The 57,671-nt window shown below is 46.0% G+C and carries 50 protein-coding genes and 1 pseudogene (2 of these 51 cut by a window edge); 32 read left to right on the forward strand and 19 right to left on the reverse strand.

Annotated features, from left to right (window positions below; genetic code table 11):
• Both VNN20_08540 and VNN20_08545 read right to left on the reverse strand, forming a co-directional pair.
• On the reverse strand, positions 1 to 1,402 hold the 5' end (the start) of the coding sequence (locus VNN20_08540; protein ID HWP92228.1) for an MXAN_5808 family serine peptidase. It extends 1,514 nt beyond the left edge of the window; only the first 1,402 of its 2,916 coding nucleotides appear in the window; it begins with the start codon at positions 1,400 to 1,402; the stop codon falls past the left edge of the window.
• 75 nt (positions 1,403 to 1,477) lie between these two features.
• Positions 1,478 to 1,852: a hypothetical protein gene (locus VNN20_08545; GenBank protein HWP92229.1), complete on the reverse strand. Its 375-nt coding sequence runs from the start codon at positions 1,850 to 1,852 to the stop codon at positions 1,478 to 1,480.
• A 555-nt stretch (positions 1,853 to 2,407) separates the two neighbouring features.
• Here VNN20_08545 and VNN20_08550 point away from each other — a divergent pair.
• From VNN20_08550 to thiI, 6 genes are all read left to right on the forward strand, one after another.
• Positions 2,408 to 2,575, forward strand: coding sequence for a hypothetical protein (locus tag VNN20_08550; GenBank protein HWP92230.1), 168 nt, complete (start codon positions 2,408 to 2,410; stop codon positions 2,573 to 2,575).
• A 411-nt stretch (positions 2,576 to 2,986) separates the two neighbouring features.
• The gene (locus VNN20_08555) at positions 2,987 to 3,439 is read left to right on the forward strand and encodes a YMGG-like glycine zipper-containing protein (protein ID HWP92231.1); all 453 of its coding nucleotides are present in this window, start codon (positions 2,987 to 2,989) and stop codon (positions 3,437 to 3,439) included.
• Between the two features lie 1,686 nt (positions 3,440 to 5,125).
• Positions 5,126 to 6,142 carry a hypothetical protein gene (locus VNN20_08560; GenBank protein ID HWP92232.1) on the forward strand — a complete coding sequence of 339 codons (1,017 nt, stop codon included), beginning with the start codon at positions 5,126 to 5,128 and terminating at the stop codon, positions 6,140 to 6,142.
• Positions 6,143 to 6,197: 55 nt separating this feature from the next.
• Positions 6,198 to 7,625 (forward strand): dickkopf-related protein, encoded by a 1,428-nt coding sequence (locus VNN20_08565; GenBank protein HWP92233.1) that lies wholly within the window; start codon positions 6,198 to 6,200, stop codon positions 7,623 to 7,625.
• A 284-nt stretch (positions 7,626 to 7,909) separates the two neighbouring features.
• Entirely contained in the window at positions 7,910 to 8,344 is a 435-nt protein-coding gene (locus tag VNN20_08570; protein HWP92234.1) for a transposase, read from the forward strand.
• Positions 8,345 to 8,372: 28 nt separating this feature from the next.
• Positions 8,373 to 9,491 (forward strand): tRNA uracil 4-sulfurtransferase ThiI, encoded by a 1,119-nt coding sequence (gene thiI, locus VNN20_08575; protein ID HWP92235.1) that lies wholly within the window; start codon positions 8,373 to 8,375, stop codon positions 9,489 to 9,491.
• Positions 9,492 to 10,695: 1,204 nt separating this feature from the next.
• Here thiI and VNN20_08580 read toward each other — a convergent pair.
• Positions 10,696 to 11,232 carry a gluconate 2-dehydrogenase subunit 3 family protein gene (locus tag VNN20_08580; GenBank protein HWP92236.1) on the reverse strand — a complete coding sequence of 179 codons (537 nt, stop codon included), beginning with the start codon at positions 11,230 to 11,232 and terminating at the stop codon, positions 10,696 to 10,698.
• Positions 11,219 to 12,049 (reverse strand): peptidylprolyl isomerase, encoded by an 831-nt coding sequence (locus tag VNN20_08585; protein ID HWP92237.1) that lies wholly within the window; start codon positions 12,047 to 12,049, stop codon positions 11,219 to 11,221. The genes VNN20_08580 and VNN20_08585 overlap by 14 nt, the downstream gene beginning before the upstream one ends.
• A gap of 248 nt (positions 12,050 to 12,297) precedes the next feature.
• Between VNN20_08585 and VNN20_08590 the strand changes: the two genes are divergently transcribed.
• The 6 genes from VNN20_08590 to VNN20_08615 all read left to right on the forward strand — a co-directional run bounded on the left by VNN20_08590 (position 12,298) and on the right by VNN20_08615 (position 20,133).
• The gene (locus VNN20_08590; GenBank protein HWP92238.1) at positions 12,298 to 13,947 is read left to right on the forward strand and encodes a GMC family oxidoreductase; all 1,650 of its coding nucleotides are present in this window, start codon (positions 12,298 to 12,300) and stop codon (positions 13,945 to 13,947) included.
• 528 nt (positions 13,948 to 14,475) lie between these two features.
• Positions 14,476 to 15,975 carry a CRTAC1 family protein gene (locus tag VNN20_08595; protein ID HWP92239.1) on the forward strand — a complete coding sequence of 500 codons (1,500 nt, stop codon included), beginning with the start codon at positions 14,476 to 14,478 and terminating at the stop codon, positions 15,973 to 15,975.
• Between the two features lie 90 nt (positions 15,976 to 16,065).
• Positions 16,066 to 16,767: a glycosyltransferase family 2 protein gene (locus tag VNN20_08600; protein HWP92240.1), complete on the forward strand. Its 702-nt coding sequence runs from the start codon at positions 16,066 to 16,068 to the stop codon at positions 16,765 to 16,767.
• Entirely contained in the window at positions 16,751 to 18,151 is a 1,401-nt protein-coding gene (locus VNN20_08605; protein HWP92241.1) for a hypothetical protein, read from the forward strand. The genes VNN20_08600 and VNN20_08605 overlap by 17 nt, the downstream gene beginning before the upstream one ends.
• A gap of 5 nt (positions 18,152 to 18,156) precedes the next feature.
• The gene (locus tag VNN20_08610) at positions 18,157 to 19,449 is read left to right on the forward strand and encodes a phospholipid carrier-dependent glycosyltransferase (protein ID HWP92242.1); all 1,293 of its coding nucleotides are present in this window, start codon (positions 18,157 to 18,159) and stop codon (positions 19,447 to 19,449) included.
• A 120-nt stretch (positions 19,450 to 19,569) separates the two neighbouring features.
• On the forward strand, positions 19,570 to 20,133 hold the full coding sequence (locus tag VNN20_08615; protein HWP92243.1) for a GtrA family protein: 564 nt from the start codon (positions 19,570 to 19,572) through the stop codon (positions 20,131 to 20,133).
• 12 nt (positions 20,134 to 20,145) lie between these two features.
• On the opposite strand, the gene VNN20_08620 is transcribed toward VNN20_08615, so the two are convergent.
• Together VNN20_08620 and VNN20_08625 are read right to left on the reverse strand one after the other, a co-directional pair.
• On the reverse strand, positions 20,146 to 21,357 hold the full coding sequence (locus tag VNN20_08620; GenBank protein HWP92244.1) for a hypothetical protein: 1,212 nt from the start codon (positions 21,355 to 21,357) through the stop codon (positions 20,146 to 20,148).
• A 138-nt stretch (positions 21,358 to 21,495) separates the two neighbouring features.
• Positions 21,496 to 22,599 (reverse strand): glycosyltransferase family 39 protein, encoded by a 1,104-nt coding sequence (locus VNN20_08625; protein ID HWP92245.1) that lies wholly within the window; start codon positions 22,597 to 22,599, stop codon positions 21,496 to 21,498.
• Between the two features lie 152 nt (positions 22,600 to 22,751).
• Between VNN20_08625 and VNN20_08630 the strand changes: the two genes are divergently transcribed.
• The 9 genes from VNN20_08630 (at position 22,752) to VNN20_08670 (ending at position 32,715) form a co-directional block, all read left to right on the forward strand.
• A complete protein-coding gene (locus VNN20_08630) occupies positions 22,752 to 23,354 on the forward strand; it encodes a CPBP family intramembrane glutamic endopeptidase (protein HWP92246.1) in 603 nt (200 codons plus the stop codon).
• A gap of 659 nt (positions 23,355 to 24,013) precedes the next feature.
• Complete coding sequence (locus VNN20_08635; protein ID HWP92247.1) at positions 24,014 to 25,786, forward strand: NAD+ synthase; 1,773 nt, start codon at positions 24,014 to 24,016, stop codon at positions 25,784 to 25,786.
• 235 nt (positions 25,787 to 26,021) lie between these two features.
• Positions 26,022 to 27,656 carry an ATP-binding protein gene (locus VNN20_08640; GenBank protein HWP92248.1) on the forward strand — a complete coding sequence of 545 codons (1,635 nt, stop codon included), beginning with the start codon at positions 26,022 to 26,024 and terminating at the stop codon, positions 27,654 to 27,656.
• A complete protein-coding gene (locus tag VNN20_08645; protein ID HWP92249.1) occupies positions 27,631 to 27,999 on the forward strand; it encodes a response regulator in 369 nt (122 codons plus the stop codon). The genes VNN20_08640 and VNN20_08645 overlap by 26 nt, the downstream gene beginning before the upstream one ends.
• Positions 27,996 to 30,494 (forward strand): mannose-1-phosphate guanyltransferase, encoded by a 2,499-nt coding sequence (locus VNN20_08650; GenBank protein ID HWP92250.1) that lies wholly within the window; start codon positions 27,996 to 27,998, stop codon positions 30,492 to 30,494. Before VNN20_08645 ends, VNN20_08650 begins: the two co-directional genes overlap by 4 nt.
• Before the next feature lie 107 nt (positions 30,495 to 30,601).
• Positions 30,602 to 31,030, forward strand: a complete 429-nt coding sequence (locus VNN20_08655) for a methyltransferase (GenBank protein HWP92251.1) — start codon at positions 30,602 to 30,604, stop codon at positions 31,028 to 31,030.
• Positions 31,031 to 31,155: 125 nt separating this feature from the next.
• Positions 31,156 to 31,293: a hypothetical protein gene (locus VNN20_08660; GenBank protein HWP92252.1), complete on the forward strand. Its 138-nt coding sequence runs from the start codon at positions 31,156 to 31,158 to the stop codon at positions 31,291 to 31,293.
• Between the two features lie 180 nt (positions 31,294 to 31,473).
• A complete protein-coding gene (locus VNN20_08665) occupies positions 31,474 to 31,776 on the forward strand; it encodes a Dabb family protein (protein HWP92253.1) in 303 nt (100 codons plus the stop codon).
• A 213-nt stretch (positions 31,777 to 31,989) separates the two neighbouring features.
• Entirely contained in the window at positions 31,990 to 32,715 is a 726-nt protein-coding gene (locus VNN20_08670; protein ID HWP92254.1) for a MerR family transcriptional regulator, read from the forward strand.
• A gap of 11 nt (positions 32,716 to 32,726) precedes the next feature.
• Here the strand turns inward: VNN20_08670 and VNN20_08675 are convergent, their stop codons facing one another.
• From VNN20_08675 to VNN20_08710, 8 genes are all read right to left on the reverse strand, one after another.
• On the reverse strand, positions 32,727 to 32,993 hold the full coding sequence (locus tag VNN20_08675) for an acyl carrier protein (GenBank protein HWP92255.1): 267 nt from the start codon (positions 32,991 to 32,993) through the stop codon (positions 32,727 to 32,729).
• Between the two features lie 367 nt (positions 32,994 to 33,360).
• The gene (locus tag VNN20_08680) at positions 33,361 to 34,833 is read right to left on the reverse strand and encodes a class I adenylate-forming enzyme family protein (GenBank protein HWP92256.1); all 1,473 of its coding nucleotides are present in this window, start codon (positions 34,831 to 34,833) and stop codon (positions 33,361 to 33,363) included.
• Between the two features lie 60 nt (positions 34,834 to 34,893).
• Positions 34,894 to 35,931 (reverse strand): N-acetyl-gamma-glutamyl-phosphate reductase, encoded by a 1,038-nt coding sequence (argC, locus tag VNN20_08685; protein ID HWP92257.1) that lies wholly within the window; start codon positions 35,929 to 35,931, stop codon positions 34,894 to 34,896.
• A 193-nt stretch (positions 35,932 to 36,124) separates the two neighbouring features.
• A complete protein-coding gene (locus VNN20_08690) occupies positions 36,125 to 37,438 on the reverse strand; it encodes a DHH family phosphoesterase (protein HWP92258.1) in 1,314 nt (437 codons plus the stop codon).
• A gap of 45 nt (positions 37,439 to 37,483) precedes the next feature.
• Positions 37,484 to 38,299 carry a tryptophan synthase subunit alpha gene (gene trpA, locus VNN20_08695; protein HWP92259.1) on the reverse strand — a complete coding sequence of 272 codons (816 nt, stop codon included), beginning with the start codon at positions 38,297 to 38,299 and terminating at the stop codon, positions 37,484 to 37,486.
• A gap of 260 nt (positions 38,300 to 38,559) precedes the next feature.
• Positions 38,560 to 39,753 carry a tryptophan synthase subunit beta gene (trpB, locus tag VNN20_08700; protein ID HWP92260.1) on the reverse strand — a complete coding sequence of 398 codons (1,194 nt, stop codon included), beginning with the start codon at positions 39,751 to 39,753 and terminating at the stop codon, positions 38,560 to 38,562.
• Positions 39,743 to 40,354, reverse strand: coding sequence for a phosphoribosylanthranilate isomerase (locus VNN20_08705; protein HWP92261.1), 612 nt, complete (start codon positions 40,352 to 40,354; stop codon positions 39,743 to 39,745). Before VNN20_08705 ends, trpB begins: the two co-directional genes overlap by 11 nt.
• A gap of 339 nt (positions 40,355 to 40,693) precedes the next feature.
• Entirely contained in the window at positions 40,694 to 41,494 is an 801-nt protein-coding gene (locus tag VNN20_08710) for a sulfotransferase domain-containing protein (protein HWP92262.1), read from the reverse strand.
• A gap of 135 nt (positions 41,495 to 41,629) precedes the next feature.
• On the opposite strand from VNN20_08710, the gene VNN20_08715 reads away from it, so the two are divergent.
• Positions 41,630 to 42,607 carry a sulfotransferase gene (locus VNN20_08715; GenBank protein ID HWP92263.1) on the forward strand — a complete coding sequence of 326 codons (978 nt, stop codon included), beginning with the start codon at positions 41,630 to 41,632 and terminating at the stop codon, positions 42,605 to 42,607.
• A 341-nt stretch (positions 42,608 to 42,948) separates the two neighbouring features.
• Positions 42,949 to 44,217 (forward strand): annotated as a pseudogene (locus tag VNN20_08720) (class I SAM-dependent methyltransferase).
• 19 nt (positions 44,218 to 44,236) lie between these two features.
• On the opposite strand, the gene VNN20_08725 reads toward VNN20_08720, so the two are convergent.
• Genes VNN20_08725 through VNN20_08735 form a run of 3 tightly spaced genes read right to left on the reverse strand, consistent with a single transcriptional unit; the run spans position 44,237 to position 46,991 of the window.
• The gene (locus VNN20_08725) at positions 44,237 to 45,598 is read right to left on the reverse strand and encodes an oligosaccharide flippase family protein (protein HWP92264.1); all 1,362 of its coding nucleotides are present in this window, start codon (positions 45,596 to 45,598) and stop codon (positions 44,237 to 44,239) included.
• Positions 45,599 to 45,642: 44 nt separating this feature from the next.
• Complete coding sequence (locus VNN20_08730; GenBank protein HWP92265.1) at positions 45,643 to 46,848, reverse strand: glycosyltransferase family 4 protein; 1,206 nt, start codon at positions 46,846 to 46,848, stop codon at positions 45,643 to 45,645.
• Positions 46,845 to 46,991, reverse strand: coding sequence for a hypothetical protein (locus VNN20_08735; protein HWP92266.1), 147 nt, complete (start codon positions 46,989 to 46,991; stop codon positions 46,845 to 46,847). The genes VNN20_08730 and VNN20_08735 overlap by 4 nt, the downstream gene beginning before the upstream one ends.
• A 198-nt stretch (positions 46,992 to 47,189) precedes the next feature.
• On the opposite strand from VNN20_08735, the gene VNN20_08740 reads away from it, so the two are divergent.
• Positions 47,190 to 48,293: a hypothetical protein gene (locus VNN20_08740; GenBank protein ID HWP92267.1), complete on the forward strand. Its 1,104-nt coding sequence runs from the start codon at positions 47,190 to 47,192 to the stop codon at positions 48,291 to 48,293.
• Positions 48,294 to 48,685: 392 nt separating this feature from the next.
• Positions 48,686 to 49,381, forward strand: a complete 696-nt coding sequence (locus VNN20_08745; protein ID HWP92268.1) for a sulfotransferase — start codon at positions 48,686 to 48,688, stop codon at positions 49,379 to 49,381.
• Positions 49,382 to 49,667: 286 nt separating this feature from the next.
• Here the strand turns inward: VNN20_08745 and VNN20_08750 are convergent, their stop codons facing one another.
• Positions 49,668 to 50,885 carry a glycosyltransferase family 4 protein gene (locus VNN20_08750; protein HWP92269.1) on the reverse strand — a complete coding sequence of 406 codons (1,218 nt, stop codon included), beginning with the start codon at positions 50,883 to 50,885 and terminating at the stop codon, positions 49,668 to 49,670.
• 187 nt (positions 50,886 to 51,072) lie between these two features.
• Between VNN20_08750 and VNN20_08755 the strand changes: the two genes are divergently transcribed.
• The 7 genes from VNN20_08755 to hslU all read left to right on the forward strand — a co-directional run bounded on the left by VNN20_08755 (position 51,073) and on the right by hslU (position 57,468).
• The gene (locus tag VNN20_08755; GenBank protein HWP92270.1) at positions 51,073 to 51,315 is read left to right on the forward strand and encodes a hypothetical protein; all 243 of its coding nucleotides are present in this window, start codon (positions 51,073 to 51,075) and stop codon (positions 51,313 to 51,315) included.
• Between the two features lie 86 nt (positions 51,316 to 51,401).
• On the forward strand, positions 51,402 to 51,635 hold the full coding sequence (locus tag VNN20_08760; protein ID HWP92271.1) for a hypothetical protein: 234 nt from the start codon (positions 51,402 to 51,404) through the stop codon (positions 51,633 to 51,635).
• Positions 51,636 to 51,805: 170 nt separating this feature from the next.
• Entirely contained in the window at positions 51,806 to 52,015 is a 210-nt protein-coding gene (locus tag VNN20_08765) for a hypothetical protein (protein ID HWP92272.1), read from the forward strand.
• Positions 52,016 to 52,437: 422 nt separating this feature from the next.
• Positions 52,438 to 54,567, forward strand: a complete 2,130-nt coding sequence (locus VNN20_08770) for a LysM peptidoglycan-binding domain-containing protein (GenBank protein ID HWP92273.1) — start codon at positions 52,438 to 52,440, stop codon at positions 54,565 to 54,567.
• Between the two features lie 142 nt (positions 54,568 to 54,709).
• Positions 54,710 to 55,609, forward strand: coding sequence for a tyrosine recombinase XerC (xerC, locus tag VNN20_08775; GenBank protein ID HWP92274.1), 900 nt, complete (start codon positions 54,710 to 54,712; stop codon positions 55,607 to 55,609).
• A complete protein-coding gene (gene hslV / locus VNN20_08780; protein HWP92275.1) occupies positions 55,606 to 56,139 on the forward strand; it encodes an ATP-dependent protease subunit HslV in 534 nt (177 codons plus the stop codon). Before xerC ends, hslV begins: the two co-directional genes overlap by 4 nt.
• Before the next feature lie 3 nt (positions 56,140 to 56,142).
• Complete coding sequence (hslU, locus tag VNN20_08785) at positions 56,143 to 57,468, forward strand: ATP-dependent protease ATPase subunit HslU (protein ID HWP92276.1); 1,326 nt, start codon at positions 56,143 to 56,145, stop codon at positions 57,466 to 57,468.
• 172 nt (positions 57,469 to 57,640) lie between these two features.
• On the opposite strand, the gene VNN20_08790 is transcribed toward hslU, so the two are convergent.
• A protein-coding gene (locus tag VNN20_08790; GenBank protein HWP92277.1) for a chlorite dismutase family protein crosses the window boundary here: on the reverse strand, positions 57,641 to 57,671 show its 3' end. Its footprint extends 692 nt past the window's final position; only the last 31 of its 723 coding nucleotides appear in the window; its start codon lies beyond the right edge, outside the window; its stop codon occupies positions 57,641 to 57,643.

Consider the following 57,671-nt stretch of genomic DNA (forward strand, 5'->3'; position numbering starts at 1 on the left):
CGGTTGTTTCCTTTTGTCCGTTTGACTTTTCGCGCTGCTCGTTCTCGGGAGGGGAACCGAGGGCGATTTCCCTGGAAATAACCGCCGGTTGAATACCGATATCCGGTGTAATTCCTATATCTTGTATGGAAATATCGCCCGGTGTGAGATAATGGGCAATGGTCAACTTGAGCGCGGAGCCGTCGTTAAGGTCGAATATTTGCTGGACCGAACCTTTGCCGAATGTCCTCTGCCCGATGACTACCCCCCGGTCGTTGTTCTTTATAGCCCCGGCCACGATCTCCGATGCGCTGGCGCTGCCCGAGTCTACGAGGACGACTATCCTTCCGCTGAAATCATAATCTTCATGCTGTGCATAGTATGGTTTTTTTGAATTTCCAATCTCAGTGGTTACTACAACCCCGCTCTTTAGAAATAGGTCTGAAATTCTTTCCGCCTGGTCCAAAAGCCCTCCTGGATTTCCTCTGAGGTCGAGTATGAGTCCCTTCAAAGTGCCGTTCTTGGCGAAGTCCTTAAGGGTATCCTGCAGGTTGGATAGGGTGTTTTTCTGAAAGTCCCTTATTTTAACGTATATGATACCGTCATTAAGATTGAAGGCTTCTACGCTTTGGATGTTAATGGTGTCTCTGACGATGGAGAATCTTTTTGGTTCAGGAAGGCCTTCCCTGTGGATATGGATGTTCACCACGCTGCCTTTCGGCCCCCTGAGCTTTCCCACCGCCTCGATGAGAGACATGTTTACCGTGGATTCATCCTCGATCTGGACAATCCGGTCGTTGGGTTTTATCCCGACCCGGTAAGCCGGCGTTCCTTCGATCGGGGCGATGACGGTTAGATTCCCGTCCCTGATTCCTATGACTATACCCAGGCCGCCAAAGCTGCCCTCGGTTTCGATGGTGAATTCCTGATAAACCTGGGGGGTAATTATCCCGGAATAAGGGTCAAGGGTCTTGAGCATCTCATCGGTTACGGCGTACTCTACGTCAATGGCCGTAGGTTCTTTGGAGACCCGGCGGGGCATGACGAAACGAAAAACCTCCTCCACTTTATCGGCGGCGCTATCCAGGTCGACGACATCGGTCATGGTAAAGGTCTTTTCTTCACCCATCACCCGGACGACGAAAGTAGGGCTGTTCTCTCCATCCGGAAAGCTGACCAGCACCTCGTCGAGGGTTCTTTCCAATTTGTTGAGCCCGTTGACCAGCATAGCCCGGGGGTTTATAGCCGGTTGATCCACATAGTATCTTTTCACATAACGCATGGTCAGGGGAAGAATGTTTACATTGCCGCCCTGGCCTGATTCTTTTTCAGAGTTTTGAAGCCTGGGCGAGAGAAATAAAAGGTAAACCAGGAGGAGAAAAACAAAAAAAATAAATCGGTTTCTCCTTATTAGATTGGACATTATTTGCAAGATTTTTTACCCCTCAAGCGCTTTGGTTCTCTGACAGTAGATTATTATCTTAATTGAATGGATTTATCAAATCAAATCTGACTTGAGGATTTCTTTTACCTTCTCCACAACGCCCCCTATTCTCACCGGCCTGGTGATAACGTGCTTGAACCCGGCCTTTTCAAGCCCTATGGCTTTCCTCTTGCCGCCAGCCGCTATTATTAAGATTGGAATCGATGAGGCGTGCTCAGAAAGAATCTTGATGTCCCGAGTTGGGTCATCTTGGGATTGATTGTCGTATATTATGATTGCCGGTATTATTCTCTTATCGGAAATCCAGTCGAGTCCTTCGTTCAATGTCTCAACGGCCAGGGTTCTGATCCCCTCCTCTAGAAGCTGGGCCCGGAGAAAAGCCCTTTCCCGCCAATCCTTCATTATCAATATCGCCGCACGTGTTTTCATGAGGAAACTATGACAATTATACTTCTTCCAACTGATCCAAAATAGGAGATTCCTTCGCAATGACACCTTGGGTCTTGTTATTGCGAAGAGCCATTCGGCCCTTCGACGGAGTTTACACTGAGTTTATCGAATGTGCTCAGGGCTGGCCTTGCTTAAAACGTTTGAGTATAAGTGAGAATCCACCAATCTGTCATTCCCGCGCAACTTGTCCTCGACCATGATCGGGGAGCGGGAATCCGTCCACCTGTCATTCCCACGCAAGTGGGAATCCATTGTTTAATTATGGATCCCCGATTAATCTTGTCCCCGCATGTGTCTGGCGGGGAACATTCGGGGATGACAACCAGGGGGATCCCCCGGTTAAAACGGGGGACGGGGATGACATGCGGAGAGGAACCTCGCTTGATCTCTCGGTTTAACCGGGGTACAGGCATGACCGGAAGACTACTGTCATTCCCGTGGAAGCGGGAATCCAGTTTTTCAAAAAATGGATCCCCGATTCGATAAAATTCAGTGTGTACTCCATCGTAGGGATAAACTACGACGAAGTAGAACATGAGTAATCTTTTGACGAGTTCGCCCTTCCCCCGGTTAAACCAGGGGACCTGGCTCAGGACGAACGGGCTTTTATTTCATAAAGCCTTTACAGCGGATATACATCTGCTCATTCCTTCATTGCACTCACCCTTCGTCTCCGCTCAGGGTGAAGTGGTATTAGAATGAGCTTGCCCTTCCTTCATGGTGAGCGGAGTCGAACCATGAGCCTTTCGCCTCCGCTCAAAGCCTGTCCTGAACCTGCTGAGGGCATAAACTCCGTCGAACCATGGGCCCATCGGTAAACTCTGAGCCTGTCGAAGGATGTAGTTTCTTGACGAGTTCTATCAACTTACTACTCAAGGCGAAAGGCATCATTAAGGTGCTGAATTGCGCTTTGCATCAGATCGCTTTAAGGAGCTCACCCAGCGCGTTCGAGCGCTTCGCAATCGCAAAGTGAAGCAAGTCATTATTCCTTTTTTCGTATACTAATCTAAGCTAGGGGTTGGAAAAAATGGAAAAAAAGGGCCTTGTGTGTTACCTTTTTAATACGAAGAGGGTTTAAATCTAAGGGTACTAAACTGTCCAAGGAGGACTCTAATGAAAAAAAGCGTAGTTTCAATGTGTATGGTTATAAGTCTGGTGGTTTCTACAATGGGCTCATCTGCTTTTTTATCTTCCTGTGCCACCAGCCAGCGTACCTATGAGGGTGCCGGGGTAGGCGCTGCGCTCGGCTCCGTGGCCGGGCTTTTGATCGATGACGACAACAGATGGCGGGGCGCTGTAATCGGTGGTTTGATCGGCGCTGCTGTTGGCGGTACGGTCACCGAGATATCCCAAAGGGCGGCGCGCGAGGCTGCATATGAAGGACGGCCGGTTGCTTATCAGAGTACAGATGGGTTCCAGAGGGTGGAAGCTACACCGGTAGGTTATGATGCGAGTACCAAGTGTCATAAAGTTCGGGAGAGGGTGTGGCAGGATGGCCAGCTAGTAAAGGATGAAGTAAGAGAGGTATGTGAGTCCGACAGGGTAGAGCCGGGATATAATTATTAGTGATTATTTAGCCACGGAGAACATAGAGACTTCGCTAAGATCAGTCGAGCATTCAAGAATTTTTCTTTGAGCTATTAAAGCCAGAGAGATTAAACACATCTTTCTGGCTTTTTATTTGCCCCGTGAGATAAGTTTTACTATCCAACGGGTTGAGATACGCAGTGGTATTAACCCACGAAACGAGGGTCTCTCAGGTCTCACGGAATTATCTCTTGGGGTTAATACTGCTTTCCAAAAAATTAGAAACCAGTGGTTCACACTCGCAAACAAGGACTTTAGATAGGTAAAAAGTCTTTTTAAAATCAGGTTTACTTTTCTATGTTTGTTATGCAAGTGCTGTTCCAACCCTATTCGTTGAAATTGCCTTTTTAACCCTGCTCACCCTTCGTCTCCGCTCAGGGTGAAGGGCATGGTATTGCTTGGAGTTTTAGACCTGCCTTCATGGTGAGCGGAGTCGAACCATGAGTAGTTCGATTGCGCTCAAAGCCTGTCCTGAGGAATAAACTCAGTCGAACCATGGACCCTTCTAAGCATAATCTCGTTTTTTCAATGGATTGCTTCGTCGCTTTGCTCCTCGCAATGACACCCAGGAAATGGCGACTCTTCTCTCTGACTCCACGCGAAGCAATCTTTTAATTTCGGACAAGGTTGACCGCTACAAATGATGGCTTAGTAGGGGCACGCTGCAGCGTGCCCCTACCATAGTAAAAAGACGTCTGAAGAAAAAAACTAAGTATTATCCCAACCCGTGAAATAAATTTTACTATCTAACTAACTCGCCATACTCCAAAGCTAGTGCTGTTTTATAACGATTTGCACGTAAATATGGAACCAACATTCGTATATGTAAGACGTGAGAGTATGTGTTGATCCCCAATTAGAAAGATAATAAAAGATAATAGAGGTTAAAACTGTCCCAAATAGAGGGATTGATTGCAAGAGTTCGTCTGATAGTAATCAAAGGGCTCCAATGACGGATAAATAAGAGGAAGCAAACCCCTCTCTTTAATTCCCCCCCTTAGTAAGGGGGGAAATGCAAGGGGGTTAGAAGGGCTATTTGAACGAATAGGATCAGTACAGCGCTTGCATAGGAAACATCAAAGAGAGTAACCTGATTTTAAGAAGCCGTTTTATCCGTCGAAGAGCCTTGTTTTATAAAGGGTGAATCTGTTGGTTTTTAATTATTTTTGATAGCAGTGTATACAGGGTATCCTTTGAGGCAATGCCTAATGATCGTATAGATCGTTTGGAGGGGTTCAAAATTTTGAACCCCTCCAAAAGCAAAATACATTCAGCACATAGCAAAGTTATGGGCTCTATTATTCAGTGCAGACAAATCTGCCGCTCAGGCTGTTCTGCGTGTTTTTACACAACAAACAGATTTTTTATATTTTAATGAAAAGCTCTTGACAAGGTATGTGATTTGTGATGTAATTGCTTTAATTTTAAAGGAGGATAGAAAGAGTGATGTCATCTGTTCAAGCCTGTTTTGGATCCACAAAGAAAGGGCTTGACAATCAATTTTTTCTGTGTTGTAATTCAAAGCATCCAAAAGTCTGGAGGAGGCTTTTTTAAAAATCTTAAGGAGGATGAAAGCCATCTCAAAAAATCAATTCCCGAATCCAACCGTTTTTTCCCATAATCAATACCTGAAGCTTAATAAAACAACGAAAAAGGAGGGTGTAAATGTTTAAGGAATTATTTGGTGAAAAAAATCAAAAAAGGAGGATAGCTTCTATGCTAGAGAAGAATTTTAGCAGGATAAAGTATCTTTTGTTGTTAGCATTGCTTTTGATGGTGCCGGCCAAATCTTGGGCCGGAGCACCGGGGCTTTTCGACACGGACGGTCTTAATGCTCAGATGGTCGGTTTCTGGGACCTAAGAAACCGGAACTCATTCGCGCAGGTAACAAACACCAGCGCGCTACCGATAACCGTACACGTCCAGATATTCAATGCGGCATCAGGTTGTTTGGAGGTTGACTTTTATGACACCTACACCGGGAATGATACCCACGTATATGACCTAAGGGGCATAGTCAGGAATGACGGCGGGCCGTTAAGCATAGTGTTACCGGATGGCGGTTTTGGCATAATCGTGGTAACGAATGTGGCTGGGGTGTTCGGTCCGGCACTTGGGAATTTTATCGAGGACTACGTACTGACCGGGAATTTCCGGGTAGTGGACTTTGCCGGATACGAGTACAGGTCAAATTTTGACGGGGTTCCCAATATTTTAACAGGCCTGGCAGATGATCTCACGTTTAACTTTAACAACGTTAACGGGAATAGCCTCTCGGACGTGGTTGGCATAGTGCTGGATGATACCGGGCCTGGATTTTTCGAGGTGATTGCCGCAGGCACCTTTATCACATTCGACGTATTCCTTTTTGACCAGTTTGAGAACCCGATTTCCTGCGACCTCTTTACATTTGCCTGTACGGCAAGCTCATTGGACGTCGGTATAAATGGCGCGCTTCCTAACAGCAGGGGGGCGGGAAGCCTTTGCCCGGCGAATGTTGATACCGTGGGGCACGTAAGGTTGTTTGGCGTAGCCGCGGCTGGCGACTATTTCACCGGATTTGTCGGACTAAATAACGGGGACGGAACCGGCAGCATGGACACATGGTGGGGTCCTTTACCTTCCAATGGTGTCGCCGCTCTTGACAGCTTGGGCCAGGGGGGCTTAAACCTAGGAAACTAAATATGATGATTAAACGGATTGAACATAATAAAATTAGAATAAAGGAGGAGAAATCATGTTAAAGAGGTTGAAGATAATAAACTTGATGGTGATGGCAAGTTTAATGCTTGTTCTCACCTTTAGCGCCTTCGACAAGGCCAAAGCGCAGGGGCTTACAGCCTGCCCCGGGGTGCCTTTTGATACCGGCTGGTTTCAATTGAACGTTGATTTTCCAGGGGACGACGTTAAGGTCGGTCTTCTGGGGCAAGCAGAGGCAGCCGGCGCCGGGTTCATAGGGGGTATAGACTGGTTATACACCGACAGCTCGCTTTTCAACACCCAGCTAAGCGGCTCCCAGTTAGTAAGCTGGTGGACCCAGGCCCCTGGAAGAAACACATCCATACAGGTTACAAACACCGACCCGTTCGATGCGGTCAATATTCACGTGGTGATCATAGGCTCGGACTGTTTAGAGGTAAGGGACTTCTGTGATACCTTGACGCCGTTAGATACGCACGTGTACGACTTCGGCAACCTGATAAACAACCTGGGCCAGGACATACCTGATGCCAATATCCAGGGTGAGGAGGGGTTTGTGGTGATATCCGCGGTTGATTCTTGCCCTAATCCGAATGGCGCCATATCATTTAACGCTCTTGAGGGTCAGTTAAGCGTGATAGACAGTAATCTGGATACAGATTACGGGACAAACCTATGGACGAGGCTGGCTGTCACGTTTACTAATGGGGCCTCTGTAGCAGACAACGGGACAACACTAGACGGGGTAAATGCTGGCTATTTAGGGCCGGATGTGGACCCGATATTTGCAACCGACCTGCTGTTCCAGAACTATGCGGTGCTTGGCGCAGGCCCGGCCGGTGCGGACTTGGTTCTCATAAACTATTTAGATGTTTATGGACCTCCGTACGATCCGGTACCGATATTCGAGAACTACACCCCGGGGATTTTTGACGATGCGGAGAATTTCGTAAGCTGTGGAGAGCAGTTCTCATGCGGTTTCCTGAGGTTGGGAATTGATGATGCTATCGTAAATAGCGATGATATTATTGTTGTACCTCCAACCCCAACACCTGAACCGCCTACGCCATGTTTCAGCGACGAAGATTGTGCCTTGAATGAGTTCTGCGCTGGCGGACAAGTTGGAGCATGCGATGTTTCCGGCGACCCGTGTACATCCGATGCTGATTGCCCCGAGGGTGAGGTATGTGAGGGTGCAGTAGCGGGTACTTGCGAGCTTATACCATGTACATCCGATGCTGATTGCCCCGAAGGTACGGTATGTGATGTGGAAGGTGGTTTCTGCGTGATAGTTACACCGACACCGACACCAACACCTGATGGTGATGGCGGCGGCGGATGTGCGATAGCTGGACCGGTCAGTGTTGGAACGGCTATGGCTAACATACTGATACCTCTGGTACCGGTAGCGTTTGCATTCGGTCTCAGCGCACTGAGAAGAAGAAATAGAAAGGACAATAAGTAAACAAGCGTGACCTGTAGGGGTTCAAAATTTCGAACCCCTACATATTTTATATAAGCGTTGAAAACTAAAGCCAGTGAGGCTAATTTTGTCTCTCTGGCTTTTTTATTTGCCCTAAGAGATTATTTTATTACCGATTGGGTGAAGGTCTAATTTTATTTCACAGGGGGAATGTTAAAGATGAGTTATGATCCTGATAGACATCAGCGTAGGTCTATTAGATTAAAAGATTATGATTATTCTCAACCAGGAGCGTATTTTGTAACGATATGTACGCGTGACCGGGAATGCCTTTTGGTGATATTGTTGAAGGTCGAATGTTTTTGAATGAAATCGGTTTTCTTGTGAGTGATGAATGGATCCGTTCAGTTCAATTACGAAAAGAAATCGAATTAGATGAGTTTGTTGTAATGCCAAATCATCTACACGGTATTGTTATAATTAGAGAATCAAATGTAGGGGCGACCGGCCGGTCGCCCCTACCTAAGGGACCCAAGCCGAGATCAATAGGGGCGTTTATTGCAGGTTTTAAATCCTCTGCAACAAAACGAATAAATATAATGCGTGGTACCTCCGGTTTCCGTATATGGCAACGTAATTATTACGAACGCATCATCCGAAACGAAGATGAATTAAATGAGATCAGAGAGTATATCGCTAATAACCCCCTAAAATGGGAATCGGATGAAGAAAACCCGGACGTTTACCCTATGGCTTTTTAAAACCGATTAATTACAATTCTCTAAAATCATGTCAATCCTGGTGCACTACGGTGAGCTTGCCCTCAAGGGTAAGAACCGGAGATTATTCGAAAACAAACTCATAGAGAATATTAAAAAGGCTACCGGTGGAAAGGTCGGAAGGTTCGAGGGGCGCCTATTAGTGGAGGACGGAGATTCGGATTCGTTAAATAATGTTTTTGGTATATCCTGGTTCGCCCCGTCATATAGAGTTAAAAAAGACCTAAAAGAGATAAAGGAATTGATAATAGAAAAAACGGGAGAAAGAATAAATGGGGATCCCACTTTCGGGATATTTGTAAAAAGGGTGGATAAAAAGTTTCCCTATACCTCTATGGAGGTAGCGAAAGATATAGGCGAGGAGATAGTTAGAAAATATAAGCTCGAGGTGAGTCTTAAGAATCCGGAGCTTCCTATTTATGTAGAGATCGCCGACGAGGTTTTTGTCCATTTCCAGAAGGTAGAAGGATTAGGCGGATTGCCCGTAGGGGTGAGCGGTAGGGTCTTAGGTCTCTTATCAGGGGGGATAGACTCACCCGTCGCCTCTTATTTAATCATGAAGAGGGGATGTAACGTGGATTTTATCCACTTTCATGTTTTTTCCAATAACCAGGCAGTGGCTAAAACCAAAATTGCCGATTTGGTCTTGGCTATCAACAAATACCAATTTGAATCCAGGGTTTTTCTGGCTCCCTATAAGCTGTTTCAGGTAGCTCTCATGAAAAATAGGGTTGGTCCGGGCTATGAACTAATCCTATTCAGGAGGTTCATTGCCAGGGTGGCCGAGAGGGTGGCCAGGGAATGGGGGTTACAGGCGCTTGTCACCGGTGACAGCCTGGGGCAGGTGGCATCTCAAACTATCGAAAACCTGAATTTAACCGGGAATGCGGTCTCCTTGCCTGTCTTACAGCCCCTAATTTCCTTCGATAAGGGGGAAATCGTTCGTCTAGCGAGGCAAATAGGCACTTACGACATATCTATTAGGCCTTACAAGGACTGTTGTTCCATTATAGCCCCGAGTCCTAAAATCAAACCCCGCCTGTCGCATGTAGAGGCGTACGAGCAAAGGATGAATATAGACCGGGTTATAAACGAGACCCTGGAATTGATCGAGGTATGTGAGTGGTGATTAATTGAAGATTGGTTGTGTTACCCGGTCTTGAGATGCTTAGCGGATTATATATCGCTCATTACTTCGTATCCCTGGAATAATTGCTTACTATGCCGTCATTGCGAGCTATGTGGTTCCCTGATTTTCTTCCCTCCTGATCGCTCCCCAGATCCCGACGCAATGACACCCGAGTGTTCACCCTTCGTCTCCGCTCCAGGGTGAAGGGTATGGTATTGCGTCGAGCTTGTCCCTTCCTTCATGGTGAGTGCTTCGTCAAGCTCAGCATAAACTCCGTCGAACCATGAGCCTCTCGGTTGCGCTGGACGAACGGAGTTATCGACGGGCTCACTACTCAGGACGAACGGGTTTTATCTCTCTTTCCCATCTATCGCTTTTGCCCGGACACGGAGGTGTCATTGCGAGCCGCCGTTTTTTTGGTGGCGTGGCAATCTCACACAAAGTCATCCTGAGCCATGTCCTGAGCGGTAGCGAAGGAGTAGCGAAGGATCTAACGGATTGCTTCGCCCCCTTCGCTTTGCTCAGGGTCCTCGCAATGACACCCGAGTGTTCACCCTTTGGCTGGGGACCCGGGGCAGACGGATTTTTTTATTTCTCATCCCCAGCGGAAGTCAATCCACTCATGTTGAGGAATTTCGTCATTCCTATAATCTGCCAATCTGTCATTCCCGCGCAAGCGGGAATCCAGTTTTTCAAAAAATGGATACCCGATAAAGCTTGTCCCCGCATGTTATCCGATTAATACTTTCGGATACAAGGTTTAGCGGGGAACATTCGGGGATGACATGCGGAGAGGATTCCGGTTAAACCGGGTGATCAAGGCTCAGGACAAACGTCTTTTATTAATCATATCAGCGGATGAAAATCCGCTCATGCTGAAGCCCTGAGCATCGTCGAAGGGTCGAAGCACGGTCTTTTGTTTAGTAAGAAGGGTGTTCGTCCTTCCCACGGTTTAACCGGGGAATCCGGCTCAGGAGCTTGTCCTGAGCCCTTGGACTCTACTCAGGATAAACTAGAGTGAAGGAGTTTGCTCTTTTTGTCATTCCGAACGAATGTGAGGAATCTTAAAAATTTTCATTATTTTAGGATTTCTCCCTTCGGTTGAAATGACAGTGAGAGGGCTGAAACGGGGCTATATTAGGATTTGGTGAATGATCGTCGGAAGTTACTCTAAAGTTACTATAATTTTATGTTGTCTTATTGCCTACCCGCCTGACACTTTAGGCGGAGAAGCATAATCCATAAACCCCCTCGGCTGGGGAGGACCATTATAAGAGAGTTTCTTCCACACTTCAGGATGTGTGTAATACAGGTTTATTATCGTTTCACGAAACTGCTTGAAAAAGGTCCTGTTCTTTACGCTGACGTGATTTATAACTTCCTCTTTCTCTTCTTTCTTCTCCAGTGCGTAAAATGGCTTTTTGAACTTGGTCTTGGAGATGGTATCCAGGTTCCAGAATCCGGCATCGAAAAAGCCCGCCGCTCCCGGGTCTTTTGAAATATTATCCATGAATATTCGCTTTATCCCCAACTTCTTTGCCCCGGGGACCAGGGTGTCTGCCAGCGCCTCCATGCTTTTTTGTGTTTCTCTGTTGAATACCTTAAACCCTTTTTGTATCTCGAATCCATCTTCGAATTTTTCCGTTTCTCCGAATGCTTGAAAAGGGAAGCTTGATATTAAGCCCTTTCCCAGCATTCCGACGGCGATGGTTTTTATAAAGTTTCTCCTACTCGGATTCATCCTCTTCGATAATCTCCTCTTGTTCAGCGATAATCTCCACCTTGATGTTGTTCTCCTTCTTCATTTCATCGACCTTCTCTTGGATCATCTTGCCCGTCTTTCTCGCTATTATGCGGTGCTTTATGGCATTGCTTACCTTCTGAAGAGGGACTTGCCTCACATCGGTAATTTGTAAGATTTTAAATTGGCCCCCGTCCTCTATGATTTCGCTTATAGTACCCACTTCTATCTTATCAAACTTTTTATAATGCATCTTGCCAAATTTCAGGTCCTTAACCACGGCCTTTTCACCCAGTTCTGATTTTATTTTTGCCGGGTCTTCTCCAGCCAGTAGTTTCTTGCGAACTTCCTCCGCAGTGGTTTTATCCGGAAGGGATATCTCTTTTACACTTATGAATGTGTATTTGTCCGGGTGTTTTTCGTAGTAATTCCTAATCTGCTCTTCGGTCACTTCTATTTCTTTAGCCTTGGGCAGCTCACTCAAAAGCTCCCTTTTCACTGTTTCCGCTATGACCCTCTTCTTGTAGTCATCTATTTCCCCTTGAAATCGTTTATCCAGCCCCTGTTTTAATCCCTCCTGGTAGAGGATCTCTTCATTTATGACCATTCTCAGTGGTCTTCCTTTTAAGTCTTCTTGGTATATCGGTTTTCCATTCACTCGGGCTACCACTTTCTTACCAGTGCCGCTTTCTTCTTTGTCAGCAGTGGTCACTTCTGTCTTAGTAGCGTCTTTTTTGGTTTCCTCTTTTTTCTCCGATTGGGTGCATGAAACATTGATGAGGGCAATCAACAGCAACAAAGGAAAAACTTTTCTCATGTTCTTAACTCCTCCGCTAAAGTCGTCGATTTTTTTAAGCAAACAATCTAACTGAATAATTGACATAGTTCAACAGTTTAATTATATTAACCGCTCAAATATTACACTATCTTTACTAACAAATTGTGAATGTTTAGAAACAAGGGCGTCCTTGTTCTTCTAGTTGGGAATAGGCATTCTTCGACAAGCTCAGAATGAGCGGATAACTGTACACTTAATCTTAAGAAAGGTTATATGGTTAATTATTAATGTCTCAGAAAAATAAGAAATACGATTGTATTGTCATAGGGTCTGGTCCGGGCGGGGCGCCGTTTGCCTGGCGGCTCGCTTCAAAAGGCATGAACGTGCTGGTGCTCGAGACCGGAGACCGATATGATCCCCATAAGGACTATCCATTAACTAAGGATGATTGGGAAAAAAGTGGTTTCCCCTACCGGAAAAAGCTTCGGCTGGACTTTGGTAAGAGTCAAAGCCTTGATGAAAAATACGCTCAACTGAAATCTTGGAATAAAGCCTCCGGAAAGCTTAATCCTTCCAGCGAGAGGGTGTACCATCGGTACCAACACGTTCTTGGAGTGGGTGGAACCACGCTTCACTTCCAGGGTGAGGCCCATCGTCTCCATCCCAGCGCGTTTCGGATGAAGAGCCTTTTCGGTGTAGCCGAGGACTGGCCGGTAAGTTACGAGGATATAGAGCCTTATTATTCAGAAGTGGAAAAGATATTAGGCGTTGCCGGGCCGGAGGAGATACCGGGAAGACCGCGCAGCGTTTCCTACCCTCTTCCCCCTCACAAATTGAGCTATGCTAGTCAGGTCATTGGGAAGGGCTGCAAAGAACTGGGCCTCGAGCTTTTGCCTAATTCGGTGGCTATCCTCTCTATTCCATACCGTGAAACTCCGCCCTGTAATTATTGCAATGGGTGCGTCTGGGGATGTCCGAGAAAGGATAAAGGAACTGTGGATGTTACTTTTGTTCCCCTTGCCGAGAATACTGGAAGATGCGAGATTCTTACAAATTCCTTTGTATCAAGGATCGAAGTGGAAAAAAAGAATGGCCGGAAGAGGGCTAAAGGGGTTTTATACCGTGATAGAGACGGAAAGGAGCAGTTTGTGGAAGGGGATTACATTGCTGTTGCCTGCGGAGCGGTGGAGACTCCCAGGCTGCTCCTGAATTCGGGACTGAGCGGAAATGGGGTTGTGGGCAAAAATTTCATGGAAACGGTTTTTTACCAGGTGGTGGCTTTTCACCCGGAGAGGCTTGATTCATACAGGGGAATCCCGATAGACGGCGTAATATGGAAATGGAATGAGCCTAGCAAGGAGCTGGGCTTTAAGGGTGGCTTCAGGCTATTCGCCACAGTCGGCAGCGCGGTAGGTCCGGTGAACTATGCACTTCGTTATCAAGAAGGCTGGGGAGAAGAGTTTGTGAAAGGAATAGAAAAATGGTTTGGCCACGCTGTCAGCATGGGCGGGATCGGGGAATTTCTCCCCAACAAAGACACGTTTGTCACCGTCAGCGAAACGGTCAAGGATGAGTTTGGAGTGCCTGTTGCCAAGATACAGTCGTTCCTCGAGGACCCGGAGCTTAAGATAATGGATGCCATGGCCAAAACGTCCAAGGAGATTTTGAGAGCATCGGGTGCCGAAGAGATAGTGGAGGAGTCCTCTGCCTATGACTTTTTCAATGCAACGCACGTGTTCGGCACATGCCGGATGGGAAAGAACCCGGAGACATCGGTTGTGGGTTCGGACCTAAGAAGCCATGAGGTTGACAATTTGCTAGTTACCGACGCTAGCGTTTTCCCTTCTTCGGGCGGTGGTGATGCACCATCTCTAACCATAGAGGCTCTCAGTCTCAGAGCGGCCGACCTGCTCTTGGAGAATCTGAAAAAGGGGTAATATCAAACTTCTCAAAATATGAGATTGATTGTCGGAGTTGGCCTGATGGTAATCAAAGGACTTCAATAATGGACAAAGGAGAAGTAACCACCTTCTTTCTCCTCCCCCCTTGCTGGGGGAGGATTAAGGTGGGGGGAGCTTATTTCCATTCACCCCTATCCTAACCTTCCCCCATCAAGGGGGAAGGAAGTAGAGGCTGTTTGAACGGATATGATTTGTACAGCGTTCACATAGCAAACATAAAAGAGTGGACCTAATTAAAAAATGTTTTTATCTATCTAGAGGACTTGTTTTATGAGTGTGAACCGGTAGTTTCTAAACATTTTGGACAGGAGTGGGGGTAATATACCAGTTCAATTGGCTGACATGCATATTGGAGACTGTCATTGCAGATCGCTTCGAGGAACCTCTATTGAGAGAATCGACCATACTCGAAGTAAGTACCTTGATAAAATTTCTTTTGTAGGGGCACGCTGCAGCGTGCCCCTACTACAACTCGCTTCTCTAAATGATAAGGAGGGTACACGTTTGCACGACCGCACTACATTATTCACGATAGTTCTTTTCATTATCTTCCTGGCATTTTATTTATGGTCCTGCAATGAGTCGGGAGATTCCTCCGGTGGTCCGGTTATACTGCCGGAATTTTTGAATGTCATTCAGGAGGTAGGAATAGGCGATGTGGGTAATCTTGGTCAGACCGCTGCCTGGGGAGACTTCGACGGGGACGGCAGACAGGATTTATTTGTAGCGAATACCGATTCCAGACCTCCCAACTCCTTTCTTTTCAAAAACTCCGGCGGTTCGTTTGTTGATGTAACCATGCCTGCCGGTATTTTCGATTTACCCCTGAGGAGTGCAGCCTGGGCGGATTATGACAACGACGGCCGGTTAGACCTGGTTGTCGGAACTATACAGGTGAATGAGCCGCCCATACTTTACCGGAACATCGATGGAGGCTTTTTTGAAGATGTGTCCGTGGAAGCCGGAATAACCGAGGAGGGCGGGATAACAAGCCATACCGTGTGGTCCGACTACGATGGCGATGGATTTGTGGATCTCTTTCAAGCGAATATCGGCGTATCCTTTCTTTACCGGAACGAAGGGGATGGAGCATTCAGCGAGGTATCTACGGAAAGCGGGCTTGGGGAGTTCCTTTTCACCAATTCGGCAATATGGTTTGATTTCAACAACGACGGATTTCCGGACCTCTTTTTGGCAAACGACGGCGTAAACACTTTTTACAGTAATAACGGAGACGGAAGGTTTACTGATGTTACTGATACGGCCGGTTTAGGGGGCGACCCGGATTGGAATTCCGTTTCCGCCTGTGTAGGGGACTTCAACGGTGACGGCTTCTTAGACCTATATGTGGGCAATATTTCATCGTCGAGAAATGCCCTATACCGGAATAACGGAGACGGGACCTTCACCGACGTAACTTCAGAGACCGGAACCGGGGATGTTGGGGATGCCAGGACCTGTGCTTGGGTGGATTTTGATGCGGACGGTCGAATCGACTTATTTACCACAAACCACACTAGTCCTAGCAGGTTGTTTAGAAACCTAGGAAATATGAGATTTGCCGATGTAGCGCCCGAAGTCGGATTGGATTTTCCCCTGGACGTTTTCGCCGCACCCTGGGGCGATTACAACAACGACGGGTTTATGGACGTCTTCTTGAACGGCCATATAGGAATTGCTCTCATGGAAAGCAGTGGGAATTCCAATAACTTTATCATAATCGAGCTTATTGGCGACGGTGTCCTCACAAATACCTCGGCGATTGGGACAAGGGTGCGGGTATCAACGTCGGGCAGGATGAATATAAGGGAGGTTTCCGGGGGAAAAGGTTGTTGTGAGCAGGACATGCTTCCGCTTCATTTTGGCGTGGGCGAGGCTACGCAAGCCGATTTAAGGGTTGATTGGACCAGTGGAGCAGTTTGCGAGTTCTCTAATTTAGACGTGCAGGGCGGTCGCCGGTTTGTCCTTTTTGAAGACCAGTGCGATTTCCTGGATTTGAATTAACATATACACTCTCTCTTTATCCCAAAGTTGTCTCCTGAAGTCAAAAAGAGTGTCGGCTAATAGAGGTTTATTGTTTTTAATTGATAGTCCATGAAAAATCCTCTCTCCTTATCAGTGGTGCTTCCCGCCTATAACGAGGCGAAGAATATCAAAAAAACGGTCACGGAAGCGGTTTCCTATGTGGAGAAGAACTTTAAAGACTATGAGGTCATAGTGGTAAATGACGGCTCAACAGATGGAACCGGCGAAATCGTAGAAGAGCTTGCCATTACTAATCCAAAAATAATCCTGGTGAATCATGCAAAAAACTCCGGTTACGGCGCCGCCCTTCGTAGTGGATTCGATAGGGCGTCTCTAGATTACCTTTTCCTCATGGATAGTGACGGACAGTTTGACATAAGCGACATAGAACGCTTTATTCCATTCATTAACACCTTCGATATCATAGTAGGCTACAGGGAAAAACGAGCCGACCCGGCTATTCGCTCTTTAAACACCTGGCTCTATCATCTTTACGTAGAACTTTTATTCGGCTTAAGAATGAAGGACATGGATTGTGCGTTTAAGATGTTTCCCCGGAGGGCTTATGAAGCGGTAAAGCCCATAAAATCCGGCGGGGCGCTCTTCAGCGCCGAGTTGATAATCAAGTGGAAAAGAAAGGGGTTTTCGATAAAAGAGGTACCGGTGAGGCACTTTCCCCGTAAATTTGGCAGGCAAACCGGTGCCAATATTCGGGTAATACTCAGAATGTTCAGAGAATGCTGGAAGCTTAGAAATGAACTCAGGGAATAAAGGAAGTCCACGGCCGACGCTTTTTTTGCTCTCTTTACTACTCATCGTTGGATTTGCTCTAAGGGTTTTTCTTTCCCAATACTGGACCTACAAGGGTGATTTCGAGACTTGGAAATGGTGGGCCGCTGGAATCTCCAAGGTTGGTTTCTCCCAGTTCTACGACCGGTACTGGTGTGATTATATGCCCGGATATCTATACGTGCTTCGATTACTGGAAGGGGTAAACCGGGCCTTCCCAAAACTGCCGGATGAAATTCTTTTCAAACTTCCGTCAAACATATCGGACCTGGGTATCTCCGTACTCATATATTTGACTCTCGGCAGGATCACCAGTTTAAGGACTGCCAGCTTGGCAGCGCTCGCCTATTTCTTCAACCCGGCTTCCCTCTCTAATTCTACTTTTTGGGGGCAGGTTGATTCTGTCCATGCCTTGCCCCTTCTCCTCTCCGTTCTGCTAGGATTGTGGGGTTATCTGATTCCATCCGCCGTGTTTGCCGGTATTGCTTTCATGATAAAACCACAGAGTTTGGTTGTTCTCCCGGTACTTGGCCTTTTTGTGATATGGTATGTTATCGAGCGGAGAAAAGAGGGTGCGTCAGCGGCGAGGGCTTACGGTCCCGGGCTTGGCTTTTTTGCCGCTTTTGCAGCCACGGTTCTTATCCTGGCGATGCCTTTTGTCTGTGATGGATTGTCAGGCGGTGGCTTTACCTCCATCTTCATGAATCCGGTTATTCTGGTCAAGGAGAGGTTCTTTACGGCGTACGACCATTACCAGTTTACTTCACTCAACGCCTTTAATCTCTGGGGTATGCTGGCCATGTGGAAGAGCGACCAGATAAGGTTCCTGGGCATCACCTACCAGAGGTGGGGGACTATTCTATTTTGCCTTTTCTACGCTCTCATTTTTAGCTTGCTCTTTTTTTCCCTTCTCATAGCCAAATTTAAGCCAGGCCATGAGATACACCCCTCTAAAAAAGGCTATCTCTCCATGGACGGCGCCGGGCTGACCATATATACGTTTTCTGCCGTTACCCTGGTACTCTTTGCGCTCTTTCTTTTTGTCACCCGTGTTCACGAAAGGCACTTTCTTCCTGCAGTTGCGTTTTTTGCCATGATAGCTTTCCGCTCGAGAAGATACTGGTTCTTCTACTTGGCTGTATCCCTTGCCTATACGTTCAACCTGTTTTATGCCTACATAGAATTAGCACCTCGGGTTATGGAGAGCGCTAGGCCGTATCTAATCGTTCCTGCATCTACACTCAAGCCCTTTATTCCTGGTATAGTTCTTTTGCTGCTGGTCATTTTTTTCCTTGTACTTCTCGATTTTGTGAGAGATAGTCTCACACTCTACAGGAGGGGAACGGGTGCTACTGAAAGAAGATGAAATATTTGGTTAGTAAAAAAGTGGAGATTGCCCTTTTCTGTCTGGTTGTTTTTAGCCTCGGGATTAAGCTCTATCGCCTGGAAGCCCCTAAAAAGCACTATTTTGACGAAATATACTTTGCTTTTACCGCGCAGGAGATGGCCAAGGGAAACAGAGCAGGATGGGAGTCGTGGCATAAGGCGCCTAAGGGCTTTGCTTATGAATGGACCCATCCTCCGCTGGGAAAGGAGTTGAGCGCCCTAGGAATCTTGATATTCGGCGATAATACATTTGGATGGCGTTTTTTCCAGGCCTTCTTCGGCGGGCTGGGAACGCTGATAATCTATCTTCTGGGAAAAGAGCTTTTCAACAGCAAAAGGGCGGGGCTCATCTCTGCTTTTTTATTCACGTGCGACTCCTTCATTTTTGTGCTGAGCAGGATTGCGATGGTGGATATTTTTCTGATGAGTTTTATTCTCGCTTCCTCTTTATTCCTGGTGAAGTTTGCCCGGGCTAAAAGAGGACTTTTTCTCTTGCTGACCGGGTTTTTTTGTGGGGCGGCAATTTCCGTAAAATGGAACGGCGTTTATGCACTGGAATTTTTGGGAGCGGTTGCATTCGGTCTTATCCTATACACGAAAGCCCGCTCTCCGGATGGAAGAAAGGACTCTTACTTCACGCTAGGCTTAAAAGCGCTTCCCCCGGTATTGATTGCTTTTGTGCTGGTTCCGGCGGTCGTGTATATTGCCACCTATATTCCTTTTTTCCTTCATGGAAACTCGGTGGGCGATTTCATCTCTCTTCAAGGTAGCATGTATGGCTATCATAAAGGGCTTAATGCGACGCATCCCTATTCATCTCCCTGGTGGAATTGGCCACTGCTCCTAAGGTCCGTTTATTTACATTTGGGTTCATCCGAGGGCGGCCGGCATGAATATATCTATGCCCTGGGAAACCCCTTTATCTGGTGGACCGGATGCGTATTTTTTATACTGGGTATAGTCGAGGTAATACGTAAGGAATTGCCCGCGCTAGCCTTTGCGCTCTTAAGCGTGCTGGCCTACTGGCTTCCATGGGCAGTCTCTCCGAGAAAGCTTAGTTTTCTTTATCACTTCCTTCCATCGCTTCCCTTTCTTATCCTCACAATTACCTACTTCCTCGACCAACTCTGGGGAAAATGGCCATACGGAAGGGTGTTCGTTCTTATTTATCTAGCTGCTGCTTTCGGCACCTTCGTCTATTTCTACCCGATACTGGCCGGGGTGCCAATACCGGATAGTTCGCTCGGCCGTTTTATATGGATAAAGGGTTGGAGATAGTTAGCGCAATGATCGGCTTTTAAAAAAGATGATAGTTTTTGTTTCTACCCGTTCACTTTGACAAACTACTTCAAAAGATCGGACATCGTTATCAGCGTTATAGCCGGGGAGACGGTAGCGGTGTTTCTGCTTTTAATTCTGAAGAATTTAGAGCGCGATGTCCCTCTACTCCAGCTTATAGTAAATGCTAGGTGGATGATATTACTGTTCATCCCCGCCCTAGCTGTGGTCGGGGTTTACGGGACGTTTCGTCTGGGAAGGAGGCGTCCTTCTATCTTCCAGTTTGGGAAATTCATTGCCATAGGGCTATCAAACACCGCTGTCGATTTTGGCACCCTGAACCTTCTAATGTTTCTCACCGACATAGAAAGGGGCCATCTTTATTCGGTATTCAAGGCCGTATCTTTCATGGCCGGGGTGATAAACAGCTATTTATGGAATAAGTTCTGGACATTCAAGAGTCTTGAAACGCACCGGATGGGTAAACAGTTCTTTCATTTTGTCGCCGTTAGCGGCGTCGGGTTCGTCATTAACGTCGCCGTTGCCTCATTCATCGTGAACGTAATCGAGCCGCCTGGCCATATATCTCCGAGGCTCTGGGCAAATATCGGGGCGTTTTCGGCAACCTTGATTTCGGTCCTCTGGAACTTCTGGGGCTATAAGTTCATAGTTTTCAAGAAATGAGAAAAAACGACGCTAGTATCTCACCCATCCGAACTTGTTGACCCAGAGCACCCCGCAGAGATTTACCAGTACACCTAGAGTGATAAGTATCCGGTGGTGCCACCTAATTCTATCACCCATGCCTTTCACCGTTAGGAGGTATAAGAACGGGTAGAAGTCGACTGCAAACCTATAACCAAACTGAGAGAAGCCCCAGGTACCGTGCATGAATAAAACTAGCGCAATAGGTATTATGGAGAGCCAGCATCCGAGAGCTAGTCTATTTCTTATCCCGGCAAATAGGGCGTAGATAAAGGCCGGAGTGGTAATCCAGATGGCCAGTCCAGACCAGGACGGCATTACGTAAGGAGGTGCGGAGAGAAAAATAGGAAATTCCCAGAACATCGCTTTTAAATGACGAGGGATATAACTGATATCGAAGATACCTTCCCTATACCAGATTTCTTCGAGCACTCCTGGAATCAAGTAATAAGAAACGTCCAGGGGTGTGCTGAACCGGAGGTAGTTGTAAAGAAAGTTTAAAAATACAAATATGCTGAGTCCCAATCCGAGATGAATTAACGGCTTTACCTTAATCCTGCTAATGACCGGGGCTCCATTAGGGTTTTCAATCCATTTATCGACGAACATAACTATAAAAAAAGGCAGTGAAAAAACGGTGGGTAAGCGGGACCAAAAGGAGGCCCCCAGTAAAATACCGACTAAAAAGAGATGTTTATTCCTGAGTGTGGCATATATCGCCAGGAGGAGAAAAGTCACTGATGTAACTTGGGAGAAAAGCCAGACCGACCCGGTGGCGGCAAGCCACCAGTGTATGGTGCCGAATCCGAACATCGCCGTGGCCCATAGCTGAATGCTCCGGTTCTTGCTTAGCTCCCGGGCGACTAAAAATGCCAAAGAGACATTCAAGCTGCCCAGGAATACCGAGGCTATGGTCTGATTGGTGGACAGCCCGAAAAAAGCCACGAGGGGCAAAAGGAGGATCGCCGGCATAGGGGGTGGAACGACATAATATCTCCCATCCACCAGAGCCAATTCCAGCCATTTTACGTTCTCGGTTAGATGCAGTCTGCCGTGCAGGAAGGCATCGGCCAGGCGGACAAAATTGTTGTATGGAGTGGGTTGTTCCTCGCCGGTGATGAAATAAACGATGAAGGTGATTATGAAAAAAGAAATAGCCACGAAAATGCTATGATGTTTTTTTAGAAGTGACCGGAGTTTCACCAATTCCACAGCAGGGAAGATTTTTAACTGATTAATTTATATTAAAATTCTACGTATTACAAAAGCTGTTGTGTCCTGAGGTTTCCAGGCGTATTTTCTAGTTTCTTAATCTCGGTTTAAACATTAATTTTACGGGGATTAAAAGGCCCATCTTCCTTGAACGAAAAGAGCCAGGAATAAGCCGTAAAAAAGAATTGAAAGAAAGACAATAATGTAATTAACCTCTTCACGTTTGCCGACCAGGGAGAAAGCAATGAACATAGGAAACATAGTGACTACAAAACGGGGCAGGCTTATCCAGAAAGAGGCTGACGTCACAATGAGCAAGGTAAGGAGCATATAGATCGAGTAAGAGATTCGAAAATAAAAAAATGAATAAACCGTGAAAAGGAGCCCGAGTATGGCGCTTATAACCTGAGCCCAGCCATAGATGGTCATGGCGGATGCTTTGACCCTCCATATACCTTCCCACGCACCCAGAAATCCTTGCCAGGGAAATACCGCCTTTTCATGCCAGTGCTCCCTCTGAAACTCAAGGAATTTTAAAGGGTAGTCATAAACCAAATAGTTGAGCGTCAAATAAGACAGAAAACCGATGGGGACAAGTGCTAGCCATAAGACATCTTTTCCCAGGTTCCTTATCTTAAACTCCTTCTGGGCCAGGTATTCTGCTAAAAGAGCGGGGACCAGGACTATTCCGGTGATTCTGGTCGCCGTGGCCATCATCCCTATAGTACATGAAAGCCACCACCTTTCTTTCCTGGCGTAATAAAAGCTTGAGATTGTCAGGGCCAGGTAAGTGCCTTCGGTATAGCCTGCGTGCAAAAAATAGGCGGTAGGAAATATAGAGAAGAAGAATACCGCTCTCAATGAAGCTTCCTCCGGATAGTCGACTGAAGCCAGTTTGTAGAGATAGATAGAGGCGATAACATATGAAAGGTTTGAAACCAGCAGGGCGGAAAACAGGTAATTCTGGAATACCAGCGCAAAGAGCTTTATTAAAAGCGGGTAGAATGGGAAAAATACTATGCGTAGATGCCTCTCGCTAATTCTGATGTCTGAGTATCCCCTCTCCGCAATGTCCAGGTAATGAGCCGTGTCCCAGCGGTTCCATAAATCGATCAATGATGATGGAAAGACGTTCCGGTCAAGTACATAAGCGACGTAGGAAAATAAAAAAGTCCCGACCGTTAGAAGAATTACAAGGCAGACCAACTTCCAGAGGGAATTTCGGTTTTCCATTTCACTCAAGCAAGGCGAGAAAGCCCTTCTATTTTATCATTGTTTTAATCAAGCAATAAGTGATTGGGGAAGTTTCATAAAATTGACCTGTCTACTTAACTTGTGTATTTTAGTCCATTCGAGTCGGATGGTTTCCCTTTGGATTATATTCCATGACCTATAGATTGAATTTCGGACGGTACTTTGCGTCCCTTACCGCTTACTTGGTGGTTATGCTCATAATAGCTTTAATGGCAAAGTTTCTCTCCCCCGACTCCGTTTTTCCCCTGGCTGCCCTCCTGATGTTCGGGGTGCCTTTTGTGATGAAGAGCGAAGTCAAAGGACTGAGATGGAACCTACGCGGTGTGCTTATCGGGGTTGTCCTATCGGTTATCATCCTTTCCCTATACTTGCTCTTGGTCTTAGCTGTTTTTGATAAAACGTTTCGTTTGGATAATGTTCCCTATCTGGTCATCATTCAACACCTCCTCCTTGTTTCCGTGCCGGAGGAGGTATTTTTTCGTGGATATCTTCAGGAGGAGATGGGAAACAATTTAAAGGCAATACTTATGGTCAGCCTCCTGTTTGCCATTGGACACCTGGCGGTGAGGTGTATGGGCTTTGGGTGTAGCGGCGCCGGATACGTTGAAAACCTGCTCACTTTTTTCCCATCTTTGGTCATGGGCTACATGTATCTCATCTCCGGAACGCTTTGGGCAAACATAATATTTCATTTTTTGGCCAATGTCGTTTACATAGCGACGGGAGGACTTTAACTCGTAAATTCCCTGTAGCCTCCTTGCTACGGGGGTACCACTACATTAACACACGATCATTTCGGTCGCACACATGTTGAACTCTGTAAAGCCAGATGACACAAGATTTCATTCCGAATCCATGCGAAGAATGAACACCTCGAAAATTCATACTTCGACCACACTGGTTTAGTGGGCAACCATTCGATAATCCCGTTCATGACAGCTTGTCGAAGGATGATCTAAAATAAGTGGTGTTCGTCCTTCCCCCGGTTAAACCGGGGGATCGACTCAGGACGAACGGGATTTGATTTCATTAATCATTTTAGCGGACTAGTATCCGCTCATGCTGAGCCCTGAGCAAAGTCGAAGGGTCGAAGCATGCTCTTTTGTCATTCCCGCGCAAGCGGGAATCCATTGTTTTAATTCTGGATCCCTGTCCCCGGTTTAAGCGGGGACAGGGATGACATGCGGAGAGGAACCTCGCTAGATTTCTCGGTTTAACTTGGGGCCATTGCTCGGAGCCTGTCCTGAGAAAGACGTAGGAATAAGCTCCACTAAGCGATTTAAGATTTCTCTCTGCGAAATGACATTTGGGGCAGTATTATTTCAGTTTGAGGTCTGCGTTCCCTACAAATATTCCTAAATAAGGGTTTTGCGAGTAATATATAACCAGAAAAATGGCTAACACCATCAGAATCGGGCTAGGACAGATAGATGTATGCGTCGGGGATCTAGAAGGTAATCTAAAAAAGATTCTGGAGTATATTGAGAGCGCAAAGAATCTAGGGGTAGATATTCTCGCATTTCCCGAACTGGCTATTACTGGTTATCCGCCGGAAGACCTGTTGCTAAAGCCTAGTTTCATAGAGGACAACTTGGAGGCCCTGGATAGGGTCAGGAAGGCCACCGATTCACTAACGGTAGTGGTGGGCTTTGTAGATAGAAATGAGGACATATATAATGCCGCTGCAGTAATACACAACAAAGAGTTAGTCGATGTCTATCACAAGCGTTACCTCCCCAATTACGGGGTTTTTGATGAGGACAGGTACTTCCAGGCGGGCAGCCGTGCCCCGGTTTATAAGCTCGGAAACCTGATATTCGGGGTGAACATTTGCGAGGATATATGGTACCCCGGGGACCCTACCAGGGAGCAGGCAGTGCTGGGGAATGCCCAGTTAATCATGAACATATCATCATCTCCATATTATGCCTCTAAGGTCGGCTATAGAGAGCGAATGCTTTCAGTCCGGGCGTCCGATTACTCGGTGATAATGGCTTTTTGCAACCTAGTGGGCGGGCAGGACGAGCTGGTATTCGATGGACACAGCGTTTTAATAGGGGAGAGGGGAGACATAATAGCCCGGGCTTCCGGGTTCAAGGAGGAATTACTCGTTGCCGACATCAATATCAGCCACGTTTTTCGCTCGCGGCTCCATGACCCGCGGAGGAGAAAGGAAAAATATGTTCTGGGGCTTGAATCGGAAGGGGTGGAGGTAATAGAAATCAACGATGTAGAGACGACCCGCCGGGTCGTCTCTACCAAGGAAAATAAGAAAAAGGCCCTTCCTCAAGTTGCGCCAAAGGTAGAAAAGTTCTTGGATAGGGAAGAGGAGGTATTTCGTGCGCTGGTTCTGGGGACACGCGATTACATCTTAAAAAACGGGTTTAAGAAGGTCTTGGTCGGACTGAGCGGGGGGGTCGATTCATCGCTTGTCGGTGTGATAGCTGTTGAGGCTCTGGGAGGAGAAAACGTTATCGGTGTGTCCATGCCCTCCAGGTACAGTTCCTCGGGAAGCATCACCGATGCTGAAGGGCTGGCTAAAAACCTGGGTATCGAGCTTCTTTCGATACCGATTGAGAATGCTTTTAGCGCTTACTTAGAAGTACTTTCCCCGGTATTCCGGGGTAAAAAGCAGGATGTGACCGAAGAGAACATACAGGCCAGGATTCGGGGGAATATACTCATGGCGCTGTCCAATAAGTTTGGATGGCTCGTTCTTACTACCGGAAATAAAAGCGAGATGAGCGTCGGATACTGCACACTCTACGGGGACATGGCCGGAGGGTTCGCCGTGCTCAAAGACGTGCCGAAAACGATGGTTTACCGCATATCCGAGTTTTACAACAGATGGAAGGGGAAGGAAGTAATCCCCAAATCGGTTTTGGAAAAGCCCCCTTCGGCCGAGCTTAGACCTGATCAAAAGGATACAGATTCCCTCCCGTCCTACGAAGTACTCGACCCAATACTTAAAGCCTACGTAGAAGACGATTTGAGCCTGGGAGAGATAGTGGCAATGGGGTTTGAAGCCGATATCGTAAAACGAATAATCAAGATGGTGGACTTGAACGAGTACAAGCGTAGACAGGCCCCTCCGGGCATCAAAATCACCCCCAGGGCTTTCGGAAAAGACCGCCGTTTCCCCATTACTAACCTTTATCGGGGATAGATGAAATTTCTTCCATTCGTAGCTTTTTATTGTTATGCCCCACTTTTGATGCCTGCGCTGATGTAAACTAACATGGATTTATTTGGAACGCATATATGCGTTCACTACAGAGACCTTAATCGACGAATATATGCCTATAAGCACGTTCTAGTCGCTGCTCAAGATTACATAAATGAACGATCAACCTTGCTTGCGACCTGGCAAAATGATAACCTGTTTTATAGGATCACGGGTAATGGCTAAGTTTGGGGAAAATTACTGCTGGATGATTAAAGACGACCCTTCGGTTTGTCCCTATATCAGACCCGGAGAAGAATATCTTATCGGGGACCTGGAAAGACGGGTCAGAGAAAAGTGTATCGAATGTAATGAGTTAAGGAGCGACCTAAAAAAACTGGCAGACGAGAAAGGCGCTATGTTTGAGGTTTTCCCACTGATTCTGGATGAGTTCTTGAAAAAGGAGCAGAAGATAAACAGTTACGGCAGGTCAGTAGAAATCAAAGAAGAGATGTTCGATGTGCTGGTTCACCTCTCCACTTCGCTAAAACTGGTGCTGGACGTTGATGAGATACTGTACAAGGGCCTGGTGGCATTTACCGCCGGAATAAGCTTCGGATTCAATCGAGCGATCGTTCTTCTTTCCGGGAATAAGAAATTGCGGGGTTATTTTGCGCTGGGTCCTAGAAATATGGATGAGGCTGTAAGGATATGGACTGAAATATCGGAAAAGAACCTTACCGTGCTCGACCTCCTGAGATTCTCGCCGCAGATATTCAGGAGGGAAAAGGAAAAATTCAGCTACATCCTGGACAAAATGGAGTTTGACGTTAATGAGGAACTTTTCAAGAAGGCATTTGAGACCGAGGCTATTCAGAGGGTGTCCCCGGAGGATAAGATTCCTCCGGTGCTCCGTGATTTTTATGGGGACACGCCTTTCTGGATGATTCCTTTTTTCTCTCATCTCAATCGTCTTCTGGGGGTTGTACTTCTCGATAATTTCCTCACCAGAAAAGAGGTGTCAGACGAGGAGTTAAAGGCTATGGAGGTTTTCGGCACGGAGATTTCCCTAGCCCTGGAAAGGGGGCTGACCTATGAGGAGCTCGAAGAAAAGGTGGGGACTCTGGAGGAGGCGAACCTAAAACTGAAAGAGCATCAGGAGCTCATAATGAAGCTTAGAGCGGAAGCATCTATCGGGGAGATGGTGCTTCAACTAACTCATTCTTTCAAGAACCCGGTGATTGCCATAGCCGGACTGGCCCGGGTTTTACAGAAAAGGACAACCGATTCGGTGATCACAAAGTACACTGATTCTATTCTGGAGGAGGCCTATAAGCTAGAAAAGACGCTCAAGGATTTTGTGAATTTCATCAGAACGAGATATATTTCGGATAATGCCCCTATCGATATCAACAAAATAGTCGAGCTCTTATACCAGGAGAAGAAAACCCAAGGGAAGCTTCAGGGTATAAACTTTCATCTAAACCTCACAAAGGAGATACCACCGGTTTTAGGCAACGATTATCAGTTTTATAATTGTATCGAGAACATAGTGAATAATGCGGTGGAAGCAATGACCGAGGGTGGAGAACTTTTCATAGAAACTTCCGCACAAAATGGCTTTGTTTCCATTGCCATAAAAGATACCGGACCGGGTATTTCGGACGAGGTGATGAGGAATCTATTCAAGCCCTTTTTCACCACCAAAAGCATTGGAAGCGGCCTCGGGCTCTACACCTCCAAGGAGATCATAGAGAAAATGGGAGGTAACATAGTGGTCTCATGCGAGATTGAAAAAGGGTGCAAGGTGGTCATAAACTTGCCGGTTTTAGGAAAAGAGGTTAATTATGAAAAGAATCTTGGTAGTGGATGACGAGCCAAACATAAGGCTCGTTTATAAAGAGGTGTTGAGCGAGGAGGGCTACGAGGTACTGGAGGCGGAATCGGCAAGAGACGCCTTTGGTATACTCGGTCATCAGCCGGTGGATATCGTTGTATTGGATATTAAACTAAGGTCAGAAAGCGGCCTCGACGTTCTTCAAAGGATAACCAGAGAATACCCGGATATCCCGGTGGTCTTGTGTTCCGCCTATGTCTCCTTCCAAAACGACTATACCTCCTGGCTGGCCGACAGCTATATCGTAAAATCAAGCGACCCGGAAGAGTTGGTGAGAGAGGTAAACAGAGTTCTGACTAAAAGGGGAAAAGCTGAATGAGAGCGGTTGTCTTAGCCGGGGGCTTTGGAACAAGGATAAAGCCTCTGACCTATTCTCTTCCCAAGCCTATGCTCCCGCTAGCCGGGAAACCGATCCTGGAACACGTAGTCGACCTTCTTAAAAACCATGGCATAAATGACCTCGTATTTTTGCTCTATTTTCAGCCCGAGGTTATAAGGAATTACTTTCAGGATGGGGTTAAGTTCGGAGTAAAAATAACCCATGTAATACCGCCCGAGGATTACGGAACCGCCGGGGCGGTCAAGTTCGCGTCTGAATATCTCAAGGGAGACGAGCCCTTTATCATTACCAGCGGCGACCTTCTCACCGATGTTGACTTGGGTGCTTTGGTTGAATTTCATAAGAGCAGAAAAGCCATGGTAACTATCGGGCTTACCTCGGTGAAGGACCCACTACAATTTGGCATCGTCATAACCGATAAAGAGGGCAATGTGGTGAAATTCCTGGAAAAACCGGGGTGGGGCGAGGTGTTTAGCGACTCGATAAACGCCGGAATCTATGTGATGGACCCGGCGGTTCTCGATTTTATTCCCGGGAAGCAGGCCTTTGACTTCAGCCATGACTTGTTTCCGAGACTACTCAACGAGGAGAAACCGCTTTTCGGTTACTCACTCAGAGGCTATTGGCGCGACGTGGGGGATGCTACGTCCTACATCCAGGCTAATATGGATATCCTGGCCGGTAAGGTTAGGGTGAAAGGCTCGGGCCGGAGGTTAGATATCGTCGGTAAGGACATCTGGCTCGGCAATGACGTAGAGATAGCTCAGGATGCAGAGCTTCTGGGAACGGTCATTATCGGTGAGGGCACAAAAATAAGTGGTAAAACGCAGATAAAGGATTCGATTATCGGCGACCACTCGGTAATTTTTCAACGTGCCAAGATAGTAAGTAGCATACTCTGGAGTAATACCTACATTGATGAGGACTCTGAGACCGAGGGCAGTGTGATATGCTCGAACGTGAAGATTGGAAAGGGGGTAAAGATCGAACCAGGGGTGGTAGTGTCTGAAAACTGCTTGATCGGCGACGGCGCGATTATACGGGAGGGGGTTAAGATCTGGCCGAGCAAGGAGGTCGAATCCAGGGCCATAGTTTCATCTAACCTGATCTGGGGGGAAAGGTGGAAAAGGAGTCTATTCGAGGAATCAAAGGTGACCGGACTCTCGAACTTTGAGCTTACCCCGGAGTTTGCGGCAAAACTGGGTGCCGCCTTTGCCTCATTTCTACCCAAAGGCTCCTCCGTTTTGATGGGCAGGGACACTTACCGCGCGCCCAGGATGATAAAACGCGCTTTCGTGGCCGGTGTTCTTTCCGCCGGGGTCAACGTCAAGGATTTGAAGGCCATTCCCGTTCCTATTCTCCGCTATAAGCTCCAGACCTTTGGTGAGGTTGGAGGGGTTTACTTCAGATACTCGCTGGAGAATCCGGAGGTAACCGAGATACTTTTCTACGATTCTAACGGGTTTGAGATGTCTGTATCCTTCGAGAAGTCTTTTGAAAGAATATTTCAACGGGAGGACTTTCGCCGGGTTTATGAAGGAGCGGTTGGAAGGATTACCGACCAGAGCGGGATAGTTGACTACTACAAGGAGGGATTTGTAAACGCAATCAAGGGGGAGATTATAAAAGAAAAAAAATTTAGAATCGTGGTAGACTTTTCGTTTGGCCCGTCTTCTGAATACTTCTCTACGATACTCAGTGAATTGGGGTGCGAGGTAATAAGCCTTAATGCATATACTGTTGAACATGGAAGCGGGGTCGACCCGGACCGAGCGCTCGGGCTTCTTTCAAACATCGTAAAGGCCACCGGCGCAACAGCCGGGTTTTGGCTCGACCCCTGGGCGGAGAGGCTATATTTGGTGGATGAACTCGGACGTATATACAAGGACATGGATTCACTTTTCTTGGTGTTTCAGCTAATTATCAAGGCCGAGAATTCCGGCGTCATTGCCCTTCCTCTTTTCATTCCTTCACCCGTTGAAGATGTAGCCAGAGAAAACGGGTTCAAGGTAAAAAGAACCAAAAACAGCATAAGAGCACTTTCGGAAGCGGTTAGGGATAGAGATGTTAAAGTAGTCAGCTACCCGGACGGCCGGTTTATATTCAGCGAGTTTCAGATTGCCTACGACGGCATGTTTAGCCTGGCGAAAACGCTCGAGCTCATGGCCAAGCTTGACGTAAAACTATCCGAGGTGGCCAGAGGGATTCCTCGGGTCAATTTCCTTCATCACACCGTCCCCTGCCCCTGGGAATCAAAAGGCGTGGTGATGAGGAAGGCCTCCCAGGAGGCGCTTGGCAAGGATGCAACATTTCTTGACGGGGTGAAAATTTCCTTTGACGGCTCCTGGGTTCTTATATTCCCGGATCAGTACAGGTCGATTGTTCACCTGTATACCGAGGCAAAATCCCCTGACCAGGCTTCCCTTCTCATGAGCGAGTACACCGAGAAGATAGAGAATTGGGTAAAAGGCTAAACCGGATAAGGCAATCTGCCTGAAATCTGCTCTTCCGGGTTCATTAAGCGAATTAACGTTCATGCTAAAGAAGGTTTGATGGCGGAGATAGCGAAAGCAGCCGACTCGTGAAGTCACTTACATTGGTTTTAATCCAGTTCGTTTGCCTAGTCATGTTGGCCGTGACCGGCCCTTTGATTGCCTCAAACTCGCCATATTTTTTCCTGGAAATAGTGGGCTTACTGAGCGGGGTCTGGGCAGTATGGACAATGAGGCCCGGCCACTTCAACATCGTTCCGGATGTCCCGAAGGGTAGTAATCTGGTTACGGAAGGTCCTTACAAATATGTCCGGCATCCCATGTATTCCTCCCTTCTTTTGGTGACACTTGCATTGGTGCTCGACCACTTTTCGAAATTTAGGCTCTTTATCTGGTTTATCTTACTCTTTGACCTTGTAATCAAACTTAGCTACGAAGAAGAGCTTCTTTCCGGTCATTTCACCGATTATTCTTCCTATAAAAAACGAACGAAGAGGCTTATCCCCTTTTTGTTTTAGTTAATCCTTTATTCCTTATAGCGGCAGAGGAATCGTCTTCGGGTTTTCAGCCAAAATTCTTTCTGAAAACCCGTCCAAAATAACAGATTGGTTCGCTTCGCTCGCAATGACGAGGAGGGAAGACGGTGCTTAGTAAGAAACAACGTCCTCATTCCGGTCATTGCCAGGAAGTCCTTCGTCAGGCTCAGGATAAACTAGGACGAAGGGTGAGTAGGGGTACAAAGAATATTTCAACGAAGAGGGTTAGGACGGCGCTTGCATAGCAAACTCAAAGGAGGGGAACCTAGTTTAAAAGACGTTTTTTCCTATCTGAAGGCCTGGTTTTACTAGTGTGAATTTTTGGTTTCTAATTATTTTAGACAGCAGTGTTTTTCTGATAATATAACGGGAGCTTAGCATGGCGATTTTCTCGGCCTTGCTAAATCCTCGACGGGAGAACAAATATGATAAAGCACATAGTAATGTGGCGGCTTAAGGAGACTGCCGACGGTGTAGGTAAAGAAGAAAATGCAAGAAAGCTAAAGGAACAACTTGAATCCCTTAGGGATAAAATTTGCGCGATAAAACACATCGAAGTCGGTATCAACATAAAGTATTCTGAAGCGGCCTCAGATGTTGTTCTATATTCAGAGTTTGATAGCCTGAATGACCTGGAAGCCTACCAGAAGCATCCCGAACACCAGAAGATAGTTAGCTTTGTGAATGAAGTGCGTTTGGAGAGGAGGGTGGTTGATTACGAGGTTTAGGCTTGACGTTTTCTATTTCAGGTGATTAGGTAAGTATGCACCAAACCGAGATAAACGGTTTTCGGTAGCGCCCGTTTTTATTAATTGTCTTCAGGTATTTCAAATAACTGTAAATAGGCATAACTCGCCGAAATCACATCTTTTTCCTCTTTTATCGAGCATTGGTCGAAAATGGATTGACAAAGGGTTTACGATAAGCTTAATATCTTGGTTATGGTAGAGATAACACTAGAAGAGCTTATCGAGAAAGCGAAAGAAAGAAACATCGACCTGGGCAGCGACCCCAAGAGTATAATCAGATTCTATACAAGGCTCGGACTATTCCCAAAACCCAAAAGGAAGAAAGCCAAGGGTACGAGAGGAAAAGCAACCAGGCTTTATTATCCAGAGTCTGCTCTGGACAAACTCGCTCAAATAAAGGCACTAAAATCCAAGGGGCTATCGCTAGATGAGATTCGGGACAGCTTTGCCCTTGGATACGTAAGGGATGCTCTGAGGGACCTTCTGAGTAAGGCCGATGACGAAAAGGTAAAACAGCTCGCCAATATCATCGGCAGTAGGGAAGAGCTTGAGTCAATAGTCGAAGCGCCGCTAGTTTACATAATCGAGGGAATGTCTCAAGAGGAGGTAAAAAAGCTGCTTACTCTATTTTGCGGCGTTGGATTTTACGCCCTTCTTGAAGCGCAGGAGGCGCTCGAAGAATTCAAAGTAAACGAGGCAAGGCGGGCACTATTTAAATCGATATTCTACAATTCAATAGCTATGCTCAGGCTTGCCCGCACTACCGGTGATACCAAGTTGGAGTCGACTGCGTCTGAGATCTACGAGAACATGGTTCTGGCCCCTATTCGCAAAGCCAGCGACCGGGTGAGAAGGGAATTCATAAAATCAGTGGAAACTCACCTGAGAGAGAGGGAGGTAAGGAAGAGAAAGGCTTGAGCCTTTTGATTTTATCTAGAGCCTGTCCGGATGCGCTCGGATATGTAGTCTGAAATACTGGTCAGGTTTGTGAGAAGTTCCCGGTTTATTTCGCTCTCGTCGATGCCAATTTCAAACTCTTCTTCCAGTGCTACTATAAGTTCGAGCGTAGCCACGGAGTCAACCCCTACACCGAGCTCGATGAGTGGGGTATCGTCTTTTATATACTCTGGTCTTAAGTCCTGAAGGAATTTATTGATTAAAACCTTTTTGACCCTATTTTTGATCTCTTGGCTCATCTAGTTTGTAATTATACCTATTTGGAAGCAAGAACTCTTTTATCACACTAAACGCGCCCATGCCCTAAGCCGTTCTCCAAGCATTTACCCAATCATCCTGTAGCCTGCGGATGGGGCTCGAAGGATGATTTAAAGCAAGGAGTGTTCACCCTTCGTCTCCGCTCAGGGTGAAGGGCACGGTGTTGGTGTAAGTTTTAGCTCTGCCTTCATGGTGAGCGCAGTCGAACCATCATGGTGAGCCTTTCGGCTACGCTCAAGGTAAACTCCGTCGAACCATGAGCGCTTCGACAAGCTCACTACTCAGTACTGGTAATTGGGTGAAATTCGCATAACATAAGTAGTTGAACAGCTTGACTAAGACTATCAACTACCTCAAATACTCTCTCAGCACCTTGCCGGTGGGGCTTTTGGGAATCTCTTGTCTGAATTCGATAATACGGGGAATTTTGAAATCAGAAATCCTTCCTCGGCAGAATTCATAAATATCCTTAGCCTCTATCTTCTCACTTGCTACTATTACCGCCTTTGCCAGCTCCTCTCCTTTACCGTCTTTTACCCCTATCACTACCGCTTCTCTAACCTGAGGATGTCTTAGTAATACGTTTTCTACCTCCTGAGGGTCTACCTTATGGCCTCCGATGTTTATGAAGAGCTTTTTTCGTCCGGTGATGTATATATAGCCTTCCTCATCTATCCTTCCCAAATCGCCGGTGAAGTAGAATCCGTTTCTGAATGCCTTTTCTGTTTCCTCGGGCAGGCCGTAATATCCGCTGGTCATAGATGGACTTTTTACGGTTATTTCCCCGGTCTCGTTCACCTTTGCCGCACTTCCGTCTTCCTTTATGACCCTGACCTCGACGTTTTTAACTGGACGTCCTACCGAATTAAACTTGTCTTTTATGTTGTCGCTCAAGTTAATGGAGATCACGCCGGTTTCCGTGGAGCCGTATAGCTGTCTAGGATAAATGCCGAATTTGTTGTGGAACTTGTTGAAGGTTTCTTCGGATAAGGGCGCTCCGGCGGAGATGACCAGCTTAAGGGATGAAAAATCTCTGGGCCTGGGAAGGAAGGTTTCGGCGAGTACATTGAGCATAAAAGGAACGGCAGGAAAAACGGTGATGGATTCTTTCTCGATAAGGTCGATTACCCTGTTTCTGTTGAATTCTGGAAGGACATATATACATGCTCCAACTTTTATCGCGCTGATGAAATTTCCAAATCCGTATGTGTGGGAGATCGGCACTGTGAAAAGAATCCGGTCTTTTTCGGTCCAGCCTACGGTCTGGGTATGGTTATCGGCAAGAGCTATCAGGTTAAAATGGGTTCTGGATACGCGCTTTGGCTTGCCTGTAGAGCCGGTGGAGTATAGATAGATAGCCTCATCCTCGGGTTTTATTAAAGCTTCGGCAGGACATTGAGCATTACTATCTGAATATAACCAGTCCGTCTTATCTCCTTTTATTGCCACGACTGATGCTTCGGTTTCGAGTGCGGCCTTCTCGGCCAGCGGCCTTAGTTTGTCTTCAGTCAAAACGAGTTTAGCTGAAGAGTGTGAAATATAAAATTTAACTTCCTCTTCTTTGTATACGGCGTTTATGGGAACTGATGTTGCACCCAGGCTGGCTATGCCGAAGAAGCCGGCAACGAACTCAATCGAATTCGGAAGAAAGAGGGCAACCCGGTCACCCTTTTCTATACCTCGCGAGGCCAGGAAAGAAGATAGGTTTCTTACTGCATGGTCGAGAGCTCTATAGCTGATTCTTTTATTGCCCTCCACAACAGCAGTTCTGTCGGAGTGTTTTTTTATGGTTGAAAGGAATAAATCTGGCACGGTTTTCATTATCGAGTATTCCGTAGGGGCGACCCGCCGGGTCGCCCCTACCTTAGAGTCAATGAAAATCTAAGGATATATCCCTGGATATTTTAGACCTTCACCTTCCGGAAAATCAAACATGATATTCATGTCTTGTACCGCCTGGCCCGATGCGCCTTTTCCCAAGTTATCGAGTGCTACGACGGCTATGAAGACATCGTCTTGAAACCCGATTCCGATATCACAGAAGTTAGAGAAACGGACGTTTTTAACAGAGGGGAATTGCCCTTTTTCATATATTCTGACGAACTGTTGACCACCGTAGTACTGACTATATAGGTCAAAGATTTGGTCATAGCTTTTAGCTTCCTTCAACCTGGCATAAATTGTCGTAAGCATACCCCGGTTTATGGCTATGCTGTGGGGAATGAAGGTGATGTTAACCGGTTCTCCAGCCAAGCGTGAAAGCTCTTGCTCCATCTCCGGCCTCTGGTTATGCCCGGAGACTCCATAAATAGAGGCCGTTTCATTTGATTCGGAGAAATGATGCTCCAGGGAGGGCGCCCTTCCTCCGCCGCTCAGTCCTGATTTCGAGTCCACAATCACCGAATTTTCCTTTATCATGCCTTTCGAGAATAGGGGAGCGAGCCCCATAATGGCGCTCGTGGCATAACATCCGGGGTTTGCCACCAGTTTAGCATCCCTTATTTCTTTTCTGAAAATCTCAGGAAGGCCGTATACGGCTTCTTTAAGCAGGTTATTTGAGCTGTGTTTAACTTTGTACCACCTTTCATAGGTATCAGGGTGGTTAAGCCTAAAATCGGCGCTGAAATCAATTACACGGGCCCCGGTTTGAAGAAGCTTAGCTACGAAATGCATGGAGGCGCCGTGAGGAAGGCATGAGAATACCAGGTTGACTTCGTGAAGGCCGCCGAGCCTGGCAATTTTTACACACTCTAAATGGAGCAGGTTTCGAAACTGCGGAAAAACCTCCGATATCCTCTTTCCGGCAAACTTCTCTGAGGTAAGCCAGGATATTTCCACTCCTGGGTGGCTTACCAGAAGCCTTAATAGCTCTGCCCCGGTATAGCCTGTAGCTCCTAGCACTCCGACCTTAATTTTCATCGCTTTTATATCTAGATTTTGAACAATCCTTCCTTGGTTGTAAACAATAATGACAAACTCGTCCAAAGTGATAGATTGGTTGTCGGAGTTGGGCCGATGGTAATCAAAGAACTTCGATGACGAATAAAGAAGAAGCAACCCCTCTTTAATTCCCCTCTTAGTAAAGGGGGAAACACGAAGGGGGGTCGGTTGGTTAATTCTCTTCCCCTATCTTTTCCGTGATAGCCTTGATGAAAAGGTCGGTAACCCATTTTTTGATGTGGCTTTGGGAGGCCTTGCCGATGGCTTTCCTGACTTTTCGGAGAGAGATTACCGCTTTAGCCGCAGAACGGTGTCCGCCGGCGCTCCCGATTTCCTTGAAAAGGTCTCTTACCAGCCTGCCGGCGCTCTTAATGTATCCGACGTTTCTTACCGAGATTACCAGGTGTGATTTGCTTACGATGCCGAAGGCCACGGACCATTCGATTCCCTTTACCTGTATCCCGAAGTCAGCCATCTTGGGGATCAGGTATTCCCTCTCTACCCTTCCCAGGTTGACAAAAAACACGCCGTTCTGTATCCAATGGTCGGCAAGTGCCTGGCCAAACGACTTGATCTCCGAGGGAGGCATCTCTGCCCTCTCGATACGCCTGAGGAGTGCCAGATTGGCATGGGGGTAAAGATAGGTAAAGGCTTCTATATCGTCCCTGTTGGCATCCCGGTTTAACGATATGGTGTCCGTTTTTATTCCATATAGAAGAGCCGTGGCCAGCCTTTCCGAGATATCCACCTGAGCGGCGCGGAGATACTTTGTCAGTATGGTAGAGGTTGCTCCTTCCTCTGCTTTTATCTCGGAAAAACGCGCTTTGTAGGAGCCTACTTGAGGATGGTGGTCGATTACCGTATCCACCTCCGGAAGAAGGTCGCCAAAGTAGGGCGGCTGTACATCGACGAGGGCGATGGAGTCAAACCCTTTTAGCTCTTTGTGGTCTAGTTCTTCGAGGTCGATTTCCAGTAGCTCTATCATGGCCACGTTTTCCGGGCGGGAAATCCTCTCTCCCAGATGTCCGATCAATGCAGTCTGGCGATTTCGTTTAAGCAAGGTCCTCAAAGCCAGGGCGCTGGCGATAGAATCAGGGTCGGGATGGTCGTGTAAAAGAATCAACATCCTCTTGGCCTCGCCATGAACACGCCTCAGTTCCTCCACCCTAAGCTCTGTCTTGGCCAGTCTTTCTTCCTTGGCTATCTCGCTGGTGAGGATTTTATGGAATGGTACAAACCGCACCGAAGGAGGCGGCTCGTCTGGCCTGTCTCCATTGCTGACAATTATGGGTGTCTGTGGGTAATGTATGGAAAGCTCTTTGGAAATATCCGAGGAGAAAGTCTTTTTCTCGATCATGATCACGCTGAAATTACCGGTCTGGTTTAAGGCTTCTTCCAGCGAGCTTACCCAGATGACCTCTCCCCTTTTTGAGAATAGTCCGAGAAGGAGCGAGTCAAAATCCCCAATGAATAAATACCTACTCAATTCCCTCTGCATGCTTTGAGTCCGGAGTAAGTTTAGTTTCTTGAATTACTGACTATATCTCTCGTTTCTTTTGCAAGCCTCGCTCAAGCTTCTGATGAAGAGAGAGGTTTCTTCCAGCAGTTTTTCTCTACTATGCCCATGCTTCTCTATTATCCTTACCAGAGCGCTTCCCACAATCACTGCATCGGCAAACCGGGCAATCCTGTTTGCCTGCTCCGGGGTCGAGACGCCAAAACCAATGCCCACAGGGAGCCGGGTGTATTTTTTTATTTCCTGGACGAGAGCTTCGAGCGAGTAACTCATCTCCGGTCTGGCTCCGGTAACCCCGGTTACAGAAACCAGATACACAAAGCCGCTGGCATTATCCGAGACCAGTTTTATTCTATCGGCAGTGCTAGTAGGAGCCAGAAGAAACACCAGGTTAAGTCCGGCCTTGTCCGCGTGTACCTTAAACTCGTCCGCTTCTTCCGGAGGAAGGTCGACTACAAGCACACCGTCCACGCCGGCATCGCGTGCATCGATAGAAAATTTTTCAAGGCCGTATGCCAGAAACGGGTTGTAATAGCCGAAGAGTATGATCGGAACGTTGGAATGCTCCCGGACCTTTCTTACCACGTTCAGGACGCCCCTAACGGTCGTTCCATTTTGTAACGCCCTTTCCGAGGCCAGTTGTATGGTTGGCCCGTCGGCCATGGGGTCCGAAAAAGGGACGCCAAGCTCAATTATGTCTGCACCGCTTTCTTCGAGCTTAGAAACTATATACGGAGTGCATTCCAAGGAAGGGTCACCCGCGGTTATGTAGGTGACCAAAGCCGCTTTTCCCTTTTCTCTCAGTTCTTTAAACTTACTCTCTATCCTCATCTCATTATTTGTTAAAAAGTAGACCTAAGTAGTGGAGCGGAATAATGCCCCTTTTCTTTGAAAAGGGATACACCTACTCTCATTTTCTGCTTGCTCTTCTGGAAGGAGAGTTTCAGTTGTGTATGAAAAGTTACACATTTGCCGGGACCATATTTTTAGACAATCTAACCGTTTCCAAATTAAAGTCAAGGACTGGCGGCGGAATCATTCTTTTGGGTGATATTGAGGCTTGTGACCCTATTTTTTTCTCAATTTGGTATTTACTTCAGTATGTTGGCTACTGCCTGGATATCCTTGTCCCCGCGCCCGGAAAGGCAGATTATTATAATTGAATCCCTGGGCATCTGAGGGGCTATTTTAGCCGCGTAGGCCAAGGCGTGGGCGGATTCAAGCGCCGGTATTATCCCCTCGGTCTGGGATAGGAATTTAAACCCTTCTAGCGCCTCTTTGTCCGTAACCGATGTGTAGAAGACGCGGCCAGAGTCCTTGAGAAAAGAGTGCTCCGGGCCTACCCCCGGGTAATCTAACCCCGGAGCAATCGAATGGGTGCCTTTTACCTGTCCGTCATCATCCTGGAGCAAGTAGGTTTTACTGCCGTGAAGAACCCCGGGCTTTCCGGCAGAGATGCTGGCCGCATGCAGGCCGGTCTTTAGCCCCTCTCCCGCTGCTTCGACCCCGGTCATCCTCACGCTTTCATCTTCTAGAAAAGGATAAAAGAGCCCCATAGCATTTGAGCCGCCTCCGACACATGCTATTAGATGGTGGGGAAGCCTTCCCTCTTTCTGGAGGATCTGTTCTTTGGCCTCCTCCCCAATTATGGACTGAAAATCCCTCACCATCATGGGATAGGGATGGGGTCCGGCTACGCTTCCTATTATGTAGAAGGTTGTCCTCACGTTGGTAATCCAATCCCTCATGGCTTCATTCATGGCGTCTTTCAAGGTCTTAGTCCCGGAGGATACCTCTCTCAGCTTTGCCCCCAGTAGCTTCATGCGAAACACGTTAAGGGCCTGTCTCTTGGTGTCTTCCAGTCCCATGAATATCTCGCATTCCATTTGGAATAGTGCGGCGACTGTGGCCGTAGCGACGCCGTGCTGCCCTGCACCGGTTTCTGCGATAATCCTCTTCTTGTTCATGCGGGAGGCAAGGAGGGCCTGGCCTATGGTGTTGTTTATCTTGTGTGCACCGGTATGAGCGAGGTCTTCTCGCTTTAGATAGATCTTTGCCCCTCCACATTCCTTGGTCATTCTCTCGGCGAAATAGAGCGGGGTGGGCCGGCCTGCATATTCTTTAAGGTAATGATCCAGCTCCGCTCGAAACTTCCGGTCGTCTTTTATTTCCAGGTATGCCCTCTCCAACTCCAGAAGTGCGGGCATAAGTGTTTCAGAAACGTATCTTCCACCGTATGCTCCAAATCGTCCCCTCTCGTCGGGGAGTTTCAATTTAGTCTTCATTTCTAACCGCCTCTACAAATTTTTTTAGCTTTTCTGGGTTCTTTTTTCCGGGATAGTCCTCGACGCCAGTGCTAACGTCAACCGCATATGGATGCACAATTCTAATGGCCTGAAAGACGTTTTCGGGAGTGAGCCCGCCGGAAAGGATTATTCTTTTGGACGTGTTTAAGTCTTTGAGGGCGACCCACCCAAAGCTTCTACCGGTCCCCCCGTAGCTCTCTTCGGAGAAGGTGTCAAAGAGTACTACTTTAACCGGATAAGATTCGATGAGTTTAAGGTCGATGTTTTCTTTTACTCTAATTGCTTTAATTACCCTGGTGAAGTTTTTACAAAAGTCAGGGGGCTCGTCACCGTGAAGCTGGATGGTGTCAAATCCTGCCTTCTCTTTAGTATAATTGATCTCGTCCAACCCCTGGTTTACGAATATTCCCACCGTTGTGATGAACGGAGGCAGGTTCGAGATGATGTTATTGGCGCTCTCCGGGTCTATATACCGTTTGCTCCCCCTGTAAAATACAAACCCCAGGGCGTCCGCCCCCGAATCTATGGCTAAAAAAGCATCCTCGATATTGGTAATCCCGCAAATCTTGATCTTGGTCATTGGGATAAGTAATTATACCAAAGTTAAGACTCTATACACGGGCTTAAGAATGCCATAGGGGGAATGGTATGTCTTGGTCGGGGGCAAGGGCGGTCAATAAAACTATCTTAACGGAATTCCTAATGACCAAATGCACAGATATTTTCAATATGATATTAAAATTTATTAATGATTTCAGTATGTTCTAAGAACAGAGGTCCGTGTTATCTGTTTATTACGAGCTGCATTTTTTTGGCGCCCAACGCCCACACGCTCATATTCCCATACGCTAGTTTTATCTGTTTATTATGAACTGCCCTTTCGGGCATAGCATTGGCCTATTACTCATGTGAAAACCATCTATTCGAAAGGATAACCCATTTCCCGCTTTACCTTGTCGATGAAATCTAGGTCATCTTGGCTCAAGTAGGAAGTATATCCCCCCACCACGCCTTTCCTGACCTTAAAGCTCTCGTCATCGCTAACGTTTGCTGGCCGCATTGATCTCTGTTTAAACAAGAATTCTTTTTCCATTACTTTCATGTTATCAAAACTGGCGAATTGTACGGCCTCTCTTATTAGATTTTCCTCAACTTGGTAGAGACCTAAAAAGCGCATAGTTTGATACAGGACCTCTTCCGGATTATTATGCATATCTTCATATTTCAGGTGTAGGAATTCTTTGGGAACGCCCCTATTCTGGTGCCAAGTATTATAGAAGGTTATAATTTTCTTAACACCATATCGGTCGCTGCGGATGAATTCGGAGATATTTCCATTATACTTGCCAATCCTCTTTGTAGCCTGAAAATAGCATGAAACCAGCGCATCCTTGATATTCCGGGTCAACAAAATCACCTTTTTACCAGCGTACTTTCTCTTGTCCGTGGGCAATTCAAAATATCTAAGTCCTTCATTCATCGAGGAACGGTCATGTGTTAATTGGGTGCGGAGAATTCCGGAGGCAGCGGTCGTTACTTTGTACGTATCAAGCATGATTTCATCAGGAAGCTTAAACTGCTCACACAGTATTTTCCCTATCAATACCCTTAACCAAGTCCTTCCGCTTTTTGGATAGGATATTAGATATGCATCTGTTTTGAGGTGCTTATATTGCGCTACGAGGTAGCTGCAGACCTGTTTAGCAACGTTTAAAGCCATTGGTGCCATTTTACGAGGCGTTAATCAGAGGTAAAATGAAAAGCTATAGAGATATGTACGGATTGTCAAGGATATAGAACGGATGTTCGTGCAATAGTTCGAGAAGAACAAAATGATTAAGGTGATCAATCACAGTTGAGACCAATATTTATCGGGGGATGTAGTAGAAGCGGTACAACCCTTCTGGGGGCCATGCTTGGTTCCCATAGCGAATGTTTGTGTGTTCCCGAGTCCCAATTTAAGATCGACGCACTTCACTATTCTTATCGAAACAATAAGGACAATGATATAATGTACACGATTAATAAGATTAAAAGCCACTGGCGATTCAAGCTGGGCTTCGATATCGATTTAGGCTCAGTTCCACTATCGGAAATTGGATCCTCCTATCCGGGATTAATTGAGTGGATTGTCAGAAAGTATGGTGAGAAACAGGGCAAATTACATCATAGAATGTGGGTTGATCATACACCCTCAAATATACGACATGCCGCCACGTTATTTGAGCTCTTTCCCGAGGCGAGACTGATTCATATTGTCAGGGATGGGAGGGCGGTAGCGGCATCCATCATGCCATTGGATTGGGGGCCAAATACGATAAGTAAGGCGGCTTATTTCTGGATAGAAAGAGTAGCTTATGGCCTCGCTGCCGAGTCTTTCGGGGGAGGAAAACGGGTCATGCGAATTACATACGAGGAATTGGTCAAAAATCCAGAAATAACCTTGAAAAAGCTTTGTAGTTGGCTGGATATTGATTATCAGGATGGGATGGTCAAGGCCGATAATTTTATCGTACCGGAGTACGCCTCAGGACAACATGTTCTTATTGGAAAGCTTCCTGATGTCGAACGCATAAATGCTTGGGAAAAAGCATTGACAGCTCGTGAAATTGAAGTATTCGAGGCGCTAACCAAAGACTTGCTTAGTTATCTAGGATATGCCCCCAAGTTTGGGCTGAAAGCAAGGTCTATGACTAGGATGGAAGAGCTAGTTTGGGGTATTAGGGAAATGCTAATGGGAGGTATCATTAATAAAATTCGATATAACGTTAGGGTTCAAAAAGTCAATGTTAAGATGAGGCTGAAGAGTAAAGGCAAGGGTGGGGAGGGTTAACTGTCCCGTTTTTCCCATCACAGAAGATAAACTCCTTTACCTTTACTTGTCGTATTCATCAGGTTAGGCAAATTAAGATATGAGATTCTTTTGATTCATGTTAATTAAGCTGCGTTACCATTTCACCGGTTCTATGTTTGTTATGCTATTTTAAAAAGACGACCAGAAAGCTGTTTTGCGACGTTTAAAGTCTTTGACAGCGTTTTACAAGGTGTTTATTAGAGGTAGAATAAATAATCCGTGAAGATATGATATGGTTTATGGAGTGACATAAACATTTAAAGTTCAGAGAAAAGACTGACACCCACTACCTATAAAATGATGCTAAGAATCGGGTTAAGTGGGAGACTTGGGAGGTTAAATACACGGTGAATAAAGATGAGATTCTAGAAATTTTAAAGGAGCACCCAAGCTGGTATCAGAAAATCCGTCTACCCTTTGGTCTGGATACCCCGGGGCGAGATCGTTCTCAAATTGCAAATCAAATATTCCCTCCCAATCTTAATGGGGCCAGTGTCCTGGACATCGGTTGTGCTGAAGGTTATTTCTCCTTCGCTGCTAAGGAAAGGAATGCTGGAAGGGTTGTGGGAGTAGATATTGACGGGGATCGCTTGGCCACAGCGATTAGGTTGAGCCGGGTTTTGGGTATGGATATAGAGTTTCTGAAGCGTAGTGTTCTAGATGTTAGTGAGCTAGGAATGTTCGATTATGTTTTATGCCTCAATATACTTCATCATGTTACAGACCCCATAAATATCATTCAAAAGTTAGTCAATATGACCAGGAAAAAGCTTGTCCTGGAGATTGGGGATATAGGGTTAAAGAGCCCGGATATAGGTCGATTGAGAGCTAATAAGGCACTCCTCGGATGGTGGGGACCTTTATTAAAGTCGTTGCCATCTGCGCTTCAACCGTCAATTCTGGTGGTTAACTCCCGGGGCAGGTTCTTGATGACGCGTAAGTGGATCGAACATTTCTTTCAAAATCAACATTGTGATGTAGAGAGACTTGAATTTATAGATTCAGACCGCCCGAATCGGTACTTGGCCGTAGTTTCCAGAAGGAACCTCACTGCCTTACGGTTTGTCTCTGGACCGTCGAGTATCGGCAAGAGTGAATTTGTGCGAAGACTCAAGTCTGGGGACTTGGAGGTCAGTCAACTATTGGACTTGAACATGCAGGATGGCTGGCAGGTAATGACTGCCTTGGATTTGCAGAAGAGCCCGGGTGTAGAAGTGAACAAACTTGCATTGGAATACAATATATGTAGACCCATATTACGTAGGTATAGAGACTATGAGTTTGACCCGGCGCTAACCATAGAGCGGGTTGCGGATAAAAAGACTGCCTATATTTTAGTCTGTCCGCCTGATTACCTTGTTTCGCGGGTTAAAGAGGTTCTGAATAGCTATTGGCTTCCTATGCGTAGACACAAGCGCAGGGCCGAACGCCTGATTTTCGAATACTCGCAGCCGGGTAGGCTGCGCAAGCTCTATGATAGTTGGATTTCGTATTGTAAGGCACATGGGTTTGAGGTTAGATATATTGATGTTAGTTCGCGCAAGGCAAAGGCAATTACAGAAGAACTGGCTCTGAAGTTGGTTAGTTAGTTCCATAAAAGCCATAAATTCAAACCGGAGGCATAGAGGCTCGGGCTTTTGAAATTCTCTCCTTTTCCTTTCTTATGGAGAACTTAAGACCAATAAAAGAGGCTAACGCCTTCACTATAGCGTATCCTAAAAAGGCGAAAGCCGCTCCGATATACGAGAAACTGGGAACGAGGAGAAATAACAATACGATATACGAGGTTGTCGAAGCTGCTCCTATGAGTGTTCGAAGCCCCGGTCTCCCAAAAGCGAGTAGCGCCGGGTTTACCCAGAAGGTTAGATGCGTTAATAGGACGGCCAAAGTAACGATTCTGAGTGGATTTGAAGCAGGAAGATATTCTTTTCCAAATATGAGAGTTATAATCGGGTCCGAAAATATCAGGATTACTATGGCCACTGGAATTGTGAATCGCATAAGGTTTTTCGTTGAATATTTGAGAAGTTTTTTGAAATCCTTCAACGCATTTAAGCTCGAAATCCTTACAAGCTCTGGATATATAGCCTCATAAAGAGGGCCCATAATACGGGTCATTAACTTTACAAAAGACTTTGCAATCTTGTAATAGGCTGCTCCTTCTTTTCCCGAATAATACCCCAAGACCAAAATACCCAGAAAATTGTCGTTTGCCATCTTAAGCGTCGCCGCAAGACTGGTGTTTCCCAAAAACCAGGCAATCCCTTTCCATTGGTCTCTGACCAGGCTTAAATCCGACCTCCACCATCCGGTGAGCTGGTTCTCTCCCAGGGTTTTTGAGACGACCCAAATCCCGATAGAGAAGTCCAAAAAGCTCGCTACTACATACGAAAAAAGAACCCCATTTATACCCATTCCCAGGTATAGCAACAGAGAAACCAAGACAAGGTTAAAAAGGGATATAAACGAAGACACAAAAGCAATCCGTTTGAACTTATCGAACACCCTAAGTATTGCGTCAGAGGTTGAGTTAGCCGTCTTTATCAGGAGGCTCAGTGAATAAGCCCATATAAGGGTGTAGGCCTGAGGGGAGTGAATGACGTAAGAGCTGGCCATCTTGGCAGTAAGAATAGCTATGATAAAGGCCAAGATCCCACTCGATATGTCGATGATATAAGAGAGCTTTATCATAGAGAGGGTCTTTCCTTTCTCTCCTTTGGCCCAAAAGGTGCCTATATACTTTGTTGCGGTTTCCCAAACCTTGAAATCAAAAAAGTTATTCAAAATTTCTACATAGGCTGTGACCAAGGCTAGAAGTCCATAGTCGTCTACCCCTAGCATTCTTGCTATAATCACCGTCTGGAGAGCGGAGAAGGCGCCGGCGATTGTTTTCCCCCCGAAAAGCCAGGAGGCGTTACGAAATAGCCGATTTCTTATCGTCTTTTCACCCTTGTGAGCGGCTTGATCCATCGGATGGTTTGACATGAAGGCGTAGATTGTGAGCCTTATAAAGGCTAAGTAAAATCCCTTCCTAAGGCATCTTTTGAGGGGACACCGTTAAGATCCTCTAAAACCCTCAGTAATTCATTCATCATAATATCTTCAGTATAAAAATTTTGAACTCTTTGCTTTCCCTTTTTCCCGAAAGCCAGGGCCTTATCCTCGTTTTTAAGTAGGTCCAAAATAGCGGTTCTGATCTCATCCGCATTATCGGGATTCACCAAGTAACCGCTTTTGCCATCCTCCACTACTTCAAGGGAGCCAAAATTCGCCCCGGCTATGATGGGCTTTCCCCTGGCTGCGGCCTCTAACAGAGCGTTAGGAAGCCCCTCTATCTTTCCACCAATAGGTCTGTTAAGCATCGTGAAAACATCACAAATGTCGTAGAAATGGATTATATCGTCGTGCGGAATTTCACCGGTGAATATTACCTTGTCTGTTAACCCGAGCTTTTTCACCAGGGTTACAAGCGTTCCTTTGTAATCCCCGTCCCCTACGATCAAATATTTTATCTTTGGGAACTCATTTATTATTCGGGAAAGCGCATTTATGACCGAGTCCTGTCCCTTTCTCCTTACAACCCTTGCCACTGTTAGAATCACCTTCTCTCCTTTTTGAATTCCGAACTTTTCTTTGAGCTTGTGAAGGACTTCAACTCTAGGCGGTTCAGAAAGAAATCTTTTTTCCACTCCGCTGCCTATGACCACTACGTTTTCCATAGAAATTTGAGCTCGTTCGAGGACTTCTTTGACGGTATGGCTGTGGCATATAATTCTTGTTGCACTTGAGTACATTCTCTTGATCATGAATATTAGGGGAATTAACCAGAACTCTCTGAATGAATAGGATAGAAAATCCGGTCTGGCGGTTGCCCTTACCATGTACTTAAATGGGAATAATGGGAACATTCCCCCTATAATCTGTGTCTCCTTATGGATGAAAAACACTATATTGGGGTGATACCAAAGGAGAACCGCCGTTAAATAAAAGAACCCCAATACATACTTCAAAAGTGGCCCCCGGTTTTTTCCTATAAATGGTATCCGTATGACCTTAAGGCCATTTTTTTTATCTAATTCCTTTTCATCCGAAGTGTAACTTGGGGCAAGAACTATAACTTCTTTTCCCGCTTCCTGAAGCCCCCTTGCCATGTTCAGGCATTGGGTTTGCATGCCACCCTCGGAGGGGGGAAACCGGTGAGTGTATATCAGCACCCTCATGCCTGAATTCCCTCTGGTATTCTCTTACTCCCTTCCGGCGAGCGAGTCTTGATATCAAGGACAACATCGGTCGAGGCTTCGTTATCCAGTTTTCCGCTCTCTTTGTTCTCTATTGGTGGACTTACCGCGTACGTGGTTCTCATTGCTTTAAGTATATAATATACCCATTATAATAATCCACTGACAAAGCAAGGTGGTAAGAAGGTTTAGGAAAGGTCTTTTGTCTAGGGCTGAAGCTTTTGACATTAAAATGTTCTTATGGTAAAAACTACAATAATTTTCATGAAATAGGGTACTTATCAAATTATTGATTCCAACCCCTTTCAAATTTAAGGTTCATCATGAATAAATTACGCGTAATGTACATTCTCAGGGATTTTCCTCAGTTATCTCACACTTATGAAAAAAATGAAATTGAGGCGGTAAAAGATGAATGCGATATTAGGATAATCGCCATGAAAAGACCTAATATCTCTTATAAGAACCATGTTCCGTTTTCTTACATATCTAACCTCGGGATGATACGTGAAGCCATAGAGGAATTCCGCCCCCATGTTCTCCACAGCCACTATCTTGACCAAACCCACATCTTGGCCAAGCTTTCTTCGCAGACCAACGTCCCCTTTACTATAAGGGCGCATTCATTCGATACTATATGGCCAGGGAAGAAATCGTCTTTATTCGATTACATCCGATTGCCTGGAAGGGATTTCATTCCTCACGTTATTCGCAAAGGAATGCCCTCAATAAATGATGATCTATGTCTGGGTATACTTTCCTTCCCTTTTACCCGACCAACGCTTGAAAGAGCGGGCATTCGCAGTGAAAAAATATATGACTGTTATCCGGTAGTAAATTACCGACTTTTTCATGATCGTTCCCCTAATGGTCAGGCAATTATGAATACAGGTGCATGCATTCCCAAGAAAAAGATGGAAGACTTCATCCGGCTCGCTACCTTGGTGCCGAATATGGAATTCAACTTATATGCAATCGGTTACAAATTGGGGAAGATTAGTCGGTTGAACAAATCGGTAGGGAGTCCGGTGAATATTATTCCACCGATTGAACCGGAAGATATGCCGCGTGAATATAAGAAGCATAGATGGTTGGTCTATACGGCTTCCCACAAGTTAAAGACCGTCGGCTGGCCGATGGCGGTCGCTGAAGCACAGGCATCTGGCGTGGGTGTGTGCATGCCGAATTTACGCCCCGACTTAAGAGAGTATGTGGGGGATGCTGGCTTCCTGTATAACTCGATCAGCGAGGTGGTGGACATTATTTCTAGACCATTTCCCGAGGAAAAGCGTCAGATTGGGTTCGAACACGCCAGGAAATCCGATATATTTGAGCATAAAGTAATACTTACTAGCCTTTGGCGGAAGGCGATTACATCCAATTATAATGGGAAAAATCTTATGGAGAAGGTTAGTGGCAACACCTGAGCCGGCGGCTTGGACCACATTCTATATATTAGTGATTCCGCAGATCTTATTTTGGTCATGTAGTTAAGCAATTATACCGAAGCCAAAGCCCTGTGCACGAGTCTAAGGGTGTTATTGTAAACAATGTTGACAAAAGTCCCATTGGAAAAAGAATAGAGCCATAGGTGGGCGCTCATCACGCTTTAAAATTTACCAATTATTTTAAGGGGTTATAGATACATGAAGCCATATCCTCCGATTATAATAATAGGGATGAGTCGTTCTGGTACCACTTTGCTGGTAGAGATGCTGGAGCAATTAGGTCTCTTTGCCGGCAATAAGAAAACCAGGAATAATGAGGCTCTTTTTTTTTACAATTAAATAGCTGGCTTCTAGCGCAGTGCAGCGGGGGTTTGGAAAATCCGGGCTCGATCAAATATCTTCTTAGGGATCAAGAGGCTAGAGCATTATTTGCTGATTTTATTAGTTTCATAATGAAAACTCCAAGGGCAATTTCGTTCCTGGGCTTGATTAAATATTTACATTATCGAACTCCAGTCAATCTGGATAGGCCATGGGGCTGGAAAGATCCCCGCAACACTTATACCTTGCCTTTATGGTTGGATATATTCCCTGATGCTAAGGTGATTCACATATGTCGGCATGGGGTAGATGTAGTAAATAGCTTAATGATGAGGCGCAAAAGGGGTCTCTTCCGTTTAAAAGATAGGCACCCAAGTTTAAAACGTCTCTATTGGCTCTATTTAATGTTGAAGTTTGTGCCCAAGCCCCGTCTCTTCGTTGATTTGAGGTGTGACTCTCTTGAGGAGGGGCTGTCGATGTGGGAAGAATACATCGAAGAAGCTAGAGCCCACTTGAACGGTCTAAAAGATAGAGCTATTGAGGTTAAATATGAGGATCTTTTGGCTGAGCCTGCCAGATTACTGAGGTCCATATCGGACTTTTGTGGACTCCGGGCCACGGATAAAGATATTCAAATGGTGGCGAGTAAGGTGAGACCGGACCGTGCTTATGCTTACCGGTGTGATCCAGAGCTAGAGGCTTTCACAGCTCGTGTGGCTCTACGTTTGAGGGCGCATGGTTACTAGGATACGGAAGATTAAATCACAAACTCCAAATATCCGTTCGGATTTTTGTCTTTCTTGCACTTTATCAAAATGTTTCCATGTACTTGGCAGCAGTTTCTTAATACTCTAAAATCAAAGAATTGATTTTAGTATGTCTACGTAAGCTTAGATGTCCATAATCCCTTAGCCCGAGCATTCTGACTAGAACTATACCGCTTATAAAGCTGAAAAATACTGGAGGCGTTTTTTCTGCAAAAAGCCAAGGAGGATTGGAAAAGGGACTTTTTTAAAATTGTTTTTGCCTTGTTCATTTGAATGAATCTAAGGCCGGAGTAGTTTGCTTTTTAGTGGAGTCGTTCAGAATTTTAACGTAATTATTAATCATTATCTCCTCTGTAAAAATTTGCCTTATCATCTGTTTGCCATTCTCTCCCATAGTTCGAGCTTTTTTCTCATTTTCAAGCAAATCTAGAATAACACCTGCAATCTCCTCAATATCTTCTGGATTCACTAGGAACCCGGTTATTCCGTGCTTTACCGCCTCTTTTGAACCTCCGTTTGCCCCGGCTATAACTGGCTTTCCTCTTGCACTTGCCTCAAGCAACGCGTTTGGCAGTCCCTCTACTTTGTCATTCCAGAATCTGTTTGGCATTATAAATATGTCACATAAGTCATAGAAATTTATTGTTTCTTCATGAGGAACGCCTCCTGTGAAAATCACATTGTCACTTATTTTCATTTTCTTGGCCAGCCTTTTAAAATTTCCCTTATATTTTCCTTCTCCAACTACAATGTACTTGACCCGTGAATATCTGCTTAGCACCTTTGGAAGCGCTCTAATAACCGTATCTTGCCCTTTCCTGGGGAGAATCCTTGCTACGGTAAGCAGGATTTTATCTTCTTTACCTATACCTAGTTTTTTCCTTAATTCTTCTATCTTTTTTCTGTTCGGTTCCCGATGAATCATATATTTTTCGACGCCATTATATATAACTGTAATCTTATCCCGAGGAATATCGATTTTTTCTAGTAATTCTTTTGTAAAATGACTTGCAGCTGCTATAAGTAATGCTTTTTTGTAAAGCCGAAGCATCGGTAATTGTAGAAGCTTTTTTCTTACTTGGTTGCCCAAAAAATGTGTTGTTACTCCAGAGCCTGCAACTCTTACTATGGGTTTAAATGGAAATGTGGGTAATAATCCTCCTACCACTTCCGCTTCCTCTGATATAAAAAGCACGATATCTGGTTTCTCTCTAAAAACAGTTAGAGCAAAAAATGTCCATCCCAGAAGGTACCCTACGAGGGTACCGGGGTATCGTAGTCTCTTTATTTTTCTGAGCAGAGGAATTCGTATGATTTTACACTTTAGAATCTTATCTATTTCTCCGTCTTTAGACGAATAGCTTGGTGCAAGGACCACGGTTTTTATCCCCGCTTGCGAGATTCCCTTCACCAGTTTGTAACTTGCTGTAGCCAGCCCTCCCAAAAAAGGAGGAAATTCGTGAGTATATATGAGGACCCTCATCGGTTAAATAATTGTTATTTTACTTTTGATAAAGAATCATTACTGAATGTTTGTTAGGTATTGAAGATTGTTTTATTTTACACTATATTGTGTTTTATGCTATGTTTGGACTGCCATATCGATTTCATGTTGTTTTAATCTTGAGTTTTTAATCTGCTGATCAAGCTATGAAATTTTAGGTGAGGAAATGAATGGTCTTTCATCAGAGCTGCTTAAATTTCTCTGTACCGGCGTAGGGCAAGGACACACCAACACGGACAAACTCACGAGACAGATGCTCCTGGCGAACCCGGATGGGGATTATAATCGGACCAAGGTGGAGGTGGTAGAGGCGCTTAGGGAGCTCGAAGAAAGCGGTCAAATTCAGATTGTCACGGTGGGGTGGGAATTAGGGCAGGAATTTCTATATATCTGCACAAATAGATTGTAAAGAATGTCTTAGTTTGTCGAACAAGGGTGGGGTGAAGTTGCTTCTTTATGGTTTGAAGGAATCAAGTAAAAAGGAGGGAGAATAGAATGAAGAGGTCCAAGAAAGCGGCAACCAAGAGTAACCCCAAGGCTAAAAAAGCGGCGAAGAATGTTAAAACCAAAACCAAGGTTAAGCCAAAGAGCAACAAAACTAAACGTGCTTCCAGGAGCACGGTTTCCTTAGAAACCTTATTCGCAGAAATAGAGAAAATTTCCTCGAGGCTGGACCATCTAGAAAGGGACGTACGTAATTTACAGGGCATTGCCTATCCCATCGGCTAGTAATATGGATTAAAGAAATATTTTTTATTAAGCAGTTTGGGGAGGATTAACTGCAGTCGCTTGATTTCATCCGGATTGTAGGCATATCAGAAATAAGTTCACCGTCTTCGGACGACCACGAAGTAACATTCAACATTGTTTACTCTAGGGATTCGGATTTCGGAAGCCCGATGAGAGGGGTGTTCACCATTTGTTTATCCGAGTTTATCGACCTGCATAAAATCGGCAAGCCGGATGTCCAAAAAATTGCCCATGCACTGGTGGGTCAGGTCTTGATGAGGAGTAGGACGGAGGATGGCTCTATCACAGTTCTTCATCTCATGGGCATGCCCTTGGGTGATTGGTTAAATAGTAGTACAACAAGGGATGAATATCGATGAGTCTATTTATGTTTTCTCGCCCTTAGTTCTCCGACGGTCAAGGGATTGATTTATGCAACGAGATATTCCGTTGGGTGGATTATTGTCCATCCCTCGACGGAAGAATAAGGATTCTGTAGCTTAAGTCTCACCAGCACATTCTTCATGTTTGATGATTTTTATTCAGCAGTTCTGCCTGCTATCGTGTTTCCTTTCCGGGGTGAATGTATTAGGGTTTAAACCTCTCCTTCCGCTGATATTGACTGGTTACTTTGAATACTTTGCACATCAGCGGAATTAATGTATAATTTGGCGAATTTTTTTATTCGATCTTTGAAAATAAAGTTACTTTGAGGTAGAGGAAGGAGCAAAGGTTTTATTTGCTCACGAGGTTGAGGTGTTTCAGGGTTGTTCTGAAATAAGTCTCTTAAGGAGGAGTGGTTATGACCTCAAAGCACTCTGTATTACTATTATTACTACTTTTTCTTCCCAATACCGTTCACGCCGTAACAAAATATGTAGTAAAGAAAGGAGATAATTTATACACGCTATCAAAGAGGTTTGGAGTCCCGGTAGACACGTTAAAGAGGGTAAACGGTCTCAACGAGGACAGGCTTGATATTGGCGATACCCTTGCTATTCCGGATGCTAAGAAGGCGGGAATTAACCAAAAAGAGTATGTAGTTGAAAAGGGCGATACATTAAGTCAAATAGGAGCCCGGTTCGGGGTATCCAGCGAGGACATAAAGAAGGCTAACAATCTAAACAGCAACAGATTACAGATAGGGCAAAAGCTGGCCATACCTTCATCGAATCCGTCCAATAACTCCAAGCAAGAGATAGAGCGGGCGGAAACACCTTCTAAGCAAAAAGAGCCTCTACAAACTAAAAACACTTCATATTCAGTCCCCACAAATTACACAGTCAAAAAGGGCGATACGCTCGGCGCTATCGCCTATAAATTTGGTGTGACCGTTCCGGAACTGAAAAACACAAATGGGCTCCTCGATGACCGATTGCAGGTCGGCAGGATACTGACAGTTCCTTGGTCGGGAGCCGGTGAAGGCATGGCCCAGAAGGGCTCGGTAGAGACGGGCCAAGCTTCCGGAAGCTACGTCGTCCGCAGTGGGGATAACTTGTATGACCTGTCTAGGAAGTTTGGGGTCTCGGTCAGCTCTATAAAAGAAGCAAATGGGCTTCGCCAAGATAGATTGAATATAGGGGATATACTTTTAATCCCGGGTAAGGGTGAAGGGGTTGAAAAGGCCGTCGGTGATGAGCAGTATAGTCAAACTGTAACCACTAACAAGATTGAATATGTTGTTGTCAGGGGCGATACGCTAAGCGGGATCGGCAGCCGGTTTGGAGTTTCCGTTAGTGATATAAAAAAGATAAATGATCTTAAGAGCAATAACTTAAAGATTGGACAAAGACTGGTCATATATTCTTCGTCCGGTCTCAGCAATATTACCGCAGTGACGAAAGATGTGGATGTCGCTCCAACCAGGACCGAGGAAAAAGAGCCCCTAGAAGTAGTATCCGCTTCTACTCCGGTTTCGATAAAGTACACGGTGAAAAAGGGAGATACCCTTAGTGAATTAGCTAACAATTTTGGTGTTTCCGTCAAAGACCTGAAGGATGTGAATGGACTTAATAGCGACAGCTTAAAGGTGGGAAAGGTTCTCATAATACCCGGTTCTGTCAAAGCCGATGTCGCTCGAAAAGTGAATATCGAGACGGTTATTACGGATAAAAGATATACGGTTAAAAGGGGAGATAATTTAAGCACTATCGCCAGAAAATTTGGTGTTTCGGCGGAATCTATAAAGAGAGCAAATGGATTGAAGGGCAGTTCCCTCTACGCCGGAGACGTTTTGTTAATACCCAATTCCCATAAACAAGAGAAAGCAACATCTTACCAGGGCAGTTACGTTGTTATGAAAGGCGATACTCTGGGCGGTATCGGTAACAGGTTCGGTGTCTCGGTTGCGGATTTAAAGAGAGCGAACGGGATTAAAGGCAACACCATACGCGTAGGACAGGTTCTGGCTGTTCCCGGCCAAGAGCAGTACAAAGCTGACCGGGAAGAAGCGTATTCCAGCATCTCCGGCAGTAATCCTGCTAGTTACAGAAACGGTAGTTATTCCTCGAGAAGGAGCATCATAAGTGTGGCCAAGAAGTTTCTGGGAGCTCCTTACAAATTCGGAGGAAATTCGCCGGTCAAGGGGCTTGACTGCTCGGCTTTTGTCAATAAGGTATTCGATTTTTTTGATGTGGACCTTCCCAGAACCGCCCGTGATATATACAAGGTCGGGGAAAGCGTGAGTAAAGATGAGTTGATCACTGGCGACCTGGTATTTTTCAGGACTTATGCCAGTTATCCCTCACATGTGGGAATATATATCGGTGATACCGAATTTATACATGCATCTTCTAAAGCTAAGAGGGTTACCATTGATAGCATGAATCTGCCTTATTACAGAAAGAGATACATCGGGGCTAAGCGAATCGAGGTTAGCGGATTATTTTATGACGAGATGTCCAAAGACTATAAGGGTTTTGAAAGTCAATAACTTTCCTCTCTAGGCTGAAGAATAAAAGCTTTAGCGGTAGGGGGCACGCTGCAGCGTGCCCCCTACTTTTTTTCCTCCCTCTTTATCCAATTCTTATTTGAAATATCCCCAGCCCATGTATATATTATTGGAAACAGATATTATGATAGAACATGTTAAAAGGTTTAAGAATTTTTTGACTTCTGAAAGAAATTACTCTGAACACACGGTTAGGGCTTACACCACAGACCTCCTTGAATTTGCCTCTTTTCTAGAAAAGAGACAAGCAGCCGTCGGCGAAAAATTGGATATTTCCGGGGTTGAGGAGATAGATATAAGAGCTTATGTCGCCTGGCTCTATAGAAGAAATTCAAGGACTTCTATATCCAGAAAACTTGCCTCGGTAAGGAGTTTCTTTGAGTTCCTTCTTCGGGAGGGCGTGGTTCAAAACAACCTTGCCAAGCTAGTACCTACACCAAAGGGGGAGAAGAGGCTCCCATCTTTTCTAACCGTGGATGAAATCTTTAAGTTGGTGGATACCCCCAAAAAGGACGGGGTGTTGGATTCCAGGGATAGGGCAATGCTTGAGCTTTTCTATTCGAGCGGACTCCGGGTAAGTGAACTCGTGGGGATAAAATTGGATGACCTCAACCTTGCCGGTTCGATGGTTAAAGTTCTAGGTAAGGGAGGAAAGGAAAGGATCGTCCCGTTGGGCTCTAAAGCCGTCGAGGCCCTTCAGCTTTATTTGCTCAAAAGGGAAGAATTGAATTCTAAAGAGGATTTTCTATTTTTAAACTCCCGTGGGTACAGGCTTACTTCCAGGAGTGTGGGAAGGATCGTGAAGAAATATGCGGTTATTTCCGGAGTTCCTAAAAACGTCAGTCCGCACGTTTTGAGGCATACCTTCGCCACCCATCTGCTCGGAGGCGGCGCCGATTTGCGGGCCATCCAGGATATGCTCGGCCATAAGAGCCTCTCTACCACGCAGCGTTACACCCACACCTCGGTCGAGAGGATTATGGATGTTTATGATAAGGCTCATCCCCGGGCGAGACTAAAATGAAGACATTTCACGGAACGACAATAGTGTGTGTGAGAAAAAACAGCCAGGTGGCCATGGCCGGAGACGGTCAAGTTACGATTGGCCAGACTGCTATAAAGCACACGGCAAAAAAGGTGAGGAAAATCTACAACGGCAGAGTGCTTGCCGGGTTTTCCGGGGCTACGGCGGATGCCATTACCCTTTTTGATAAGTTCGAGGCGAAGCTCGAAGAGTATAGGGGGAACCTGAGAAGGGCGGCCGTCGAACTGGCCAGGGATTGGAGAACCGACCGGATGCTGAGAAGACTGGAGGCGTTGCTGGCTATCGCCGATAAGGAGAGCATCTTTCTTATTTCCGGAAGCGGCGATGTTCTCGAGCCCGATGATGACATAATTGCAATCGGCTCGGGAGGCGCCTTTGCCCAGTCTGCCGGTAAAGCGCTCTTGAGACACTCCAAATTAAGCGCAAAAGAAATCGTCGAGGAATCCCTCAAAATTGCGGCAGAAATATGTATCTACACGAACGATAAAATAATAGTAGAGGTTTTATAAACAATGGTTAGGGATGCTTTTTTTACTCCCCGCGAAATCGTCTCGGAACTGGATAAGTACATTGTCGGCCAGGATAAAGCGAAGAGGGCGGTGGCTATCGCCCTTAGGAACCGGTGGAGGAGACAGCGGGTGACCCCGGAGTTGAGAGACGAGATTGCCCCCAAAAATATACTGATGATTGGTCCTACCGGTGTCGGCAAAACGGAGATTGCCCGGAGGTTGGCAAAGCTTGCCCAGGCCCCGTTTCTTAAGGTCGAGGCCTCTAAGTTTACCGAGGTCGGGTACGTCGGCCGGGACGTTGAATCTATGATCCGGGATCTTACGGACATAGCCGTCAAGATGGTGACCGATGAAGAAAAGCAAACGGTGCTTGTAAAAGCCGAGGACCTGGCCGAGGAAAGGATACTCGATTTATTATATCCGAAGAACAAGAATGCGGAATCCGAGCCTTCGAGCGATACTCGGGAAAAATTGAGAAAGCTATTGCGGGAAGGGAAGCTTGACGAAAGATATGTGGATATCGAAGTTGCCTCGAGAAACTTTCCCATACAGGTTTTTACCCCTTCCGGCCTCGAGGAGATGGATGTAAACATTTCGGACATGCTTGGAAACCTTTTCCCCAAGCGCACCAAAAAAAGGAAGGTCCGGGTCCCGGAGGCGATGAAGCTATTGATCCAGGAAGAGGCGGAGAAGCTTGTAGACATGGATAAGGTAGTCAAGCTGGCCATAGAGCGGGTGGAACAGGCCGGGATAGTTTTCATAGATGAGATAGACAAGGTAGCCGGACGCGAAAGCACGGCCGGGCCCGACGTCTCCAGAGAGGGTGTACAGCGGGATTTGCTTCCGATAATAGAGGGATGCACCGTGAACACCAAACACGGTATGGTGAGGACCGACCACATACTTTTCATAGGCGCCGGGGCATTTCACGTCTCAAAGCCCTCTGACCTCATTCCAGAGCTTCAGGGTCGATTCCCCATAAGGGTGGAGCTCGACCCGCTAACGAAGGAGGATTTCATCAGGATACTCACCGAGCCTAAAAATGCCCTTATCCGGCAGTATAAAGAGCTTCTCCGGACCGAGAACATCGACCTGGTGTTCAAGGAAGATTCGATATCCGAGATCGCCGACATAGCCGCCCACGTAAACGAATCAACGGAAAATATAGGAGCGAGAAGGCTCCACACTATCCTGGAAAAGATACTGGAGGATGTTTCCTTCAATGCCCCGGATATGTCCAGACAAAAATTCGTAATAGACTCAAAGTACATAAAAGAAAAGATCGAGGGTATCGTAAAGGATAGGGATTTGAGTCATTATATTTTATGAACCTAATTTTGATGCAGATTGGATTTGCCTCTTTACGAGCTAGAATTTAAGGTCGGCAGTCTTTACCCTAGGATAATGCCTCTCCCGTGAAAACGGGAATCCATTTTTTGTAGAGACGCATTGCAATGCGTCTCTACATCTTGTTTCCCGATTAAACCTGTCCCCGAATGCACTAAATCTCGCTCTGCCATACGGCCTTTCCA

It is taken from the genome of Thermodesulfobacteriota bacterium (genome assembly GCA_035559815.1).
Taxonomy (GTDB): Bacteria; Desulfobacterota_D; UBA1144; order Nemesobacterales; family CSP1-2; genus DATMAT01.

What these genes read in the sequence shown, in the direction of transcription:
- VNN20_08545 (HWP92229.1), bottom strand. Translation starts at nt 1,852, where the DNA reads ATGAAAACACGTGCGGCGATATTGATAATGAAGGATTGGCGGGAAAGG.
- VNN20_08550 (HWP92230.1), top strand. Translation starts at nt 2,408, where the DNA reads ATGAGTAATCTTTTGACGAGTTCGCCCTTCCCCCGGTTAAACCAGGGG.
- VNN20_08555 (HWP92231.1), top strand. Translation starts at nt 2,987, where the DNA reads ATGAAAAAAAGCGTAGTTTCAATGTGTATGGTTATAAGTCTGGTGGTT.
- VNN20_08560 (HWP92232.1), top strand. Translation starts at nt 5,126, where the DNA reads ATGTTTAAGGAATTATTTGGTGAAAAAAATCAAAAAAGGAGGATAGCT.
- VNN20_08565 (HWP92233.1), top strand. Translation starts at nt 6,198, where the DNA reads ATGTTAAAGAGGTTGAAGATAATAAACTTGATGGTGATGGCAAGTTTA.
- VNN20_08570 (HWP92234.1), top strand. Translation starts at nt 7,910, where the DNA reads ATGCCTTTTGGTGATATTGTTGAAGGTCGAATGTTTTTGAATGAAATC.
- thiI (HWP92235.1), top strand. Translation starts at nt 8,373, where the DNA reads ATGTCAATCCTGGTGCACTACGGTGAGCTTGCCCTCAAGGGTAAGAAC.
- VNN20_08580 (HWP92236.1), bottom strand. Translation starts at nt 11,232, where the DNA reads ATGAATCCGAGTAGGAGAAACTTTATAAAAACCATCGCCGTCGGAATG.
- VNN20_08585 (HWP92237.1), bottom strand. Translation starts at nt 12,049, where the DNA reads ATGAGAAAAGTTTTTCCTTTGTTGCTGTTGATTGCCCTCATCAATGTT.
- VNN20_08590 (HWP92238.1), top strand. Translation starts at nt 12,298, where the DNA reads ATGTCTCAGAAAAATAAGAAATACGATTGTATTGTCATAGGGTCTGGT.
- VNN20_08600 (HWP92240.1), top strand. Translation starts at nt 16,066, where the DNA reads ATGAAAAATCCTCTCTCCTTATCAGTGGTGCTTCCCGCCTATAACGAG.
- VNN20_08605 (HWP92241.1), top strand. Translation starts at nt 16,751, where the DNA reads ATGAACTCAGGGAATAAAGGAAGTCCACGGCCGACGCTTTTTTTGCTC.
- VNN20_08625 (HWP92245.1), bottom strand. Translation starts at nt 22,599, where the DNA reads ATGGAAAACCGAAATTCCCTCTGGAAGTTGGTCTGCCTTGTAATTCTT.
- VNN20_08630 (HWP92246.1), top strand. Translation starts at nt 22,752, where the DNA reads ATGACCTATAGATTGAATTTCGGACGGTACTTTGCGTCCCTTACCGCT.
- VNN20_08635 (HWP92247.1), top strand. Translation starts at nt 24,014, where the DNA reads ATGGCTAACACCATCAGAATCGGGCTAGGACAGATAGATGTATGCGTC.
- VNN20_08640 (HWP92248.1), top strand. Translation starts at nt 26,022, where the DNA reads ATGGCTAAGTTTGGGGAAAATTACTGCTGGATGATTAAAGACGACCCT.
- VNN20_08645 (HWP92249.1), top strand. Translation starts at nt 27,631, where the DNA reads ATGAAAAGAATCTTGGTAGTGGATGACGAGCCAAACATAAGGCTCGTT.
- VNN20_08650 (HWP92250.1), top strand. Translation starts at nt 27,996, where the DNA reads ATGAGAGCGGTTGTCTTAGCCGGGGGCTTTGGAACAAGGATAAAGCCT.
- VNN20_08665 (HWP92253.1), top strand. Translation starts at nt 31,474, where the DNA reads ATGATAAAGCACATAGTAATGTGGCGGCTTAAGGAGACTGCCGACGGT.
- VNN20_08670 (HWP92254.1), top strand. Translation starts at nt 31,990, where the DNA reads ATGGTAGAGATAACACTAGAAGAGCTTATCGAGAAAGCGAAAGAAAGA.
- VNN20_08675 (HWP92255.1), bottom strand. Translation starts at nt 32,993, where the DNA reads ATGAGCCAAGAGATCAAAAATAGGGTCAAAAAGGTTTTAATCAATAAA.
- VNN20_08680 (HWP92256.1), bottom strand. Translation starts at nt 34,833, where the DNA reads ATGAAAACCGTGCCAGATTTATTCCTTTCAACCATAAAAAAACACTCC.
- argC (HWP92257.1), bottom strand. Translation starts at nt 35,931, where the DNA reads ATGAAAATTAAGGTCGGAGTGCTAGGAGCTACAGGCTATACCGGGGCA.
- trpA (HWP92259.1), bottom strand. Translation starts at nt 38,299, where the DNA reads ATGAGGATAGAGAGTAAGTTTAAAGAACTGAGAGAAAAGGGAAAAGCG.
- trpB (HWP92260.1), bottom strand. Translation starts at nt 39,753, where the DNA reads ATGAAGACTAAATTGAAACTCCCCGACGAGAGGGGACGATTTGGAGCA.
- VNN20_08705 (HWP92261.1), bottom strand. Translation starts at nt 40,354, where the DNA reads ATGACCAAGATCAAGATTTGCGGGATTACCAATATCGAGGATGCTTTT.
- VNN20_08710 (HWP92262.1), bottom strand. Translation starts at nt 41,494, where the DNA reads ATGGCTTTAAACGTTGCTAAACAGGTCTGCAGCTACCTCGTAGCGCAA.
- VNN20_08725 (HWP92264.1), bottom strand. Translation starts at nt 45,598, where the DNA reads ATGGATCAAGCCGCTCACAAGGGTGAAAAGACGATAAGAAATCGGCTA.
- VNN20_08730 (HWP92265.1), bottom strand. Translation starts at nt 46,848, where the DNA reads ATGAGGGTGCTGATATACACTCACCGGTTTCCCCCCTCCGAGGGTGGC.
- VNN20_08735 (HWP92266.1), bottom strand. Translation starts at nt 46,991, where the DNA reads ATGAGAACCACGTACGCGGTAAGTCCACCAATAGAGAACAAAGAGAGC.
- VNN20_08740 (HWP92267.1), top strand. Translation starts at nt 47,190, where the DNA reads ATGAATAAATTACGCGTAATGTACATTCTCAGGGATTTTCCTCAGTTA.
- VNN20_08750 (HWP92269.1), bottom strand. Translation starts at nt 50,885, where the DNA reads ATGAGGGTCCTCATATATACTCACGAATTTCCTCCTTTTTTGGGAGGG.
- VNN20_08755 (HWP92270.1), top strand. Translation starts at nt 51,073, where the DNA reads ATGAATGGTCTTTCATCAGAGCTGCTTAAATTTCTCTGTACCGGCGTA.
- VNN20_08760 (HWP92271.1), top strand. Translation starts at nt 51,402, where the DNA reads ATGAAGAGGTCCAAGAAAGCGGCAACCAAGAGTAACCCCAAGGCTAAA.
- VNN20_08765 (HWP92272.1), top strand. Translation starts at nt 51,806, where the DNA reads ATGAGAGGGGTGTTCACCATTTGTTTATCCGAGTTTATCGACCTGCAT.
- VNN20_08770 (HWP92273.1), top strand. Translation starts at nt 52,438, where the DNA reads ATGACCTCAAAGCACTCTGTATTACTATTATTACTACTTTTTCTTCCC.
- xerC (HWP92274.1), top strand. Translation starts at nt 54,710, where the DNA reads ATGATAGAACATGTTAAAAGGTTTAAGAATTTTTTGACTTCTGAAAGA.
- hslV (HWP92275.1), top strand. Translation starts at nt 55,606, where the DNA reads ATGAAGACATTTCACGGAACGACAATAGTGTGTGTGAGAAAAAACAGC.
- hslU (HWP92276.1), top strand. Translation starts at nt 56,143, where the DNA reads ATGGTTAGGGATGCTTTTTTTACTCCCCGCGAAATCGTCTCGGAACTG.